Source organism: Ruegeria denitrificans, from assembly GCF_001458295.1.
Classification (GTDB): domain Bacteria; phylum Pseudomonadota; class Alphaproteobacteria; order Rhodobacterales; family Rhodobacteraceae; genus Ruegeria; species Ruegeria denitrificans.
Genome location: NZ_CYUD01000015.1, coordinates 1 through 54,978, shown reverse-complemented (window position 1 = coordinate 54,978; position 54,978 = coordinate 1). Strand labels below are relative to the sequence as shown.

Annotated in this window: 63 protein-coding genes and 1 pseudogene (1 of these 64 only partly in view); 36 read left to right on the top strand and 28 right to left on the bottom strand. The window is 56.9% G+C overall.

The features are described from left to right. From RUE5091_RS19355 to RUE5091_RS19345, 3 genes are all read right to left on the bottom strand, one after another. Positions 1–706: the 5' portion of a chromosome segregation SMC family protein gene (locus RUE5091_RS19355; protein ID WP_058283578.1), read on the bottom strand. Its footprint begins 2,750 nt before the window's first position; the window shows 706 of its 3,456 coding nt (coding positions 1–706); it begins with the start codon at positions 704–706; its stop codon lies off the left edge, out of view. Between the two features lie 218 nt (positions 707–924). Further along, on the bottom strand, positions 925–1,257 hold the full coding sequence (locus RUE5091_RS19350; RefSeq protein ID WP_058283577.1) for a hypothetical protein: 333 nt from the start codon (positions 1,255–1,257) through the stop codon (positions 925–927). 45 nt (positions 1,258–1,302) lie between these two features. Then, positions 1,303–2,502 carry an aminotransferase-like domain-containing protein gene (locus RUE5091_RS19345; RefSeq protein WP_058283576.1) on the bottom strand — a complete coding sequence of 400 codons (1,200 nt, stop codon included), beginning with the start codon at positions 2,500–2,502 and terminating at the stop codon, positions 1,303–1,305. A gap of 152 nt (positions 2,503–2,654) precedes the next feature. On the opposite strand from RUE5091_RS19345, the gene RUE5091_RS19340 reads away from it, so the two are divergent. Both RUE5091_RS19340 and RUE5091_RS19335 read left to right on the top strand, forming a co-directional pair. Then, on the top strand, positions 2,655–3,425 hold the full coding sequence (locus tag RUE5091_RS19340; RefSeq protein ID WP_058283575.1) for a FadR/GntR family transcriptional regulator: 771 nt from the start codon (positions 2,655–2,657) through the stop codon (positions 3,423–3,425). 252 nt (positions 3,426–3,677) lie between these two features. Further along, on the top strand, positions 3,678–4,286 hold the full coding sequence (locus RUE5091_RS19335; protein ID WP_131726340.1) for a hypothetical protein: 609 nt from the start codon (positions 3,678–3,680) through the stop codon (positions 4,284–4,286). Between the two features lie 69 nt (positions 4,287–4,355). Here the strand turns inward: RUE5091_RS19335 and RUE5091_RS19330 are convergent, their stop codons facing one another. From RUE5091_RS19330 to RUE5091_RS19310, 5 genes are all read right to left on the bottom strand, one after another. Beyond that, complete coding sequence (locus RUE5091_RS19330) at positions 4,356–4,916, bottom strand: F0F1 ATP synthase subunit B (protein WP_058283573.1); 561 nt, start codon at positions 4,914–4,916, stop codon at positions 4,356–4,358. A gap of 5 nt (positions 4,917–4,921) precedes the next feature. After that, the gene (locus tag RUE5091_RS19325) at positions 4,922–5,473 is read right to left on the bottom strand and encodes a F0F1 ATP synthase subunit B' (protein ID WP_058283572.1); all 552 of its coding nucleotides are present in this window, start codon (positions 5,471–5,473) and stop codon (positions 4,922–4,924) included. 86 nt (positions 5,474–5,559) lie between these two features. Next, a complete protein-coding gene (locus RUE5091_RS19320) occupies positions 5,560–5,784 on the bottom strand; it encodes a F0F1 ATP synthase subunit C (protein ID WP_005981269.1) in 225 nt (74 codons plus the stop codon). A 48-nt stretch (positions 5,785–5,832) separates the two neighbouring features. Beyond that, positions 5,833–6,591 (bottom strand): F0F1 ATP synthase subunit A, encoded by a 759-nt coding sequence (locus tag RUE5091_RS19315; RefSeq protein WP_058278975.1) that lies wholly within the window; start codon positions 6,589–6,591, stop codon positions 5,833–5,835. A gap of 2 nt (positions 6,592–6,593) precedes the next feature. Then, positions 6,594–6,926: an AtpZ/AtpI family protein gene (locus RUE5091_RS19310; protein WP_058283571.1), complete on the bottom strand. Its 333-nt coding sequence runs from the start codon at positions 6,924–6,926 to the stop codon at positions 6,594–6,596. 230 nt (positions 6,927–7,156) lie between these two features. Here RUE5091_RS19310 and RUE5091_RS19305 point away from each other — a divergent pair, with 230 nt between their 5' ends. Next, entirely contained in the window at positions 7,157–7,489 is a 333-nt protein-coding gene (locus tag RUE5091_RS19305) for an ArsR/SmtB family transcription factor (protein ID WP_058283644.1), read from the top strand. A 4-nt stretch (positions 7,490–7,493) separates the two neighbouring features. Here the strand turns inward: RUE5091_RS19305 and RUE5091_RS19300 are convergent, their stop codons facing one another. From RUE5091_RS19300 to RUE5091_RS19290, 3 genes are read right to left on the bottom strand one after another with little or no spacing between them, the layout of a single operon-like run. Then, complete coding sequence (locus tag RUE5091_RS19300) at positions 7,494–7,907, bottom strand: universal stress protein (RefSeq protein ID WP_058283643.1); 414 nt, start codon at positions 7,905–7,907, stop codon at positions 7,494–7,496. A 60-nt stretch (positions 7,908–7,967) separates the two neighbouring features. Next, positions 7,968–8,903: a DMT family transporter gene (locus RUE5091_RS19295; protein WP_058283570.1), complete on the bottom strand. Its 936-nt coding sequence runs from the start codon at positions 8,901–8,903 to the stop codon at positions 7,968–7,970. Further along, positions 8,900–9,778: a LysR family transcriptional regulator gene (locus RUE5091_RS19290; RefSeq protein WP_058283569.1), complete on the bottom strand. Its 879-nt coding sequence runs from the start codon at positions 9,776–9,778 to the stop codon at positions 8,900–8,902. The genes RUE5091_RS19295 and RUE5091_RS19290 overlap by 4 nt, the downstream gene beginning before the upstream one ends. Positions 9,779–9,896: 118 nt before the next feature. Here RUE5091_RS19290 and RUE5091_RS19285 point away from each other — a divergent pair, with 118 nt between their 5' ends. Next, complete coding sequence (locus RUE5091_RS19285) at positions 9,897–10,478, top strand: FMN-dependent NADH-azoreductase (protein ID WP_058283568.1); 582 nt, start codon at positions 9,897–9,899, stop codon at positions 10,476–10,478. Positions 10,479–10,550: 72 nt separating this feature from the next. Continuing rightward, positions 10,551–11,291 (top strand): aspartate/glutamate racemase family protein, encoded by a 741-nt coding sequence (locus RUE5091_RS19280; protein ID WP_058283567.1) that lies wholly within the window; start codon positions 10,551–10,553, stop codon positions 11,289–11,291. Here the strand turns inward: RUE5091_RS19280 and RUE5091_RS19275 are convergent, their stop codons facing one another. Next, positions 11,292–11,822, bottom strand: a complete 531-nt coding sequence (locus tag RUE5091_RS19275; protein ID WP_058283642.1) for a prolyl-tRNA synthetase associated domain-containing protein — start codon at positions 11,820–11,822, stop codon at positions 11,292–11,294. Between the two features lie 89 nt (positions 11,823–11,911). Here RUE5091_RS19275 and RUE5091_RS19270 point away from each other — a divergent pair, with 89 nt between their 5' ends. The 10 genes from RUE5091_RS19270 to trmD all read left to right on the top strand — a co-directional run bounded on the left by RUE5091_RS19270 (position 11,912) and on the right by trmD (position 18,365). After that, on the top strand, positions 11,912–12,430 hold the full coding sequence (locus RUE5091_RS19270; protein ID WP_058283566.1) for a hypothetical protein: 519 nt from the start codon (positions 11,912–11,914) through the stop codon (positions 12,428–12,430). A gap of 206 nt (positions 12,431–12,636) precedes the next feature. Next, positions 12,637–14,142: a signal recognition particle protein gene (gene ffh, locus RUE5091_RS19265; RefSeq protein WP_058283565.1), complete on the top strand. Its 1,506-nt coding sequence runs from the start codon at positions 12,637–12,639 to the stop codon at positions 14,140–14,142. Continuing rightward, on the top strand, positions 14,142–14,696 hold the full coding sequence (locus tag RUE5091_RS19260; protein WP_058283564.1) for a GNAT family N-acetyltransferase: 555 nt from the start codon (positions 14,142–14,144) through the stop codon (positions 14,694–14,696). The genes ffh and RUE5091_RS19260 overlap by 1 nt, the downstream gene beginning before the upstream one ends. A gap of 34 nt (positions 14,697–14,730) precedes the next feature. Beyond that, the gene (locus RUE5091_RS19255; protein ID WP_058283641.1) at positions 14,731–15,027 is read left to right on the top strand and encodes a chorismate mutase; all 297 of its coding nucleotides are present in this window, start codon (positions 14,731–14,733) and stop codon (positions 15,025–15,027) included. 43 nt (positions 15,028–15,070) lie between these two features. Next, entirely contained in the window at positions 15,071–15,460 is a 390-nt protein-coding gene (gene rpsP / locus RUE5091_RS19250; protein ID WP_058283563.1) for a 30S ribosomal protein S16, read from the top strand. 12 nt (positions 15,461–15,472) lie between these two features. Continuing rightward, entirely contained in the window at positions 15,473–16,108 is a 636-nt protein-coding gene (gene bluB / locus RUE5091_RS19245; protein ID WP_082643729.1) for a 5,6-dimethylbenzimidazole synthase, read from the top strand. Between the two features lie 2 nt (positions 16,109–16,110). Then, the gene (locus tag RUE5091_RS23320; protein ID WP_165590802.1) at positions 16,111–16,260 is read left to right on the top strand and encodes a hypothetical protein; all 150 of its coding nucleotides are present in this window, start codon (positions 16,111–16,113) and stop codon (positions 16,258–16,260) included. Beyond that, a complete protein-coding gene (gene rimM, locus RUE5091_RS19240; RefSeq protein ID WP_058283562.1) occupies positions 16,253–16,756 on the top strand; it encodes a ribosome maturation factor RimM in 504 nt (167 codons plus the stop codon). The genes RUE5091_RS23320 and rimM overlap by 8 nt, the downstream gene beginning before the upstream one ends. Continuing rightward, on the top strand, positions 16,756–17,571 hold the full coding sequence (locus RUE5091_RS19235) for a hypothetical protein (protein WP_058283561.1): 816 nt from the start codon (positions 16,756–16,758) through the stop codon (positions 17,569–17,571). The genes rimM and RUE5091_RS19235 overlap by 1 nt, the downstream gene beginning before the upstream one ends. After that, a complete protein-coding gene (gene trmD, locus RUE5091_RS19230) occupies positions 17,568–18,365 on the top strand; it encodes a tRNA (guanosine(37)-N1)-methyltransferase TrmD (RefSeq protein ID WP_058283560.1) in 798 nt (265 codons plus the stop codon). Before RUE5091_RS19235 ends, trmD begins: the two co-directional genes overlap by 4 nt. Here trmD and RUE5091_RS19225 read toward each other — a convergent pair. Then, complete coding sequence (locus tag RUE5091_RS19225) at positions 18,362–19,162, bottom strand: glycoside hydrolase family 25 protein (protein WP_058283559.1); 801 nt, start codon at positions 19,160–19,162, stop codon at positions 18,362–18,364. The two genes, trmD and RUE5091_RS19225, sit on opposite strands and share 4 nt — an antisense overlap. 380 nt (positions 19,163–19,542) lie before the next feature. On the opposite strand from RUE5091_RS19225, the gene rplS reads away from it, so the two are divergent. The 3 genes from rplS (at position 19,543) to RUE5091_RS19205 (ending at position 20,602) form a co-directional block, all read left to right on the top strand. After that, entirely contained in the window at positions 19,543–19,926 is a 384-nt protein-coding gene (rplS, locus tag RUE5091_RS19215; protein ID WP_058283557.1) for a 50S ribosomal protein L19, read from the top strand. Positions 19,927–19,937: 11 nt separating this feature from the next. After that, complete coding sequence (gene rpmE, locus RUE5091_RS19210) at positions 19,938–20,159, top strand: 50S ribosomal protein L31 (RefSeq protein WP_050605278.1); 222 nt, start codon at positions 19,938–19,940, stop codon at positions 20,157–20,159. 215 nt (positions 20,160–20,374) lie between these two features. Further along, positions 20,375–20,602 carry a hypothetical protein gene (locus RUE5091_RS19205; RefSeq protein ID WP_058283556.1) on the top strand — a complete coding sequence of 76 codons (228 nt, stop codon included), beginning with the start codon at positions 20,375–20,377 and terminating at the stop codon, positions 20,600–20,602. Between the two features lie 43 nt (positions 20,603–20,645). Here the strand turns inward: RUE5091_RS19205 and RUE5091_RS19200 are convergent, their stop codons facing one another. Then, positions 20,646–22,241 carry an MFS transporter gene (locus RUE5091_RS19200; RefSeq protein WP_058283555.1) on the bottom strand — a complete coding sequence of 532 codons (1,596 nt, stop codon included), beginning with the start codon at positions 22,239–22,241 and terminating at the stop codon, positions 20,646–20,648. Positions 22,242–22,320: 79 nt separating this feature from the next. Then, on the bottom strand, positions 22,321–23,208 hold the full coding sequence (locus RUE5091_RS19195) for an AEC family transporter (protein ID WP_058283554.1): 888 nt from the start codon (positions 23,206–23,208) through the stop codon (positions 22,321–22,323). Positions 23,209–23,415: 207 nt separating this feature from the next. Here RUE5091_RS19195 and RUE5091_RS19190 point away from each other — a divergent pair, with 207 nt between their 5' ends. After that, on the top strand, positions 23,416–24,225 hold the full coding sequence (locus tag RUE5091_RS19190) for a division plane positioning ATPase MipZ (RefSeq protein ID WP_058283639.1): 810 nt from the start codon (positions 23,416–23,418) through the stop codon (positions 24,223–24,225). 105 nt (positions 24,226–24,330) lie between these two features. Then, positions 24,331–25,659 (top strand): adenylate/guanylate cyclase domain-containing protein, encoded by a 1,329-nt coding sequence (locus RUE5091_RS19185; RefSeq protein WP_058283553.1) that lies wholly within the window; start codon positions 24,331–24,333, stop codon positions 25,657–25,659. 73 nt (positions 25,660–25,732) lie between these two features. On the opposite strand, the gene RUE5091_RS19180 is transcribed toward RUE5091_RS19185, so the two are convergent. Both RUE5091_RS19180 and RUE5091_RS19175 read right to left on the bottom strand, forming a co-directional pair. Further along, positions 25,733–26,971, bottom strand: coding sequence for an adenylate/guanylate cyclase domain-containing protein (locus RUE5091_RS19180; protein WP_058283552.1), 1,239 nt, complete (start codon positions 26,969–26,971; stop codon positions 25,733–25,735). 65 nt (positions 26,972–27,036) lie between these two features. After that, positions 27,037–27,489 (bottom strand): MarR family winged helix-turn-helix transcriptional regulator, encoded by a 453-nt coding sequence (locus tag RUE5091_RS19175; RefSeq protein ID WP_058283551.1) that lies wholly within the window; start codon positions 27,487–27,489, stop codon positions 27,037–27,039. A 57-nt stretch (positions 27,490–27,546) separates the two neighbouring features. Between RUE5091_RS19175 and hmgA the strand changes: the two genes are divergently transcribed. The 7 genes from hmgA (at position 27,547) to RUE5091_RS19140 (ending at position 34,419) form a co-directional block, all read left to right on the top strand. Continuing rightward, positions 27,547–28,902 carry a homogentisate 1,2-dioxygenase gene (hmgA, locus tag RUE5091_RS19170; protein ID WP_058283550.1) on the top strand — a complete coding sequence of 452 codons (1,356 nt, stop codon included), beginning with the start codon at positions 27,547–27,549 and terminating at the stop codon, positions 28,900–28,902. Between the two features lie 246 nt (positions 28,903–29,148). Continuing rightward, a complete protein-coding gene (gene fahA, locus RUE5091_RS19165) occupies positions 29,149–30,408 on the top strand; it encodes a fumarylacetoacetase (protein WP_058283549.1) in 1,260 nt (419 codons plus the stop codon). Positions 30,409–30,446: 38 nt separating this feature from the next. Next, positions 30,447–31,397 (top strand): MBL fold metallo-hydrolase, encoded by a 951-nt coding sequence (locus tag RUE5091_RS19160; RefSeq protein ID WP_058283548.1) that lies wholly within the window; start codon positions 30,447–30,449, stop codon positions 31,395–31,397. Between the two features lie 136 nt (positions 31,398–31,533). Further along, positions 31,534–33,144: an FAD-dependent oxidoreductase gene (locus RUE5091_RS19155; protein ID WP_058283547.1), complete on the top strand. Its 1,611-nt coding sequence runs from the start codon at positions 31,534–31,536 to the stop codon at positions 33,142–33,144. 4 nt (positions 33,145–33,148) lie between these two features. After that, positions 33,149–33,346, top strand: coding sequence for a DUF2783 domain-containing protein (locus tag RUE5091_RS19150; protein WP_058283546.1), 198 nt, complete (start codon positions 33,149–33,151; stop codon positions 33,344–33,346). Positions 33,347–33,350: 4 nt separating this feature from the next. Next, positions 33,351–33,989, top strand: a complete 639-nt coding sequence (gene maiA, locus RUE5091_RS19145; protein WP_058283545.1) for a maleylacetoacetate isomerase — start codon at positions 33,351–33,353, stop codon at positions 33,987–33,989. Positions 33,990–34,026: 37 nt separating this feature from the next. After that, positions 34,027–34,419 (top strand): DOPA 4,5-dioxygenase family protein, encoded by a 393-nt coding sequence (locus tag RUE5091_RS19140; RefSeq protein WP_442475955.1) that lies wholly within the window; start codon positions 34,027–34,029, stop codon positions 34,417–34,419. Here RUE5091_RS19140 and RUE5091_RS19135 read toward each other — a convergent pair. After that, positions 34,416–36,044, bottom strand: coding sequence for an acyl-CoA synthetase (locus tag RUE5091_RS19135; RefSeq protein ID WP_058283544.1), 1,629 nt, complete (start codon positions 36,042–36,044; stop codon positions 34,416–34,418). The genes RUE5091_RS19140 and RUE5091_RS19135 overlap by 4 nt on opposite strands. 223 nt (positions 36,045–36,267) lie before the next feature. Here RUE5091_RS19135 and RUE5091_RS19130 point away from each other — a divergent pair, with 223 nt between their 5' ends. Beyond that, on the top strand, positions 36,268–37,659 hold the full coding sequence (locus tag RUE5091_RS19130) for an aminotransferase family protein (RefSeq protein ID WP_058283637.1): 1,392 nt from the start codon (positions 36,268–36,270) through the stop codon (positions 37,657–37,659). 296 nt (positions 37,660–37,955) lie between these two features. On the opposite strand, the gene RUE5091_RS22725 is transcribed toward RUE5091_RS19130, so the two are convergent. From RUE5091_RS22725 to RUE5091_RS19105, 5 genes are all read right to left on the bottom strand, one after another. After that, positions 37,956–38,402, bottom strand: a complete 447-nt coding sequence (locus RUE5091_RS22725) for a LysR substrate-binding domain-containing protein (protein ID WP_082643728.1) — start codon at positions 38,400–38,402, stop codon at positions 37,956–37,958. A 61-nt stretch (positions 38,403–38,463) separates the two neighbouring features. Continuing rightward, a complete protein-coding gene (locus tag RUE5091_RS19120) occupies positions 38,464–39,141 on the bottom strand; it encodes an ankyrin repeat domain-containing protein (RefSeq protein ID WP_058283542.1) in 678 nt (225 codons plus the stop codon). A 262-nt stretch (positions 39,142–39,403) separates the two neighbouring features. After that, positions 39,404–40,420 carry an ABC transporter substrate-binding protein gene (locus RUE5091_RS19115; protein WP_058283541.1) on the bottom strand — a complete coding sequence of 339 codons (1,017 nt, stop codon included), beginning with the start codon at positions 40,418–40,420 and terminating at the stop codon, positions 39,404–39,406. After that, a complete protein-coding gene (locus tag RUE5091_RS19110; RefSeq protein WP_058283540.1) occupies positions 40,390–41,766 on the bottom strand; it encodes a sensor histidine kinase in 1,377 nt (458 codons plus the stop codon). Before RUE5091_RS19110 ends, RUE5091_RS19115 begins: the two co-directional genes overlap by 31 nt. Further along, positions 41,763–42,428 carry a response regulator transcription factor gene (locus RUE5091_RS19105; RefSeq protein WP_058283636.1) on the bottom strand — a complete coding sequence of 222 codons (666 nt, stop codon included), beginning with the start codon at positions 42,426–42,428 and terminating at the stop codon, positions 41,763–41,765. Before RUE5091_RS19105 ends, RUE5091_RS19110 begins: the two co-directional genes overlap by 4 nt. Positions 42,429–42,548: 120 nt before the next feature. On the opposite strand from RUE5091_RS19105, the gene RUE5091_RS19100 reads away from it, so the two are divergent. The 5 genes from RUE5091_RS19100 to RUE5091_RS19080 all read left to right on the top strand — a co-directional run bounded on the left by RUE5091_RS19100 (position 42,549) and on the right by RUE5091_RS19080 (position 47,535). Further along, positions 42,549–43,520, top strand: coding sequence for a tripartite tricarboxylate transporter substrate binding protein (locus tag RUE5091_RS19100; protein WP_058283539.1), 972 nt, complete (start codon positions 42,549–42,551; stop codon positions 43,518–43,520). Between the two features lie 65 nt (positions 43,521–43,585). Next, complete coding sequence (locus RUE5091_RS19095; protein ID WP_058283538.1) at positions 43,586–44,068, top strand: tripartite tricarboxylate transporter TctB family protein; 483 nt, start codon at positions 43,586–43,588, stop codon at positions 44,066–44,068. A gap of 11 nt (positions 44,069–44,079) precedes the next feature. Next, on the top strand, positions 44,080–45,594 hold the full coding sequence (locus RUE5091_RS19090; RefSeq protein ID WP_058283537.1) for a tripartite tricarboxylate transporter permease: 1,515 nt from the start codon (positions 44,080–44,082) through the stop codon (positions 45,592–45,594). After that, on the top strand, positions 45,587–46,771 hold the full coding sequence (locus RUE5091_RS19085; protein ID WP_058283536.1) for a CaiB/BaiF CoA transferase family protein: 1,185 nt from the start codon (positions 45,587–45,589) through the stop codon (positions 46,769–46,771). The genes RUE5091_RS19090 and RUE5091_RS19085 overlap by 8 nt, the downstream gene beginning before the upstream one ends. Next, the gene (locus RUE5091_RS19080; protein ID WP_058283535.1) at positions 46,768–47,535 is read left to right on the top strand and encodes a citryl-CoA lyase; all 768 of its coding nucleotides are present in this window, start codon (positions 46,768–46,770) and stop codon (positions 47,533–47,535) included. The genes RUE5091_RS19085 and RUE5091_RS19080 overlap by 4 nt, the downstream gene beginning before the upstream one ends. A 95-nt stretch (positions 47,536–47,630) precedes the next feature. On the opposite strand, the gene RUE5091_RS19075 is transcribed toward RUE5091_RS19080, so the two are convergent. Further along, positions 47,631–48,824 carry an MFS transporter gene (locus tag RUE5091_RS19075; protein WP_058283534.1) on the bottom strand — a complete coding sequence of 398 codons (1,194 nt, stop codon included), beginning with the start codon at positions 48,822–48,824 and terminating at the stop codon, positions 47,631–47,633. A gap of 154 nt (positions 48,825–48,978) precedes the next feature. On the opposite strand from RUE5091_RS19075, the gene RUE5091_RS19070 reads away from it, so the two are divergent. Together RUE5091_RS19070 and RUE5091_RS19065 are read left to right on the top strand one after the other, a co-directional pair. Further along, entirely contained in the window at positions 48,979–49,551 is a 573-nt protein-coding gene (locus tag RUE5091_RS19070) for a helix-turn-helix domain-containing protein (RefSeq protein WP_243470819.1), read from the top strand. 242 nt (positions 49,552–49,793) lie between these two features. Next, complete coding sequence (locus RUE5091_RS19065; protein ID WP_058283532.1) at positions 49,794–51,416, top strand: DUF6798 domain-containing protein; 1,623 nt, start codon at positions 49,794–49,796, stop codon at positions 51,414–51,416. Here RUE5091_RS19065 and RUE5091_RS19060 read toward each other — a convergent pair. Genes RUE5091_RS19060 through RUE5091_RS19050 form a run of 3 tightly spaced genes read right to left on the bottom strand, consistent with a single transcriptional unit; the run spans position 51,398 to position 53,534 of the window. Then, positions 51,398–51,787 carry a GtrA family protein gene (locus RUE5091_RS19060; protein ID WP_058283531.1) on the bottom strand — a complete coding sequence of 130 codons (390 nt, stop codon included), beginning with the start codon at positions 51,785–51,787 and terminating at the stop codon, positions 51,398–51,400. The two genes, RUE5091_RS19065 and RUE5091_RS19060, sit on opposite strands and share 19 nt — an antisense overlap. Further along, positions 51,784–52,524, bottom strand: a complete 741-nt coding sequence (locus RUE5091_RS19055) for a class I SAM-dependent methyltransferase (protein ID WP_207383752.1) — start codon at positions 52,522–52,524, stop codon at positions 51,784–51,786. Before RUE5091_RS19055 ends, RUE5091_RS19060 begins: the two co-directional genes overlap by 4 nt. Next, positions 52,524–53,534: a glycosyltransferase family 2 protein gene (locus RUE5091_RS19050; RefSeq protein WP_058283530.1), complete on the bottom strand. Its 1,011-nt coding sequence runs from the start codon at positions 53,532–53,534 to the stop codon at positions 52,524–52,526. The genes RUE5091_RS19055 and RUE5091_RS19050 overlap by 1 nt, the downstream gene beginning before the upstream one ends. A 465-nt stretch (positions 53,535–53,999) precedes the next feature. Between RUE5091_RS19050 and RUE5091_RS23875 the strand changes: the two are divergent. Next, positions 54,000–54,203 (top strand): annotated as a pseudogene (locus tag RUE5091_RS23875) (Arm DNA-binding domain-containing protein); the annotation flags it as partial. A 5-nt stretch (positions 54,204–54,208) separates the two neighbouring features. On the opposite strand, the gene RUE5091_RS23630 reads toward RUE5091_RS23875, so the two are convergent. After that, positions 54,209–54,835, bottom strand: coding sequence for a hypothetical protein (locus RUE5091_RS23630; protein WP_058283529.1), 627 nt, complete (start codon positions 54,833–54,835; stop codon positions 54,209–54,211). Positions 54,836–54,978 lie beyond the last annotated feature (143 nt).

Sequence of the window (54,978 nt, the reverse complement as noted above, 5' to 3'; positions counted from 1 at the left end):
GGCGATACAACAGCATGCCCTCGGCCTGACGCAACTGCTCGCCAATCTCGCGATAGCGTGCGGCCTGACGGGCCTGACGCGCCAGCTGCGCCAATTGCGTGCCCAGCTGTTCCAGCACATCATCGACACGTGTCAGGTTGGATTCGGTGCCTTTCAGCTTCAGCTCGGCTTCATGCCGTCGCTGGTAGAGGCCCGAGATTCCAGCCGCTTCTTCCAGAATACGGCGGCGGGCACGGGGTTTGGCATTGATCAGTTCGGCAATACGGTTCTGCCCCACCAGCGCAGGTGAATGCGCCCCGGTCGAGGCGTCAGCGAAAAGCATCTGCACATCCCGCGCCCGCACGTCCTTGCCGTTGGTCTTGTAAGCGCTGCCCACATCGCGGGTGATGCGGCGGAAAATTTCAAGTTGGTCGCTGTCGTTAAAGCCTGACGGCGCAAGTCGTTCGGAATTGTCCAGCGTCAGCACAACCTCGGCAAAATTGCGCGCCGGGCGCGTTGCAGCACCTGCAAAGATCACATCCTCCATCGCGCCGCCGCGCATGGATTTGGGACGGTTTTCCCCCATCACCCAACGCAAGGCTTCCAAAAGGTTGGACTTGCCGCAACCATTCGGACCCACCACACCGGTCAACCCATCCGCGATGACAAGATCGGTTGGATCAACAAAGCTTTTGAAGCCGGTGAGTTTGAGTTTGCTAAAGCGCAAAGGCAATGAGTCCCGTGATTCCTATACGAATGAAGTCTGCGCAACGGATGGGGGCTGAGTCAACGAAGTTGCGCAGGATATGGGATATCACCCCGACTTATCCACAATATCTTGCCGAAATGCGCAGGAATACGCGTATCTCAGTAAGGCGTGCACTCGAACACCTGAAACCCGTAGTCCTTCCCGATATCCTCATAAACGCCATAATCGACGCATTCCTAATTCGGGGTCGAGATGGCGGTTAGCAACAGACGTTCTCCCGCCGCACGGTCACAGCCCAACACACCGACGGTCACCGCCGCATCGCCCAGCACATCCAGAATGGGACAGCCCGAGACCTGCGCCATGGCCAACCCTGCCCGGTCTTTAATCGGACCCAGACGCGGGGCGTATTGGGTGTTAATCCGCACGGCCTCGGCCAGATCACCGCGCACGCGCACATCGAAGACGCTGCCATTCACCGCGATACGAGTTGCAGGGATGTCCCGGAAATAAGGGGTGCCAGCCGAACAGGCGGCCAGCACCGATAGGAGGAACAGATACCGGATCATGCGGCCAGCTTTGCCTCAATATGGTTAACAGAACCTTTCCGGCACTTAGGTGCGCAGAACTTCTCCTAACCGCCGGATACCTTCGCGGATCGTCGCCTCATCCGAATTCGAAAAACTCAGCCGGATCGTATTGGCCCCGGTTTCGTCCGGGAAAAACGCCTGGCCGGGGACAAAGGCCACTTTGACCGTCTCAAGCGCCTTTGCCAGCAGATCGGCCCCTTTTAGGCCCTTGGGCAGGGTCACCCAAATGAACATGCCGCCCTCGGGTTTGGTCCAGTCCACGCCTTCAGGCATATGATCCCGCAACGCGCTGAGCATCGCATCGCGGCGTGCTCCGTAAACACTGCGCAGCATGGGAATATGCGTGTCAAAGCAGGCACGCGCCACCTCGTTGATGGCCATTTGGTTAATCGTCGCAGAGTGTAGGTCAGCTGCCTGTTTCATCAACACCAGTTGCGAGATTACCGGTTTGGCGGCCACAACCCATCCCACCCGCAACCCCGGAGACAGGGTTTTCGAGAAGCTACCGCAATAGATCGTCCTGCAGTTTTCGATCGACCCTTTGCGCGCCAGCTCCAACGCCAGAACCGGCGGGATCGGTTCGCCATCATAGCGCAGGGCCTGATAGGCGCCATCTTCGATGACGGCACAGTTCAATTCGTCTGCCAGATCCAGCAAGGCTTCGCGGCCACGCAGATCCACGGTTTCTCCGGTCGGGTTGGCAAAGTCGGGTGACAGGTAGGCGAATTTTATCGCCCCCTCACCTGCTGTGGCGGCATATTTCGCCGCCCGTCGATTGCCATTGATGCTCAGGCGATCAAAGCGTGGTTCATAGGCATTAAACGCCGCCAGAGCCCCCAGGTAAGTGGGCCAGCCGACCAGTGCCGTGTCACCCGGCGAAAGATACAGCTTGCCCAGATAATCCAGCGCTTGCTGCGAACCCGACGTGATCAGGATGTTTTCAAGCTCACACTCGATCCCAATCTGGCGCATGTGGTCGGCAAGCCATTCGCGCAGGGGAACATAGCCTTCGCTGACAGAATATTGCAGCGCCTGGGCCTGGAATTCGGCCCCCAAGGCGTTTTGGAACGCCATGGCGAACCCATCCGCCGGAAACAACGCAGGGTCCGGAATTCCCCCTGCGAAGGAAATGATACCCGGCTGGTCCAGCAGCTTGAGCAATTCGCGTATCTCGGACGCCTTCATCCGGCTTGTCCGTGTGGCAAACAGATCTTTCATCGACATCGATCTCCTCCGCTGTCTTTTCGGGCAGCCTAAGTATGATGGCATTAATGTCAATAATTCTGACCTAATGTTTCAAGTCAAAGGCACGCTCGTTCTTGAACAGGTCAAAATTCCATGGTCATATGACTTGACCAATTTTGGAACAAACCCGCATGCCCTTTCAAAAAGTCCAGACTGAAAAGCTGTCCATCGCAGTGGTGAAACAGATCGAATTGCTGATCCTGCGTGGCATCCTGCAGCCGGGTGAACGCCTGCCGGCGGAGCGGGAATTGGCAGAGCGGCTGGGTGTTTCGCGTCCCTCACTGCGCGAAGCGATTTCGGAGCTGCAGGACCAGGGGCTACTGACCGCCAAGGCCGGGTCCGGTATTTATGTCGCCGAAGTTCTGGGGTCTGCCTTCTCACCGGCTCTGGTCCGTCTGTTTAGCAGCCATGAAGAGGCTGTGTTCGATTTTCTTGCTTTCCGCTGCGATTTAGAAGGCTTGGCGGCCGCGCGCGCCGCGCGCCTTGGGTCAGACAGCGATCTGAAGGTCGTGCAGGCCATTTTCGACAAGATGCAGGCCGCTCATGCACGCAATGCCACCCAGGAAGAGGCGCAGCTTGACGCGCAATTCCATATGGCCATCATCGAGGCCAGTCATAACGTGGTGATGCTGCATATGATGCGGTCCATGTACGACTTGTTGCAACAAGGCGTGTTCTACAACCGCCAGATGATGTTTCATCAGCATACCACGCGCGGGGCCATTCTGGATCAACACCGCGCCATCAACTCAGCACTGCAAGCACGCGACCCGGACGCGGCGCGCGACGCGATTCATCAGCATCTGCACTATGTCCAGCGCTGCATGGAAGATCACCAGAAAGCCCTGCGCAACGAAGCCATCGCGCAACAACGACTACAGCATGAGACCGGACAGGTCTAAGGCGCGAAAAACATTGCGGTAACCAACCCTCGCTCACCGAGGAACACGAAAAATTCATAATTTGTTATGAAATTTCTGTTGCTTACCTAATTGATACTCACCCTCAACGATACCAAGTGGATTCGAAGGTCATGAACCTGACCTTTCGCTGCAACTCTGGTGGCACATATGATCTTATTCAAACCTGGGCAACGCCCAAAAACGAATCCCTGCCTGATCGTTGCCAGCAACGGCAGATCAGGCAGTACGCTCATGTTCGACGCATTATGGAAGGCGCAAAAACGTCGGAGGTTGTGGCCCAAACCAAAAGCGTCGTTCGAAAGGGAATTGTCTCAGGCCGCGTTATATCCGGGTAATTTGGTCAAAACGCATGATTTCCCCAGTGGGCTAAGAGGGCGCGATGACGTCAAGGTTCTGTTCTGTTATGGCCCGACAAAGGCCTCGGCTTTTTCAGTCTTTTCCGTGCTGGATCGTTTTGGGCGCGACTGGATCAACCAGCATTTCGCAAACCTTCACGCTGAAGGGACCTTTGAAGATCTGTTCAAATATGATGTTCTAAATCAAGCGGATCAGATGAGGCGATGGGCCACGTTCGACGACGTGCCCGTCCTGTGCCTGAGCTACGATGCGATTTGGCGCAGACAAAGCGAGGTCGCCGATTTTTTGGACCTGAACTTCACTCTTCCGGAAAGAACAGAGCGCGCCAAAAAATCCATACCTGAAGAGATTCTGGAACAGGCCTCGGCGGCTTACGATCCTATTGACGCTGTGCTGAGCGACCTGCCCGAGTTATTTGTTGCCTCGCCCAAATATGCAGACATTCTGAAACGGTTGCCCGAACACCGTCCGGCGGCGGCCTGATCTTCACCTGTTAGCCAAGAAAAAACCCGGCGCTGAGGCCGGGTTTTTCAATTTCGTCTTGTAACGATCTCAGTGAAGCTTTTCGCCTACATCGGCAATGGACGCGTCGATCAACTTGTTCGCCTGCGCAGCCGTCATCTGCTTAGCCAGAACGACGTTTGCCGCCGAAACAGCAACAGTAATGGCCTGATCACGTACTTCTTTGACTGCCGAAGCCTCAGCCGATGCGATCTGATCCTGAGCAGCGGCCAGACGGCGTGCGATGGAATTTTCCAGATCGGCCTTGGCCTGCTCGGCCGCCAGCGCGGCGTCGTCTTTTGCAGCAGCCACAATCGCGTCCGCCTGCGTCTGAACTTCACGCTGCTTACGCTCGTACGAAGCCAGCAGAGTGCGCGCTTCTTCGTGCAGGGCGCGGGCTTCGTCCAGTTCGGACTTGATGCCTTCGGCGCGGTTGTCCAGCGCACCACCGATCATGCCCGGCACCTTGAAGTAGAACAGGACCGCGATGAAAACGAGGAAGCCCAGCGTCACGACAAAGTCGGTGTTGCCAAGCGAGAAGAACGGGCCGCTTGCGGCCAGCGCGGGGCTGGCTGCGCCGACGGTCAGGATAAGGGCAAGAGTGTTCCGCATGTCGCTTATCCTTTCGTCTGCGCGTCAACAGCACTGTCGATGGTTTTGGCATCCGCCTCGCCGCCCAGTGCAGTAACCAGTTCAGCCGCCGTATCCTTGGCAACCACTTGAATGCTTTCCAGCGCACCGGCACGGATGTCAGCAATTGCCTTTTCCGATTCAGCCGCCTTTGCAGCGATTTGTGCGTCTGCCTTTGCAATCGCGTCATCCAGACCAGACTGGATTTCAGCACGTGCTTCGGCAGCGATACGCTGCGCTTCGGCACGGGCATCGGCCAGCGCCTTGTTATAGGCCTCTTCGGCCTCGACCGCCTTGGCCTTCAGATCTTCGGCCGCAGCCAGGTCATTTGTAATGGTCCCCTGACGTTCAGCCAGGATTGCCGCGATGCGCGGCAAGGCCACGCGGGACAGGACCAGAAAGATGACGACCAGCGTAATGACCAGCCAGAAAATCTGGTTGGGGAACCAATCGAAGCAGAGCTGAGGCATACCGATGGCCGACCCATAAGAGTCAACACAGGTGCCAGCTACTTCCTTGGCAAGGGGTTCAGTCGCCATGATGTCCTCCGTCGGAACGTTGTCTTTACAACAGGTGGGCCGCTATGGCTTGGACCCACCTGCGCGTAAGGATCAGGTTCCGCAGATTAGACGGCGAACATCAGCAGCAGCGAGACCAGGAATGCGAAGATCCCCAGGGCTTCTGCGAATGCAATACCGATGAACAGGGTTGCGGTCTGCGAAGCAGCCGCCGAAGGGTTGCGCAGGGCGCCGGCCAGGAAGTTGCCTGCAACGTTGCCCACCCCGATTGCGGCTGCGCCGGAACCGATTGCTGCCAGGCCTGCGCCGATGTGTGCGAGATCGCCTTCCATGATGTTTCTCCTTACGAATTGGAAGTTTCGATGTTGGGGTATCAGACCTTAGTGCGAAGGATGCAGCGCATCTTTCAGATAAACACAGGTCAGAATGGTGAATACGTAGGCTTGGATAAAGGACACGAGGACCTCAAGGCCATACATTGCGGTGATCGCCAGCACGGACACGGGCGAGATCACGGCAATCGCGGCAAAGCCTGCGAACACCTTGATAACCGCGTGGCCAGCCATGACGTTACCGGCAAGACGAATGGAGTGGCTGACCGGGCGTACGAAGTACGAAATCAGCTCGATAATCGCCAGAACCGGGCGCAGCGCCAGCGGCGCGCTGGAGACCCAGAACAGACCCAGGAAGCTTGCGCCGTTCTTGACGAAGCCCAGAACGGTCACGGTCAGGAACACGGCCAGCGCCAGCGGAATGGTCACAGCGAAATGCGATGTGGTGGTGAAGGACATAGGCAGCATGCCCAGGAAGTTCGCGCAGACGATGAACATGAACAGGGTCATGACATAGGGGAAGTACTTGACGCCTTCCTTGCCGCAGATGTCTTCCAGCATCTTGTAGATAAAGCCATAGGCCAGCTCGGCCACCGACTGCATCCGGGTTGGAACAATCGCGCGCTTCGAGGTGCTGAGCACCAGCAGAGCAAAGATCGCCGCAATCGCCAGGAACAGCCACAGGGTCACGTTGGTAGGCGTATACCAGGCAATCGCACCGTCACCGAAAAGCGGTTTGACGATGAACTGATCCATCGGGTGGAAAACCAGGCTGCTGCCTTCTGCTGCGGTGGTCTCAGTTGCCACGTTCAGTCCCTCTCGTCCTTCTCGGCCGCCTCAGCTGCCGCTTGTTTCTCTTGAACCTCTTTGGCGCTGCGGAGCATAACTTTCACTCCGGCGACAAGGCCCAGCAATGTGAACAGCACCAGAAAGATCGGGATCGTCCCGAGCAGGCTGTCCAGCCCGTATCCGATGCCAAATCCGATCCCCAGACCGGATACCATTTCGATGACCATCCTCCAGGCAAGCTCGCCCCCGGACACGTCAGCATCTGCACGCGGCTTGGGCGCTTTCGCCTTTTTCGCCGCCGCGATCTTGGCCTCCAGCTGCGCCATACGCTGCTTTTGGTCATCATCGGTCACGGGCGTTTCCTCGCACAGTCTTGGGTAGGGTGCTAAGGCGCACGGGGCGCAGAGTCAACGCCGTTGAACACTCGAATTGTAGCGCCATAATTAATTGTATTTAAATGATTTTTTATAAACCTCAACTAAGGGAAAACACGCGGGCGCCAAGTGAATTGCCCCACACACCCGGAATCTGCATATTCAACCAAATGGTTGACCAAACTCCAAGGCTGTGGTTCAGCGAAGGCATGTCCAATGATCTCGACACTGTATTCGCGGCCCTCGCCGACCCCACACGCCGCGCCATTCTGGCGATGCTGCTTGAAGATGATATGGCCGTGACCGATGTGGCAGAACCGTTCGAGATGTCGCTGGCCGCGATCTCGAAACATCTGGTGATCCTGACCAAGGCCGGACTGATCAGTCAGGAAAAACGCGGCCGGGTGAAGTGGTGCAAGCTGGAACCGGACGCTATGCGGGCAGCGTCGGTGTGGATGCAAGGGTTCGGACAGTTTGAGCCGGTCAATCTGGACGCGTTCGAACGGTTTTTGGAAATCGAGCTGCCCGCAACAAAAGACTAGGCAGTCATCTGACTACAAAGACCGAGACACTGGCGTGTTTTGCCAGATATCCTGCGTGACTGGAAAAGATGTAATCCATGATCCGCGGCGCATGGGTGCCAACAACGATCAAATCTGCGCCAACCTCCTCGGCTGCGCGTGTCAGATCTCCGTCCACCTCGGCCGCAACGTCCACCGAATGTATGTTTCGAAACGCAACTTCTGCACCGCTTTTTTCGGCCAATTGGTCCGCAAATTCACGTAGTTGTCGGTTGATCGGCTCATCCGATTGCACTGGATCGCCCGGCTGTGTTCCCGTTACGCTGACGACGGTGATTTTCGCCCCTTGCCACTGGGCCACCTGTGATGCGACATCGGCTGCCTTGCGGACCTCGGGTGGAAGGTGAAGATCAACGGGGAACATAATATGGTTGTACATGATGGCTTCCTCCATGCCTTAAAGCATAGAAAAAGCCGCATGTGTTTGCCTTGATCTACCTCAATGGTCGATTTGGTTACCGCCTGCCCCCAATCGTGCCGACGGCGCTGGGGCCAGGTCATCCGCCTTCAGCAGCATCAATAGCGCTACGCAAGTCAGCACTACTCCGACCAGGATCAACAACACCGGAGCACCATTGCCCAACGCAATCTCCCAAAGGATCACCCAACTGGGCGTCAAATATGTATAGGCCATCACCTTGGCCGAGGGTAGTCGTAGCGTCGAGAATTGCACCAGAACAAAGCTGGCCGCCGTGGCAAAGATCGAGACATATAGCAATCCGACCCAGACAATCAGTGGCAGGTTGGCCCAATCGGTCGCTCGGAACTCGGACCAGCCATACAGTGTCAGCAACACGCAGCCCGCGACCAGAGTACCAAAGGTGAATACCACCGCCGGCTCACCCCGGTTCAGCTTGCGTATCATGGGCGTGTAAATCGCATGCATCACGCAGCCCCAGAAATAGATGATTTCGCCGCTGCCGATCTCGAATGCCACAAGGGCTCGCCAGTCGGCACGGAATATGACCCACAGCGCCCCTGCTGCGCCGACCGACAGGGCCAGCGCCATCCTTGGCGTCGTGATCTGCCGCAACAGCACCCACCCTGCAATTGCTGACATCACCGGTGTCAACGTGAACACAGCCGCCGCGCTGACCGGGGGTGCGGTCTTCAACCCGTGGAACATCAGCACGAAATAGCTGGCGTAAAGCCCGCCCAACACCAGATAACGCCACGGCGCCTGTGCCGCACTGCGCGGCAAACCGGTGGTCATCCAAGCCGCCACACCGATCACGACCGCGGCAATCAGAAAGCGCGCCGCCGTGATCGCCTCGGGCGCGATCTGGTTGGCGATCATCGACCCCAGCGAGAAACTGCCTGCCACAAGTGCTGAAAAAACAAGCATAGCCAGATGGCCCTGCGCCTGAGGACTCATGCCGACCAGCCTTTGGATTGATCTTTCAGGTAAGTCAGAAAACTCTGGACCTTGGTTGTGCGGTGCAGGTCCACATGGGTAACGAGCCACAGATTCCCGTACCATTCGGGCAACGGCTCTATCACCTCAACAAGATTAGGGTCGCGGGCCGCTTCCCAACGAGCCATGAAACCGATCCCTGCCCCCGACAATACTGCCTCGCGGTTGCAGAAATTATTGGTACAACGGAAGGTGATGTTCTCGGCCGGTACGGTCTTGCGCAACCAGCGCGAAAACGGCGCGCGGCTGTTTTCATCGTCCGTGCTGACAAAGAAATGGTTGCCAAGGTCCTCTATGCCCGTGGGCTGACCGTGACGCTGCACATAGGCAGTGCTGGCATAAAGGCCAACTTCCTGAGAGATGAATGGCTGCACCACGTTGTCTGGTTGATCCGGGACCGAACCCGCCCGAATGGCCACATGCGCTTCGCCATATTCCAGACGGAACAGGCGATCACCAGTCAAGTAACGCACGATCAGGCCCGGGTGCAGGCGTTGGAATTCGCTCAGAACCGGAACCACCAACGGGGCCAGTGACGACAGCGACGTCACGACCAACTCGCCGGAGACATCGTCCCCGCGCCCTTTCATCCGTCCGACCAGTTGGTTAAACTGATCCTCAGTCGCTTGCGCCACGCGCAGCAGGTCGTCTCCGGCCTCGGTCGGCGTATAGCCGCGGGCATGGCGCTGGAACAGTTTGACACCTAAGCGAGCCTCGATCGCGTCGATATGGCGGATCACGGTGGCGTGGTGCACGCCCAACACTTCGGCCGCGCCGCTGACGGTACCCATGCGCGCGACCTGATAGGCGGTTCTCACTTCATCCCAATTATCCACGGCACGACCCCATATGTGCAAATTCCAACAATCAGTGTTGATATATCCGAGTTTTGTTCATTCACGCAATATCCATATTGGGCCCAGACATGAAATCCTATCAGAAGGACCAAGAGAAATGACCAAGACCATCCTGCATATCGACGCCTCGGCCCGCCGCGAAGGGTCTGCCACCCGCGATCTGTCCAACCGCATCGTCAGGCATCTGGGTGCCGCACGCATCATCCGCCGCGATCTGGCATCCCCATTGCCCCTGCTGACCGAAAATTGGATCAACGCCAACTTCATCCCTGCCGATCAACGCAGCGATGCCCAGCGCAAACATCTGGCCCTGTCGGATGCTCTGGTGGGCGAGTTGCAACAGGCCGACACCATCGTCATTGGCCTGCCGATCTATAACTTTTCGGTGCCTGCCGCGTTCAAGGCCTGGATTGATCTTGTTGCCCGCGTCGGCCTGACTTTCTCATATACCGAGAACGGGCCGCAGGGCCTGCTGACCGACAAACGTGTGGTTCTGGCAATCGCCTCGGGCGGCACTGCCGTCGGGTCCGAGATCGACTTTGCCACAAACTATGTGCGTCACGTTCTGGGCTTCATTGGCATCACCAATGTCGACGTGGTCGCCGCCGACAAGATGGCGCTGGACGCCGAGGCCGCGCTGAGCAACGCCCACAAGGCGGTCAACGAACTGGCGGCCTGATCGCCTCTGGCCTTTGTGTCCTGAAACGTCCAGTCTGCGCCTGAACGGGAATTGGCAGGCTGGGCGTTAATCATGAAAAAGATCGGCATTCTGGGTGGAGTGGGCTGGGCCTCGACCGTGGATTACTACCGGGCTATTGCGCAAGGCGCGGGCCGGTATTTTGCAGAACGCGGCCACGGCTCGCCCTTGCCGATCCCACCGATGACCATCGAATCCGTCACACAGGCCAAAACCCGCGCCCTGCGTGGTGTGGATGGAGAAGAAGCAAGTTGGGTCGGGTTCGACGCAGTATTCCGTGAGGCCCTTTTGTCACTGGAAGGCGCGGGCTGCGATTTCGGCATCATCGCCTCGAACACCCCGCATGCAAGGCTGCACGCGATCCGGGAAGGTGTAGCGATGCCCATTCTCAGCATTTTCGAAGCAACGGCCGAAGCCACCGTCACTACAGGTGCATCTAACGCGCTGGTTCTGGGGACGGCGGTGACCTTGCAGGCAACCGACTATGCAGATCGTCTAGCCAAAGAGGGCATCACCGCCAACGGACGCCTGCCCGAAGCCGAGATTGCCGAGATGCAAGCCATGATCGACAGTGACTTTTACGGTGGTGCGTCAGATGTTGCCCGTGCTCGGCTAATGGCTTTCTGCAACAAACACGCAGTACCCGGCACCGCCATCTTGCTGGCCTGTACCGAGTTACCACTGGCCTTCCCCGATCATCTGGACGATCCGGTTTTCAAGGCCGATGGGCATCTGTTCATCAACCCGTCAGCGGCGCATGTCGAGGCCGCGCTGAAAGAGGCGCTGGAGGGCTGATCAGGGCAGCCAGTTCACTTCACAGCCGATCCGGTCGAAAAACGCCATCAGATCGGCGCGCGTCATTGCCACGGTCCGATCGTTGACCAACGGGTGCATATAGATGACGTCGGACTTTTGCGCCGCGCCATCCATGAAGAACCTTACATTGTTCTCAACCCCGTTGATCATCGCCAGTGGGCTGACCGCGCCGGGGCGGATACCGAGGTTCTGCATCAACCGATCTGCGGAACCAAAGGACAAGGTCCCGACACCCAGCTCTGCACCCAAAGCTTTAAGGTCGATCTCTCGGCTCTGTTCCAGCGTCACCAGGTAATTCCGCTTTTTCTTGTCACGCAAATACAGGTTCTTGAGCCGCAGCGCATTCTCACCGGGCACCATGAACTGATCCTCGACCGCTTTTGACTCTTCAACCGTGCGCAGCGGGACATGCGTGTGCAGCCTATAAGGCAGCCCCCAGTCATCCAACGTCGCCAGCAGCGCGTCAGAACTGATCGGCAATGTGTCCTGAAAAGCAGATGATGCGTCCATGTGACCCTCCTCGTGTGAAGCGCTCATCGCGCAACGGGCAGGTAAATTCAAGCCACGACAGGCACAGTGTTCGATGCTAGCGTGCCGCCATGAAAGTCACGCGCAACACACCGAACCAACTGATCCTGTCCGATACCCCTTGGTTCATCGGCATCACGCTCGTCTTTTTCATACTGATCTTTGTCGGCCTCGGTCTCTTCTTGATGACCGAGGGGGGCGAGGCCATTCTGTTCGGGCTGATATTCGCCCTCGGCGGCGGAGGATTGGGCTTTGGGGCGTTCTGCGCCTTTGTACAGCGCGTTCAGGTCATTTTGGACCGGGACAAAGACAGCATTGTAATCCGCAGGCAGTCGGTTTTTGGCTATGATGCCGTAGAACACGTTCTTTCGAACTTGTCTCATGCAGAGGTAGAAAGCACGACGTCGCGCAGCAACAAGGGCTCATCAACGCTTTATCGTCCTGTTCTCATACTGAACAAGGGCATGAGCGCGGGTCGGCACCCCATCGTCGAGTCCTATTCCAGCGGGCGCGGCGCGCATCGGCTGGCAGATGCCGTCAATAGTTGGCTTCCGGCGCGCAAGGTTGACTCTGCCAGCCAATCGGCCTAAATCGCCACCAACATCCGGAAGCATCTGATCTTCCGGTCCCTTGAGTCGTTCAGGGATCGCCCCCCACCAGCGAGTTTCGCCCGTGGGGGCAATGCCATTTGGCATTACCCCCACGTCTAATTCAGTGGGAGGGGGCAATTGTGTATTTAACCGGCGCCACCTAGCTAGGTAGTGCCACATCTAAACCGGCTAAGGAGGCCGAAGGCATGTTTGAAAATCTATCCGAACGCCTTTCTGGTGTCTTTGACCGGCTGACCAAACAGGGTGCTCTGTCCGAAGAAGACGTTAAAACCGCCCTGCGCGAAGTTCGGGTTGCCCTGCTTGAGGCTGACGTTTCGCTGCCGGTTGCCCGTGAATTCGTCAAGAAAGTGCAGGATCAGGCCACCGGTCAGGCGGTGACCAAGTCGATTACCCCCGGACAGCAGGTCGTCAAGATCGTGCATGACGCGCTGGTCGACGTGCTGCGAGGCGAGGATGATCCCGGTGCGCTGAAAATTGATAACCCGCCTGCCCCAATCCTGATGGTCGGTCTGCAGGGCTCGGGCAAGACGACCACCACCGGTAAGCTGGCCAAGCGCCTGAAAGAGAAAGAGGGCAAGAAGGTCCTGATGGCCTCGCTGGACGTTTATCGCCCGGCAGCGATGGATCAGTTGGCCGTTCTGGGCACGCAGGTTGGCGTGGACACCCTGCCGATTGTGCCGGGCCAGAAACCGGTTGATATCGCCAAGCGCGCCAAGCAGCAGGCTACGCTGGGTGGCTATGACGTCTATATGCTGGATACTGCTGGCCGTTTGCACATCGACGAAGTGCTGATGGACGAGGTCGAGCAGGTTCGAAACGCGGTCGACCCGCGCGAGACCCTGCTGGTCGTCGACGGCCTGACCGGTCAGGTCGCTGTCGAAGTCGCCGAAGAGTTCGACGCCAAAGTCGGCATCTCGGGCGTGGTCTTGACCCGGATGGACGGCGACGGGCGCGGTGGTGCGGCGCTGTCGATGCGTGCGGTCACTGGCAAGCCGATCCGCTTTGTCGGTCTGGGTGAGAAGATGGACGCGCTCGAAACCTTCGAGCCGGACCGGATCGCCGGTCGTATTCTGGGCATGGGCGACATCGTTGCTCTGGTCGAAAAAGCCCAGGAAACGATGGAGATGGAACAGACCGAGCGCATGATGAAGCGCATGGTCAAAGGTCAGTTCAACATGAACGACCTGAAAATGCAGCTGGAACAGATGATCCAGATGGGCGGTATGCAGGGCATGATGGGCATGATGCCGGGCATGGGCAAAATGGCCAAACAGGTCGAAGAAGCAGGCATGGATGACAAGGTGCTCAAGCGCCAAATCGCCATGATCCAGTCCATGACCAAACGCGAACGCGCCAACCCGCAGTTGCTGCAAGCGAGCCGTAAGAAACGGATCGCCGCCGGTTCGGGAATGGAGGTCAGCGACCTCAACAAGCTGCTCAAGATGCACCGGCAGATGTCGGATATGATGAAAAAGATGGGCAAGATGGGCAAAGGCAAGATGCTGAAACAAGCCATGAAAGGCATGTTCGGCAAAGGCGGCCCCAGCCCCGAAGACATGGCCGCAGGCATGGACCCCAAAGCGCTTGAACAGGCGGCCAAGGCGATGGGCAAAATGCCCGGTGGCATGCCCGGAATGGGCGGTGGCATGGGCCTGCCTCCGGGCCTCAGTGGGTTTGGCAAGAAGAAGTAATGACAGCCATTGCGCATCATATCCCCCGGCTTGAGACCGAGCGCCTGATCCTGCGCGCACCGTCCGAAGCTGATCTGGACGCCGAGGCAGAGTTCTACGCCAGTGACGCGTCGGAATTCGTTGGCGGGCGAAAACGTCGTGATGAAACTTGGCGTTTGATCGCCATGCTGCTGGGCCACTGGACCCTGCGTGGCTATGGGTTCTGGGGCGTCGAGGAAAAGGACACCGGTACTTATGTCGGTCGCGTCGGCCTGTGGTTCCCCGATGGCTGGCCCGAGCCTGAGATTGGCTGGACACTGATGAACAAGGCCACCGGCAAGGGTTATGCAACCGAGGCCGCTTTGGCCGCGCGCACCCATGCCTATGATGTGCTGGGCTGGGATACCGCGATTTCGCTAATCGCCCCGGAAAACCACACCAGCAAGGCCGTAGCCAAACGGCTGGGCGCACAGTTCGACTATCACTACAAACATCCCAAATTCGGCGCATCCGAAATCTGGCGCCATCCTGCCCCTGCCGATCTGGTGAATGGCGGCATGGAGGCCTATGCATGACCCACATCGCTTTGATCGCAAAGAGGATCGGCCAATGACCAACCCTGTGACACAGGCCGCCGCGCTGTTGAAAGAGCACCGCGAAAGCATTGACCGGCTGGACGCGATCCTTGTCTACACGCTGGGCGAGCGGTTCAAGCACACGCAGGCCGTTGGCAAGCTCAAGGCCGCACACGACCTTCCCCCGTCCGATCCCACGCGCGAAGCCACGCAGATCGCACGGTTAGAAGACCTTGCGAAACAGGCCAATCTGGATCCTGACTTTGCCAAGGCTTTTCTGAATTTCATCATTCAGGAAGTCATCCGACACCACAAGAAACACCAGAATTAACCGGAAACGATCCCGGTAAACGCCATCCAAAGGAGATACCACCATGGCAATGAAAATTCGTCTCGCCCGCGGCGGCTCGAAAAAACGTCCCTTCTATCGCATCGTGGCAGCTGACAGCCGCATGCCCCGTGACGGCCGTTTCATCGAAAAGCTGGGCACCTACAACCCGCTGCTGCCGAAAGACAGCGAAGAGCGCGTGAAAATGAACGTGGAGCGCATTCAGTACTGGCTGGACCAAGGCGCACAGCCCACCGACCGTATCGCGCGCATGCTGGAAGCTGCCGGCACCCGTGACAAGGCCGAGCGTAACAACCCCAACAAGGGTACCCCGGGCAAGAAAGCTCAGGAACGCGCGGAAGAAAAGGCTGCAAAGGTTGCTGAAGCTGCCGAAGCAGCTGCTGCACCGGCTGAAGAAGCAGCAGCAGAAGAATAAGCAGGCGGGCGCGTGCAGGATCAGACTTTCACTGACGATTTCCGCACGCAGTTCGATCTGTTGATGCGGCTCCGGCGCGACGTGCGTCGGTTCCGCACCGACGCGATAGACGAGGCAGTGCTGACGCGCTGCCTCGACGCGTTTCGACTGGCCCCTTCAGTGGGGCTCAGCGAACCTTGGCGCGTTATCCGCGTCGAAAGCGAGGCCGCGCGTGCTGCGGCGCTTGAGAATTTCCAAACCGCCAACGCGCAGGCGCTGGATGGTTATTCCGGTGAAAAAGCCCAACTATACAGCCAGCTGAAACTGTCCGGCATGCAAGAAGCCCCGGTGCAATTGGCCGTGTTCTGTGACGATGCCACCGACAAGGGCCAAGGTCTGGGCGCGGGAACAATGCCCGAGATGCGGCGCTATTCCGTCGTGTCCGCCATCACCCTGTTCTGGTTGGCCCTAAGGGCCAAAGGGCTGGGGCTGGGCTGGGTGTCCATTCTGGACCCCGACCAGTTGGCACGCGACCTGAACGTGCCGGACGACTGGCGCCTGATCGGTTATTTTTGCGTTGGGCAACCCGAAGAGTTTTCCGACACGCCCGAACTGGAACGCGCTGGCTGGGAAAGCCGCCACGGCACGCTGCCGATTGAGGTGCGCTAAAGATGTTCGGGCTTATTCGACTTCCCATCCTGTTGATGATCGCTTTTATTGTGGGCGTGTTCTTTGAACGCTCGAACCAGCGCGAGGCATGTGAGGCCCGCGGCGATTGGCAGGACGGATTATGTGTGACGGTGGACAAGCCAAATGAATGATCTGATCTGCGTCGGCAGCATTGCGGGGTCTTACGGCGTGCGTGGCGAAGTGCGCCTGAAAAGCTTTTGCGCGATCCCCGAGGATATCGAGGCCTATTCCCCTCTGACGGACGAAAACGGCAAAGAGCGCTATCCGTTGGTTCTGACCCGCCCGATCAAAAACGGGTTCGCTGCCCGGCTGGGCGGGGTTGAGACCAAAGAACAGGCTGACGCCATCAACGGCTTGCGTCTGTATGCCCGTCGCGATCAGCTGCCGTCTCTGCCCGATGACGAATTCTATCACACCGACCTGATCGGGCTTGAGGTTTACGACACTGGCGGCACCCTGCTGGGACGGGTGAAATCGGTGCAGAACCACGGCGCGGCCGACTTGCTGGAACTACATGGGCCGGGCCTAAAATCAACTGTCTTGTTGCCCTTCACGCTTGAAGCCGTCCCAACGGTCGATCTGGACAAGGGCCGCATTGTCGCCGACCCGCCCGAAGGGTTGATCTGATGCGACGGGTTTTGCTGCATCTGGGGCTTCACAAAACCGGCACCACTGCGGCGCAGTCTTTCCTGTATGATAACCGCGAGCTGATTTGGCCGCATTTTTCACTGGTCCTGCCTTACCGCACCCGAAACTTGGGCCTTTCGCAGGCGGCTACCACACACTCCATATACGGTACCGTAGGTACCTTGTCCGAATTCGGCACCCGGTTGCGCGCCTTTCTTGAAACGCTGGATTTCGGCACCAGACGCGGGTTGATTATCAGCGAGGAAAACTTTGCCGGGCTGCGCCCCAGCCGCAACATTGAACAGGGCTATGCGGCGGCGCCGGAACTTGCCGCCTGTCTGGTTGACGAGATTCGCCACCGCTTTGACCAGCAAGAGATCGAGATCACAATCTACCTGTCATTGCGCCAGCGCGGCGGCTGGCTGCGCAGCCTGTGGGCGCATGATCTCGAACGCATGCGCCAGGTCCATGATTTCGAAACCTTTCGGTCGAACATGGATCACCAGCCGTCCCTGCAGGGCACAGCAGACCAAATTCGCGACCGGTTACCGTCGGTCACCGTGCAAACAGGTTGGCTTGAGGAATTGCAACTTCAACGGTTTGGCCCCGGTACCCCGTTTGCTGATTATCTGGACCTGTCGCGCGACAAGTCCAAGCGTTTGGCGCCCCCCTCCAAAGTGAACAATCGTCTACCCGAAGACGTTCTGGCCGAACTGTTGGATCTCAACCGATCGCGTCTGGACGAAGCTGCCCTGATCGAACAAAAGACAGCGATTATCGAACGCGCGAAAAGCGCTCTGATCGGCACGACATGACAGACAAACCCAGTAAATCCCACGGTCGCAACGCGATCCGCCCAACCCTGAAACCGCGTGAGCTGATGACGCCTACGCCAGATCTGTACGGGGTGTGGAAGGCCAAGATCATCACTCTGTTTCCGTCGGCCTTTCCTGGCGTGCTGGGAGAAAGTCTGACCGGCAAGGCGTTGCAGGAAGGGTTGTGGCAGCTGGAAACCGTCGATCTGCGCCAGTTCGGTATCGGCAAGCACCGCAATGTCGACGACACGCCTGCGGGCGGCGGTGCGGGCATGGTGCTGCGTGCCGACGTTCTGGGCGAGGCGATAGAACACACGATGGCGAGTGTTCAGGGCAACTGGCCATTGATTTACCTCAGCCCGCGCGGCCGCCAGATGGACCAAAGCATGATGCAGAGCCTGGCACGCTGTGACGGCATGACCTTGCTGTGCGGTCGTTTCGAAGGTGTCGATGAACGGGTACTGGAGCATTACGGTGTGCAGGAGGTCAGCTTGGGCGACTTCGTCATGACCGGAGGTGAGATCGCAGCGCAGGCGCTGATCGACGCCACGGTTCGGTTGATCCCCGGCGTACTGGGCAATCAGGCCTCGGCCGAAGAAGAAAGCTTTTCGTCAGGTTTGCTGGAACACCCGCAGTACACCCGCCCTGCCGAATGGAAGGGCCGCCCGATCCCCGACATTCTGATGTCCGGCCACCACGGGCGCATTGCCAAATGGCGGCACGACGTGTCGGAACAAATCACCCGCGAACGGCGACCCGATCTGTGGGAGATCTACCGAAAAGAGCGGGACTAACCCCCCGCCTTCCAGCGCGCCCAAGCTTCGGGGTGGCCGTTGAACGTGTTGATATCCACCTTGCCCTGCACGCCCGGCACCAGCCCGGTGCCGGTATATTGCCAGAACCGCCAGGATGATTTCGGATAAACCTGATGCGGATGCCCGGCAACGGATCGCAGCCAGAATTCGGTTCCGCGCAGACGCCCGATTTCCGTGTCCCCATGGAAATCCACGGTCGTGTAGACAATCGGACGGCGACCATAGTGACGTTCAAGAATGTCAAGGAACCGTTTGGCCTCGGCCCGGACAGTGGCACCATCGGGGCGCAACCGGCAGGTTCTGGAATGTGGGGTCCACTCCATATCTAACACATGCGGCAGGTCAGCGCCTTTTGGAACGTTCTTGATGAACCACCTGGCCTGCTCATGGGCCGGGCGGCAGAAATAATAATAGTGATACGCCCCCCACGGCACGCCCGCCGCCTGTGCGCCTCGGCGGTGATCGTCGAACAGGGGGTCGGCCACGTCGCCGCCTTCAGTCGCCTTGATGAACGCGAAACTGACACCCGATGCCTTTGCTTGGTGCCAGTTGATCGGTCCCTGCCAACGTGACACATCCAGCCCGTGCACCGGATAATGGCCCGGATGACGCCCGTCCCAGTCATGAGGATCGGCGTCGCGAAAGGCCGGATAGATGACCGAAGGGGAGGTCGTGCTCAGAAAAGCTTTGGCCTCGACCTTTTGGGGCGGAGGGGTACTGCGACCGCAGGACAGGGTCGCAAAGGCCAATGCGGCCAGCATCAATGCAATGCGCATGATCGGTTCCTGTTTTTAAATTTCTGCTCTTATAATTGCCTCCAGAATGCCTGATCGGCCCAATAAGGCAACGGTGCAGTTTGTAGACGGCAAAAACCCACCGCCCGGGCGTAGAAAATATGGTGTTTTTATCTTGATCCCCGACCACAAACCCCGTAAAGCAGCGCAATCCGGTGCCGCGCGACGCGACTCCGGTGTTTTGGTTTGCATTGTGGCGCAACGCTCGGCTTTCTTCAGCCACGGCGTGTCAGAGCGGACCGGACCAAAGGAACATTCGATCTGACCTCTGGCGGGCTGTACGCAGGACCCGGTGAAGACCAAGAGCTCTCAGGCCGTGCTTAACTTCGTGGACCAACCACGAGCAGATAGGAGTAACTGCGATGGACCTTATCGCACAGCTTGAGGCGGAACAGATTGCCGCCCTGGGGAAAAACATCCCCGATTTCAAAGCCGGTGACACCATCCGTGTCGGCTTTAAAGTGACCGAAGGGTCGCGCACCCGTGTGCAGAACTACGAAGGCGTCTGCATCGCGCGCAAAGGTGGCGATGGTATCGCCGGTTCGTTCACCGTCCGCAAAATCTCGTTTGGCGAAGGCGTGGAGCGTGTGTTCCCGCTGCATTCGACCAACATCGACAGCATCACCGTTGTCCGCCGTGGCCGCGTCCGTCGCGCCAAATTGTACTATCTGCGTTCGCGCCGTGGTAAATCCGCACGTATCGCAGAAGTCACCAACTACAAGCCCAAGGCTGGCGCCGAGGCGTAAGGAGCGGAAAGATGAAAAAAGACATCCATCCCGATTATCACGTCATCGACGTCAAAATGACCGATGGCACCGTGGTTCAGATGAAATCCACCTGGGGCGCCGAAGGCGACCAGCTGGCTCTGGAAATCGACCCCTCTGTGCACCCCGCATGGACCGGTGGCTCCTCGCGCCTGATGGACGCTGGTGGCCGCGTGTCGAAGTTCAAAAAGAAATACGAAGGTCTGGGCTTCTAAGCTTGATCCGTTCCGATTGCGAAAGGCCGTCCTTTGGGGCGGCCTTTTTCTTTTTAGTACAGGCATCGAGATGATGCGAAGGGCCTGCCAGAAAGAAAACCCCTGAAGGCACTTCCGCCGAATCTCACTCGTCACAGGAAGCGATCAACGCACCATGCGGAAAAGGTGCTACACTTGGCATCAAGAACCGCCCTGATAAGACGGAGACCCTGAAGATGCCTAAATACAATGATATGTTCGAGCTTTCGGTAGAGGATATGGATCTGATCGAAACGGCCTTGCGTGGCTTGGCGGCGTCGCGGTCGCTGGCTACACCGGAAGAAACGGATGACGGCAAAGTGGCTCGCGAAAACACGCTGCGCCGCGTTCACGATCTTCTTGGCAAACTGCACGATCAGAAGGTTTTCTACCGCCCCAAAGATGGGGTGTATCTGGGCGGCTAGTTTTCTTTGAGCAGGACGGGAAGGCCCCCCCTTATTTGCACATTTAGCGGGGTGCGCGCGTCAGCTCGGCCGCACTATGTACTGGCGGCACCGGTCCACGCAGCAGCAGCAGCGCCAGTACCATGCCAATCAGGGCTGCTATTGCAGCGACAACCATCGCGCTGTCAAAGGCGTTATCCTGCAAATCCCGCAAAGCTTTGGCCAAGACAGAGCTGGCTGACGGGTCCATCCCTGCGATCAACTGTTGAATCTGGCTGGGTGTACTATGCGTCAGTGCGTGTGCTAAATCCTCGCGCTGGGTTGATCCGGCGGGCAGCGCGTCGATCACCTCAGACAGGCCGCGGCGCTTGGTGATGGATTCGGCCAGACCGCCCACCACTGCGCCAAGGGTGGCTCCGAAATAAAGGCAGGCATTGATCACGCCCGACCCCTGGCCGACATGTTCGTCGGGCAGCAGGCGCAGGCCAAGGCGCGGCAGCAAGGAAAAACAGATGCCCATGCCGATACCCACGATCAGCAGCTTCCACCAGATTTCCGCATATTGAGTTGTGTTGCTGGTCAACATCAGCAACAGGAACCCACAAGCCATCGCCCCCAGACCAATCGCAACCGGCCACTGGAAACTGTAGGGCGCCAGAAAGCGGGGCGCGGTCACCGAGATGACGAACATACTGAGGCTAAGCGGCATGATCGCTAGCCCCGCCCCGATTGAGCTGTATCCGAAAGCATCCGGTGACTGTACGAAAGTGTTGAAATAGACAAAGAAACAAAACAGCGTGAAGCCGGTCACAAACATCCCTGCCGCGGCCATGAAGTACCGCGGATGGCGAAAATACCGCAGCTCGACCAGCGGGTCTGCGCTGCGGCGTGAGACGATCACCAGCACATTGGTCGCCAAAGCCGCGACGGCCAGCGGCACCAATGTAAGGGGCGTGCCCCATCCACCGCTTTCCCCATTACTGAGTGCAAAGGAAAGTGGCCCAAGGAACAACAGGATAGCGACCGCACCCGGATAGTCGAATTTTGCCCCGGCAAGGCGGGTGTCAGGTATGTATTTCCGCTTGCTGACGTGCAAACCGATGGCAAAGGCCACAGCCAGCAGCAGAAGATCGACCGCAAAAACCGCCCTCCAGCTGACATAGTGGCCAAAGGCTCCGCCGACGATGGGCCCAATGCCGATAGCCAGGCCAACGATCGCACCCCACGCGCCGGTGACGCTGGCGCGCTGCTCTTCGGGTGTCGCAGCGGTTAACAGGGATAAAGAGGTGCCGAACAGCGCCGCCGCCCCTGCCCCTTGCGCACCGCGACCGAACAGCAGCATTGTTCCATCCTGCGCGAACAGGACCGCGGCTGAACCGATCGCAAAAACGATCATCCCAAAGAAGAACACGCCCATCTTGCCGGTGATATCGCCCAGACGGCTGACGATGGTGACCAACGTGGCGCTGGCCACCGTGTAGGTCGCCATCACCCATTGAAGGCCCGAAGGGGTCAGATCGAACTCGGCCTTGAGATTGGGCAGGATGGTGGCAACGGCAGTGGTATTGAACCCTACGACCATCATGCAGATCGCCGTCATCGCCAGCACCACGCGGGCACGGGCCTGCGGGGTGACTTCTGCCGAGGTCTTGTCAGTCATCAACGTCCCTCAATCTGTAGATCTTTAATGCAATTAATCAGCAGTTTAGCGATTTTTGATGCGGCGCATAGGGTGCGCGTCAGATCCAGTAGGACAGCGCAACCGGCAACACCACAATTGTGGTTAGTGTCGAGACCAGAATGAACCCGGCCACATCCGGACCGTATTCCGGTATGTGTTGATCAATGAACAGGTAAGTTGCCACCGAAGAGGGCATCAGGCAACACAGGATCAACGCACCACGTTCAGCCCCGGTAAATCCAAAAGCCCAGACCAGCACACTGGCGATCCCAACCGCCATGACAAGATGCAATAGCGTCAGCACCACTGCCAGTCCCAACCGTTTGATCTGCAATGTTGCCAGCGTATGCCCAAGCGTCAGCAGCATAAGCGGGATGGACAGACCGCCGAGAATGTCAAAGGACTTGGCCACCGGCTGCGGCATGCTGAACCCGGTCGCCATCAAGATCAGCGAGGTGATCACGGCGTAGATGATGGGTGAGGTGGCAATTTTCCGGGGCGAGAACTCTCCGGCCGGAATCCACATACCAACGGTGAAGATGCTGATCAGCACGACGACGACGAACCCCATCGTATATGCCATGCCTGCATCGCCCAACGCCAACAGCGTGATCGGCAACCCGATATTGCCCACATTGCCATGCATAAGTGGTGTCAGAAACGCTCGAACCGGCAGTCGCATTGCCTTTAGGGTGATGAATCCCAACACGCCAAAACCGGCTATGGCCAGCGCCGCGGCTGCCATCACATCCAGAAAGGTATCCATCGCAATATTTGTGGTGGACAGGTGCGAGATGATCAGTGTCGGATACCCCACCCGTGAGACAATTCCCCCGATAACCTTGTTGTCGAACGGCGCTTTAAACAGAGCCAGACAATATCCGATTCCAGCACAAATCAGGACGGGCAAGACCACGTTCAGAACGTTCAGAAACAGATGATCCACCGACCGCCCCTATCGCAATCCTCTGCACCTGACAGTGAAACAGGCCGACATGTTTGGCAACCGTGCAGCTTAACTCTATTCCACGTCATGGTTTTCCAATTTAGAGCCTGAATTCACCGTTTGAGGTTCTTCCCATCCCGGCTTCCACAACATATAGTGGTTCGCAACAACGTGTGGGTAACCACGGCGGGACACGGGAATACAGGCATGGCACATATCATCGTAGTGGGGAACGAGAAGGGCGGCGCAGGCAAATCGACCGTGTCGATGCATGTGGCCACCGCACTGGCCCGGCTGGGTCACAAGGTCAGCACGCTGGACCTGGATTTGCGGCAGCGCAGCCTAGGACGGTACTTTGAAAACCGCGGCAGATTCTTGAACGGGTCCGAAGTTGGCCTGCCCAGCCCGCGCCATCATGACTTGCCCGAGATTGACGCGTCCAAACTGAAACCAGGTGAGAATATCTATGACCATCGCCTGTCGGCCGCTGTAGCCGAGCTGGAAAGTGACAGCGATTTTATCCTGATCGACTGCCCCGGCTCTCACACCCGTCTCAGCCAGGTGGCGCATTCGCTGGCCGATACCCTGATCACGCCGCTGAACGACAGCTTTATCGACTTTGACCTGCTGGCGCGGATTGATTCAAAGGGTGAGAAAATCCTTGGCCCCTCGGTCTATTCCGAAATGGTTTGGAATGCGCGGCAATTGCGGGCGCAGGCCGGGCTGAAACCCATTGACTGGGTGGTTGTGCGCAACCGTGTCGGTACACAGCGCATGGTCAACAAGGAAAAGATGCAGCGCGCGATCGAATTGCTGTCGCAGCGCATCGGATTCCGTGTCGCTGCGGGGTTTTCCGAGCGGGTGATTTTCCGTGAGTTGTTTCCGCGCGGCCTGACCCTGCTGGATCTTAAGGATATCGGGGTCAAACAACTGAACATCTCGAATATCGCAGCCCGACAAGAGCTGCGCGACATGATGAAGGAACTGAACCTGCCAGGGGTCGAGATCGACTTTTAGGGTGGGTCTTAAGGCAAAGCCGCTGCATTCGTCAGTCTGATCTTTTGCCCACGCTGTGCTGCACCAGCCTATTGACCGAATTGGTGCCACGCGCGAATTTGGGTCATGGAACGGCCTAGGACGCAATATGCCAAGGCAGGCGATATTCACATCGCTTATCAGGTTTTCGGAACCGGACCTATTGATCTGTTGTGGGCACAAGGTTGGGCGACCCATATCGAATACGCATGGGAAAGCCCGGACTATGCGCGATTTCTGACCAAAATCAGCCGGTTCGCGCGAGTTATTTTCTTTGACAAACGTGGTGTGGGCATGTCCGACCGGGACGTCGGTTATCCCACGCTTGAAGAGCGCTCGCAGGACATTAACGCTGTGTTGGACGCTGTCGGCACCGAACGTGTTGCGATTTTTGGAATGTCCGAAGGTGGTGCGATTTCCAGTGTTTTCGCAGCCACTTACCCCGAGCGGGTAAGCCATCTGATCTTAAACGGAAGTCGACCTCGTTATAAATGGGCTCCGGATTATCCGCTTGGGCTTAAACCTGATGAATTGGAAAAAGCGATAAAGTACTTCAGTGGTTACGCAGACGGCGATTTCATCGGATTGGACGGAGCACCCAGCATTTCTGATGATCCGGCGGCACAACGCTGGCTCGATACATATTTTCGATATGCAGCAAGCCCTCGTGCTTTGATGAAATTGTCGCAGATGAACTTCGATATCGACTACCGTCACATTCTAGAGGCGATACGAACCCCTACCCTGGTTATGCATCGCAAGGGTGACCGGTGGTGCGACGTAGGTCATGCAAGATATTTGGCTGACAACATCAAGGGGGCAGAATTGCGGATACTACCGGGGGAAGACCACATCGCCTGGTACGGAGATCAGGATCAGATGGTCTCAGAAATACGGGCATTCGTGACCGGTGAAGCAGCTTCGGAATCGACCGAACGAAAGCTACTGACGCTGGTATTTCTTGATGTCGTCGATTCAACCGAGCGTTTGACGGAAATGGGCGATGAACGCTGGCATAGTGTATTGAATCAACTTGATCTGACCGTACAGCGCCGGGTCGCCGCCTTTGGGGGAACCACGATTAAACATACGGGGGACGGGTATCTTCTTTCCTTTCGCGGACCAACCAGTGCATTGGATTGCGCGCAATTCCTGCGTAATGACATGGCGAACTTGGGGTTAAAAAGCCGTACGGGTGTACATACCGGAGAATGTGAAATCCGCGGAGAAGATCTGGCGGGCGTTGCAGTGCATGTGGCAGCAAGGCTTATGAGCGAAGCAAATCCTGATGAAATTCTGACGTCCCAGACGGTCAAAGATCTGACATTTGGATCTGATCACAGCTTCTGCGAATTGGGGCGGCGAGAACTCAGAGGAACCAGTGGGGAATGGGCCCTTTTTGCTATTGAAAACTGACGTGTCTTAACCCGGATACCGAACGGCAGGACAGGGTCTGGTTTGGGGCAATCCAAAACATTGAATTGCCCGGTTACGCTGCGACAGGATTGTAGACCGTAAACAGCTCCTTCGGTTCAGGTACGCCGCGCAACATGTAACGCCCGACCGAGATCAGATCCTGGCCACAAGGTTGGGCCGCGCGGGCCACGTCGTCCGAGATCAAAATCCGCTGTCCCAGCGACCGGTGCATGCCCGCAATCCGGGCGGTCTGGTTCACGGCTGGTCCGATGACGGTAAAATCCAGTCGGGTTTCGGACCCTATATTGCCATACAGGATCTCGCCCGCGTGCAGGGCCAGTGTAAAATTGGCAACTGGCAGGCCGTCAGCTTCGCGACGGGCGTTCAGTTCTTTCATCCGTTGCTGCAGCATCGGTACAGCTTTCAACGCGGCACGGGCATCCTCATCAATCTCACCGACATCGAACATTGCCATCAGCCCGTCGCCCATGAATTTCAGGATATTGCCGCCATTGTCATGGACGACACCAACGGCGACTGCCAGATAGTCGTTCAGCATGTCGATGATGTCAGCACCTGGAAGCTCTTCTGACAGGCTGGTGAAGCCTTCCAGATCAAAATTCCACATCACCGCATCAATTTGCTGCAGCGAGCCCCGCCGGATTTCGCCTGACAACACCCGCCGCCCGGCCTCACGGCCCAGATAGACCCGCATCAAATCCTTGGAAACGCGCGTGCTTGCCGCAGATTTCAACGCCAACCCCAGATGGGGCAAGGCAGTGTTAATCAGGTCCAGATCATTATCCTCGAACCCTCGCGGCGCGTTCGACGTCCAGGACATCAGCACCCCGTCTACTGCTTTCTTGGCGTCTTTGGGTCCATTGTGCGTTGGAACGTCAAAACTGACCCCGGTCGCATAGTAATCGGTGGCACCGTTCTGGCGCAGTTCGTTCAACAAAGGAAAGCGGCTGGGCTCGTTCTGGTCGACCAGACGCTCGCGAATTTCGTCGATATCATTGTTCAAGATCGCGAACAGAGGGCTTTGCTGCCATTCTTCGCTGGGCTCATCAGAGGAATCAAACGTCTCGATTTCGCCGCCTGCCCCTTGATACCAGCTAAATCCGGTCCCCCCATAGACCGGGTGCAACGCCGGTTGAGCGGCGTGAAAGCGCATCAACGGAACGCCCAGCTCCAACAGCTTGTTGCAATAGCCGTCCAGCAATTCCTCTTTCGGCGCGCCTTCCAGCCCTCGGGTGACAAGCCAATTGATAAGATCAGTAGATTTCGCCGTTTCGGCGTTAAGGGTCGTCATTATATTTTTTTTCCAGTGTCCGCTCTGACTGCCATCTGGGGGCCGTAGGCCGCAATTACCAGTGCTCAATCCATATGCGCCAGCCGCCGCAACATTTTGCGCAATAGAGCGACTTCATCCGCGTTAAATTGGGCCATCAGCTTTGCATCATATTGCTCGGCAATGCCGCTCAGCTCGCGATAGACGGATTGCCCCATCTGGGTCAATATCAGGTTTTCCACCCTGCGGTCTGTTTCACTGCGATTGCGCACCAGGTATCGGCGGGTTTCCAACCTGTGCACCGCGCGGCTGATCTTGGTTTTATGTAACCTGGCCCGTTCACCGATCTCTTTCGCGGTCATCTCGCCATAATTGCCCAGATGGAACAATACCCGCCATTCGGTACGAAGTATGCCATAGCGGTCCTTATAAATCTGCTGAAACTCTAACGAGCTTTCCTCGGCCGCGCGGTTCAGCAGATAGGGCAGGAATTCCTGCAAATTAAAGTCATCAATTTTCGTGGAATCGGTCTGAGTCATGCTTGTTAGTTACAAAATCAACTATTATTCCGCAAGCAGCAACCGGAGGAACACAGGATGAACCATCCGACCGATCCGCATGAAATGACCCAAGCCAGTAGCCCCGTTGGCACTTATGCAGGCTATATGCCTGGCTTTGGAAATGACTTTGAGACTGAGGCTTTACCCGGTGCACTGCCGCAGGGGATGAACAGCCCTCAGAGGTGTAATTACGGCCTTTATGGCGAACAGCTCAGCGGGACGGCCTTTACCGCCAACCCGCCCGAGCGGACGTGGTGTTACCGCATCCGACCCTCGGTCAAACATTCGCATCGCTACGAAAAGATCGACCTGCCCTATTGGAAATCCGCGCCTTGTGTGGACCCGGACGTGATCAGCCTGGGCCAGTACCGCTGGGATGCGGTGCCCCATTCCGATCAGGGGCTGACCTGGCTGACCGGCATGCGCACGATGACCACAGCGGGGGATGTGAACACTCAGGTCGGCATGGCCAGCCATATCTATCTGATCACCGAGTCGATGGTGGATGACTATTTCTACTCGGCCGATTCCGAGTTGCTGGTGGTGCCGCAGGAAGGCCGCCTGCGTTTTGCGACGGAGCTGGGGATTATTGATCTGGAACCCAAAGAGATCGCCATCCTCCCGCGCGGGCTGGTCTATCGGGTCGAGGTACTGGACGGCCCCGCGCGTGGCTTTGTCTGCGAGAACTACGGCCAGAAGTTCGAGCTGCCCGGCCGTGGCCCCATCGGCGCCAATTGCATGGCCAATCCGCGCGACTTCAAAGCTCCGGTTGCGGCGTTTGAAGACCGCGAGGTTTCTTCGACCGTGACCGTTAAATGGTGCGGGCAGTTCCACACCACCAAGATCGACCAAAGCCCACTGGATGTGGTCGCGTGGCATGGAAACTACGCGCCCTACAAATATGACCTGCGCACCTATTGCCCAGTCGGTGCGATCCTGTTCGACCACCCTGACCCGTCGATCTTTACCGTGCTGACAGCGCCCTCGGGGCAGCCGGGCACGGCCAATATCGATTTTGTCCTGTTCCGCGAACGCTGGATGGTTGCCGAGGATACGTTCCGCCCGCCCTGGTATCACAAGAACATCATGTCCGAGCTGATGGGCAATATCTACGGCCAGTATGACGCCAAACCGCAGGGCTTTGTTCCCGGCGGGATGAGCCTGCACAACATGATGCTGCCGCACGGACCGGATCGCGATGCGTTCGAAAAGGCCTCGAACGCCAACCTAGGTCCCGACAAGCTGGACAACACCATGTCCTTCATGTTCGAAACGCGCTTTCCGCAACATCTGACACCTTTTGCCGCCAACGAGGCCCCCTTGCAGGATGATTACATTGACTGCTGGACCTCACTTGAGAAAAAGTTCGACGGCACACCGGGAAAGAAGTGATGGATGCTGGATACATAGTCGTTGCCGTGTTCTTGGCCCTAATCGGCATATCGATATGGACACAACGCGGACGTTGGAATGGCAAGCGCAACCGCTACACGCACAATCCAATGCCCGGCCATCGACAGGAGGGTTCTTCCGGCGGGGCCGATCCCGGCGGCGACTGAAGGATGGAAACAGGACCATGCGGCACGCTCTTTCCCGGTGCCACATTCGCAACGACGACAAAGGCGACAAGGAAAACCAATGACACTTTCGAAATCCTGGGTGGATTCGGCAAATGGCGCCACCCATCCGTTTCCACTCAACAACTTGCCTTATGGCGTGTTTTCCGCAGATGGAGCCGAACCTCACTGCGGCGTCGCGATTGGCGATATGATCCTGGACGTCACCGAAGCCGAGGCCGAAGGTCTGATCGAGCTGTCCGATGAGCCGCTCTTCGATCTACCCTTCTGGAACCCGCTGATGGAAGAAGGCCCCGCCGTCTGGGCCGCCCTGCGTGACAGGCTAACAGCTTTGCTGGCCGAAGAGTCCGAGGAACGAGGCAAGGTCGAACCCCTGCTTGTCGCGCAGGCCGACGCTGATATGCACATGCCGTTTGCCGTCAGTGAATATACCGATTTCTATGCCGGTCGTCATCACGCCCAGAATGTCGGCACCATGTTCCGCGGACCGGAAAATGCCCTGCCGCCGAACTGGTTGCATATCCCAATTGGATATAACGGGCGGGCGTCGTCGGTTGTGGTGTCTGGCACGGACATTCGCCGGCCCTGGGGCCAACTGAAAGGGCCGAATGACGACACGCCCCGCTTCGCGCCGTCGCAACGGTTCGATATCGAGCTTGAGATGGGCGCCATCGTCGGCACCCCGTCGGACGGACCAATCTCGGTCCAAGAGGCCGACGACAACATCTTTGGCTACGTCCTGCTGAACGACTGGTCCGCGCGTGATATCCAGGCTTGGGAGTACCAGCCGCTTGGACCGTTTCAGGCCAAGGCAACGGCAACCTCGATCAGCCCATGGATCGTCACCAAAGCGGCGCTGGAGCCGTTCCGCTGCGACACGCCAACGCGCGAGGTCGAGCTGCTGGATCACCTCAAGGACGTTGGACCGATGCTCTATGACATTGATCTGTCGGTCATCATGACCCCCGAGGGTAAAGCCGCCACAACCATCGCCCGGACCAATTACAACGAGATGTACTATTCAGCGGCCCAACAGCTGGCACATCACACCACATCCGGTTGCCCGATGAACACAGGCGATCTGTTAGGCTCGGGCACCATCTCGGGCCCGGAAAAGCACAATCGCGGTTCATTGCTGGAACTCAGCTGGGGTGGCAAAGAGCCTCTTACGCTGGACAGCGGCGAGACCCGCAGCTTCATCAATGACGGTGACACGCTGGTTCTAACCGGCGAGGCCAAAGGCGATGGTTTCGTGATTGGGTTCGGCGATTGCACCGGTAAAGTCCTTGCCGCGCTCGACACTCCATACCAACGCAATTGACACGATAAAACACCCGCAAGGGTACCAGAGGTGTAGCCATGGCCAAAGCATTCGCGTCGCAAAGCGACCTGACCGAAAAGACAACCACCTTTGATGAAATCGGTGACGGGCTTTACGCCTTTACCGCCGAGGGCGATCCAAACTCGGGCGTCATCATTGGCGAAGACAGCGTGATGATCATCGAAGCCCAGGCAACGCCACGTTTGGCCAACAAAGTGATCGAAAAGGTACGCGAAGTAACCGACAAGCCGATCAGCCATGTTGTCCTGACGCATTATCACGCGGTGCGTGTGCTTGGTGCCAGCGCCTTTGGGGCTCAACAGGTGATCATGTCCGACGTTGCCCGCTCGATGGTTGTTGAACGTGGGCAAGAGGATTGGGACAGCGAATTCCAGCGTTTCCCCCGCCTGTTCGAAGGTCATGAAAGCATCCCCGGCCTGACCTGGCCCACCACCACTTTCAGCGACAGCATGACCGTGTATTTGGGCAACCGCCGCGTCGACATCAAACAGATCGGTCGCGCCCATACGGCGGGTGACGCCGTGATCCATGTGCCCGATCAGAACGTGATGTTTACCGGAGACATCGTCGAGGACCACTCGGCCTGTTATTGCGGCGACGGCCATTTCGAGGATTGGAGCGGAACGCTGGATGCGATCAAAGCCTATGACGTAGACGCCATTGCACCGGGACGAGGCGGCGCGCTGGTCGGAAAGGACGCCGTTGAACGTGCCATCGAAAGTACCCGTGATTTCGTGAACTCAACCTACGGTCCGGCCAAACGCGTCGCGATGAAAGGCGGGTCGCTCAAGGACGCCTGGGACGCGGTGCGCGATGCCTGCGATCCAAAGTTCAAGGACTATGCGATCTACGAGCACTGCCTGCCCTTCAACGTCAGTCGCGCCTATGACGAGGCCCGCGGGATCACTCACCCCCGCATCTGGACGGATAAACGTGATCTGGAAATGTGGGCAGAGTTGCAAGGTTAAGGACATTCCGTCGCATTTGATCCAGATCGTTTTGTCACGGAAGAATCGGTGAAAGCATTGGGCAAGGCCCCGGGCGTTGCCGTGCCGGGGAACAGGATTTCTGCGCCTTGCGCATATATGCTTCGGGGGAAAGCCCATGAACAAGATTTTCGAAGTCCCGCTGTATGCCTACGAACGTAGCTCCGATCAGGACGCTGCCACGGCTGTACGACACAAGGTCATCGTGATCGGCGCCGGCCCGGTCGGGCTGGCCACTGCCATAGATCTGGCCCAGCAAGGGGTCGAGGTTGTGGTGCTAGATGACAATGACAAGGTCAGCTTCGGCAGTCGGGCCATTTGTTTTTCACAACGAACACTTGATATTGCTGACCGCTTGGGCGCGGGAAGTCCGATGGTGGATAAGGGCGTCCAATGGAATGTCGGCAAGGTCTTTTTCGATAATCGGCAGGTCTATGAATTCAACCTGCAACCCGACACGGGCTACGCAAATCCAGCCTTCATCAACCTTCAGCAGTACTATTTCGAAAACGCTCTGGTCGATCGTGTGCGTCAATTGCAGGCTGCGGGCGCGCCCATTGAAATTCGCGGGCGCAACAAGGTTGAGGCCATCGGCACCCATGACAGCCACGTGGTGCTTGAGGTCGAAACCCCCGAAGGGCCCTATAACGTTGAAGCCGACTGGTTGATTGCCTGCGACGGGGCCAATTCTCCCACCCGCCGGATGCTGGGGCTGGATTTCGACGGCCGCGTGTTCGAAGACAACTTCCTGATCGCTGACGTGGTGATGGAGGCTGATTTCCCCACCGAACGCTGGTTCTGGTTCGATCCGCCGTTCAATCGCGGTCAATCGGCCCTGTTACACAAGCAACCCGACAATGTCTGGCGGATTGACCTGCAACTGGGCTGGGATATCGACAAAGAGCGTGAAAAACGCCCCGAGAATGTCATCCCGCGCCTAAAGGCGATGCTGGGCGAGGATGTGGATTTCGATCTGGAATGGGTGTCGATCTATACGTTCCAATGCCGCCGGATGGAACGTTTCCGCCATGGCCGCGTACTGTTTGCAGGCGACAGTGCCCATCAGGTCAGCCCGTTCGGGGCGATGGGGGCCAACAGCGGGATTCAGGACGCCGATAACCTGTGTTGGAAACTGAAACTGGTTCTCGACGGCAAAGCCCCCGAGATATTGCTGGATAGCTACAGCCGCGAAAGAGTACAGGCGGCAGATGCGAATATCGCGAAGTCCAGTCGTTCGACCGATTTTATCACGCCGAAATCCCAAATATCACGTCTATTGCGAGACGCGGTTCTGGACCTCAGCGAGCACTTCGAATTCGCCCGCCCTCTGGTCAATTCCGGGCGGTTGAGCACGCCCTGCACCTATCAGGATTCTTCGCTCAGCTCGGCCGATGCACTGAACGGACCGGACATCACACGACCGGGTTCCGCCTGCCCGGATGCACCGCTGGGCGATGAATTCCTGTTGCCAAAACTGGCGGGCAAGTTCACCTTGTTGACCATTGACGCCGGTGCACCAGAGCGGATCGAGGAAGGCGGGGTCGAAGCCACTCGGCTTGCGTTGTCAGTCAAGGATGACCTGACGCTGGAACTCAAGCGCCGGTATCTGGGCGATGCAACCGGTGCGGTATACCTGATCCGCCCTGATCAGCATGTCGCCGCGCGGCGTGACACTTTCGAAGAAAACGCATTCCGGCAGGCAATTCGCCGGGCCACCGGAAAGGAGTAAGAAAATGGCTGATCTGATCCTCACCCCGAACCTCGACAGTGCCGATGACTTCTATGCCGGTTTGCTGGCCGCCCATGACGGGTTGGACAAATCCGCAAGCGACGCGCTGAACGCGCGGCTGGTACTGGTGCTGGCCAACCATATCGGGGATGCCGACGTGCTGACTCAGGCGGTAAAGGCAGCGGCGCTCAGGGGTAGCTGAGATCATGGGCGAGGTGGTTCTGTTTGACTATTGGCGCTCGTCGGCCAGCTATCGGGTGCGCATCGCACTGAATCTGGCTGGGGTCGCGTATCGACCCATTTCTGTGGACCTGAAAGCCGGAGATCAGAAATCGCAAGATCATCTGGCCCGCAATCCGCAAGGTCTGGTTCCGGTGCTGGACATTGACGGACTACGGCTGACGCAATCCCTAGCGATCATCGACTATCTGGATCAAAGCCGGGGTTTGGGCCTGTTACCTGCTGAGCCTGCATTGCGCGCCAAGGCCACGGCCCTAGCGCACTCGATCGCGGTGGATATTCACCCGGTCTGCAATCTGTCGGTGGCGCAGTATGCAACAATGCTTAGCAACGGAGCCGACGGGATGCCGGGCGATTGGATGCGCCACTTTATCCGGCCCGGCTTGCTTGCATTTGAATCTCTGCTGGCCGGCTTTAAGCAGACCCCCTTTTGCACGGGCAGCAGCCCCGGGCTGGCCGATCTGTGCCTAATCCCGCAATTGTACAACGCGCGGCGCTGGCAGGTTGATCTGTCTGACCTGCCCCGCATCCTTGCGGTCGAAGCCATTTGCTCCGAACACCCTGCCTTTGCCGCCGCACATCCAGACGCAAGCTCCCCGACTTGACTCCGCGCACAGGGTGTGTGTGCCGGTGAGGATAGGAATGACTGAAAATTCGGCTAGGTTTTCTGTGATACAGATTGATGAGGTCACCATGCCCGAGATCACCGGCTATCACGCCCATGTCTATTTTGACGCAGACACGGTGGGTGTCGCGCGACAGGTTTGCGAAGACGCCGCGCGGTTATTTTCCGTTGAAATGGGTCGTGTGCATGAACGCAATGTCGGTCCGCACCCCCGCTGGAGCTGCCAGCTGACCTTTGCGCCGGACGCCTTCGACCAAGTCATTCCCTGGCTGATGCTGAACCGACAGGGGCTGACCATCTTCACCCATCCCGAAACCGGCCAGCACCTAGAGGATCACCGGGATCGCGCCATTTGGATGGGGGAAATGTTAGAGTTGAACCTGTCGATTTTTGACAAGATGGGCGCTTAGGTCAGCGCCCGCGCCTGATCCCTCAGCACGAATTTCTGAATCTTGCCGGTCGATGTTTTTGGCAAGGTTCCGAACACCACCTTTTTAGGCGCTTTGAAATGGGCCATGTTGTCCCGGCAGAATGCAATCAATTCAGCCTCGGTCGCGGTGGCGTCAGGCTTTAGCTCGACAAAGGCGCAGGGGGTTTCACCCCATTTTTCGTCCGGGCGCGCCACAACTGCGGCCTCCATCACTGCCGGGTGTTTGTACAACGTGCCCTCGACCTCGACGGACGAAATATTCTCGCCCCCCGAAATGATGATGTCCTTAGACCGATCCTTAAGCGCGATATAGCCATCGGGATACATTACCCCCAAATCGCCCGAAGCAAACCAACCGCCGTTAAATGCTTTGTCCGTTGCCTCGGGGTTTTTCAAATAGCCTTTCATCACCACGTTACCTTGCATGAAAATCTCACCCATGGTTTCGCCATCGGCGGGCACGGGCTCTAACGTTTCGGGGTCGGCCACCATCAGGCCTGACAGGGCCGAATAGCGCACCCCCTGCCGCACTTTCAGCGCCGCGCGTTCCTGCGCATCCTTGGTGTTCCATTCGTCCTTCCAGGCGCAGACCACCGACGGGCCGTAGGTTTCGGTCAGACCATACACATGTGTCACCTCGACCCCCATGGCCTCCATCGCCTCGATCACGGCGGCGGGAGGCGGGGCACCTGCAGTCATCACCTTGATCTGATGATCGAAGTCTTTTAGTTCATCCGGTGCATGGGCCAGCATATTCAGCACGATCGGCGCGCCGCAGAAATGCGTGACTTTCTCATCCTTGAAGGCCGCATAGATCGGTTCGGCACGCACCGCGCGCAAACAGACCGAGACGCCTGCATTGGCCGCCATCGCCCAGGGAAAGCACCAGCCATTGCAGTGGAACATTGGCAAGGTCCAAAGATATGTCGCGTGTTTTGGCATATCCCAGTCCAACAGGTCTGATTGCGCATTCAGCGCCGCGCCCCGGTGGTGATAAACTACGCCTTTTGGATTGCCTGTGGTGCCGGACGTATAGTTCAGCGTGATCGCGTCCCATTCATCGCTGGGTAAGGACCAGTCAAACTCCGGATCACCCTCGGCCAACAAGGCATCATAGGTCAGCTCGCCCAGCTTTTCTCCGCCCTCAAAACTGGCGTCTTCGATATCAATGACCAGAAGGTCATGATCGACTTGTTTCAGCGCCTCTTTCACCACGCCCGAAAATTCGGGATCGACCAGAAGCACCTTGGCCTCCGCGTGGTTCAAAATGAATGCAATGATTGCTGCATCCAGGCGCGTGTTGATCGCGTTCAGAACGGCGCCAACCATGGGCACGCCAAAATGTGCCTCATACATCTCGGGGATGTTGGCGGCGATGATCGACACCGTGTTGCCCTGCCCGATCCCCCGTGCGGTCAATGCACCCGCAAGACGACGGCACCGGGTATAGGTCTCGGCCCAACTATACCGGCGCTCACCGTAAACAACCGAAGGGTAGTCGGGGTAAACCTGTGCCGTTCGCTCAATAAAACTCAACGGCGTAAGCGGCGTAAAATTCGCGCGGCATTTATCCAATTCGCGGGTGTAGATACTGCTCAAGGCCATCCGCCGTTCCTCCCAAATCGTCGGTTGCAGGAATTGAACACAAAGACTCGTCCATGACAAACCCGTAAAAATACCGCTCTGCCGATGACTGGCCATAAGTGATTGCGCAATCTGGCCCTATATAACACTAGCCATTCAAGGTGATTTGGAGCATGAAATAAAACATGTTGGGTTGGGGTTTGTCCCGGCCTCCGCGCACCTCTTCACACTGAAAGGACATGTCATGGACGGCACGTTCAACGAAAACGATCTTTCCCGCGTAGTCGAGGCCGACCGCGCCCATATCTGGCACCACCTGATCCAGCATAAACCCTTTGAAACCAATGACCCACGCATCATTGTCGAAGGCAAAGGCATGCGCGTTTGGGACCAAAAAGGCAAAGAGCATCTGGATGCGGTTTCGGGCGGTGTTTGGACCGTCAATGTCGGCTATGGCCGCGAATCGATCTGTAAGGCGGTGTACGACCAGCTGATGAAGCTGTGCTATTTCGCCAATACAGCCGGTTCGATCCCCGGTTCGATCTTTGCCGAAATGCTGATCGACAAGATGCCGGGCATGAGCCGTGTGTACTACACAAACTCGGGCTCTGAGGCGAACGAGAAAGCCTTTAAACTCGTCCGCCAGATCGCGCATAAGCGCTATGGCGGCAAGAAGACCAAAATCCTGTACCGTGATCGCGACTATCACGGCTCGACCCTTGCGACCATGTCGGCAGGCGGTCAGGATGAGCGTACGGCGCAGTACGGCCCCTTCGCACCTGATTTTGTGCGCGTGCCCCACTGCATGGAATACCGCAAGCACGAGCTGGACGGTGCGCCCGAAGAGAACTTTGGCGTTTGGGCCGCAGATCAGATCGAAGAGATCATCCTGCGCGAAGGTCCTGACACCGTCGGCGCCCTGTGCCTTGAGCCTGTGACCGCAGGTGGTGGTGTTATCGAAGCGCCCGAAGGCTATTGGCAGCGCGTGCAGGAAATCTGCAAAAAGTATGACGTGCTGCTGCACATCGACGAAGTGGTCTGCGGCGTTGGCCGGACCGGCACCTGGTTCGGCTATCAGCAATACGGCATCAAGCCGGACTTCGTGACCATGGCCAAGGGTGTTGCCTCGGGCTATGCGGCGATTGCCTGTATGGTCACCACCGAGGAAGTCTTTGACATGTTCAAGGACGATGCAGCTGATCCGATGAGCTACTTCCGCGACATCTCGACCTTTGGTGGCTGCACCGCGGGTCCGGCGGCCGCAGTTGAAAACATGCGCATCATTCAGGACGAAAACCTGCTCCAGAACTGCACCGACATGGGTGACCGCATGCTGGGCAACCTGCAGGCGCTGATGGAAAAGCACAAAGTCATTGGCGACGTGCGCGGTAAAGGCTTGTTCCTGGGTGCCGAACTGGTTGCAGATCGCGCCACCAAAGAGCCTATGGACGAGAAACGCGTTCAGGCGGTTGTAGCCGATTGTATGGCACAGGGCGTGATCATCGGTGCGACCAATCGCTCGATCCCAAGCCGCAACAACACGCTGTGCTTCTCGCCCGCGCTGATCGCGACTGCGGATGACATCGACCAGATCACCGACGCCGTTGACGGCGCGCTGGGTCGTGTATTCGGCTAAATCGCCTCAATGAACCTGCAAAAACCGGCGCTGTTTGCGCCGGTTTTTTTGTTGAAAAATAAGAGAAACGGTCACAAAAAGCGGGTTTGCCAATTTCTGCGGACTGCCCTGCTCAGACATCGCAGTCACCGTAAATTGCAAAATGCAGCTTCATTCTACTGCCCTTTCGGGGTGAAGCCCCGAGGAGACCACTTTGACCACGTCCACGAACTCATCCACCATTTTCGAGTTCCCCGTGACCCGTCGCGCGACGTAGAGTTCGATGCTCTGGCCGTCCGTCTGATACGGGATGCAACTCAAATGCGCTGGCGCGAGGGCGCGAACCCAGGCGGCGCCAGTCCGATGCCAACTCCGTGCGCCACCATCTGCAACATGGTCGATTTGTCGATGACTTCACAGGCAATGTCCGGTTGCCATCCATGGGCGCGGTAGCTGTTCCAGAGCAGGTTGTGAAGGATTGGGCGGGCGTGTTTCGGAAACCCAAAAATCGGATGATCCCTGATATCCGCCGCTGACAGCGATTCCCGGCCTGCAAGTTCCGATGCAGACGGCAACCGGCAAAGTCCACTATGTCCGCTTTCTGGTTTTTCGAAATCGAGCTTTGAATGTCCGGTTCTAGCTGAAGGAACGAAGCCGCTAATGCGACAATGGCGCTTGTGGCTGGGCCTTTGAGCCGACCCTGACGAGGCATTCGACTCTGTCAGCACCCCACCACGAGAAGACCCTGATCCGAAGTTCGCCATTTCCAAGCTGCTATCGGCACATTTCAGTTGAAACTCACCGCTTTCGGTTGCGGAAATGATCTCAGCCTTCTTTTCTTAAGCGCTCTGCCATCTTCGAATATCCACGTCGTTCGGCAAGTTCGAGTGGCGTGGTTCCGTCACGATCGGTCAGCGATCGGTCAGCACCTGCCGTCAACAGCGCATCCAGAACTGCAAGGTGATCAGGGCCACCGTCACCAAGCACAACCGCTTCGATAACTGCTGTCCAATGCAGATTGTTCACGTGGTCCAGTGGCGCGCCGGCAGCGATCAGTCGTCGGACCACCTCGACATGACCGAGATGCGCGGCCGCTATAAGAGCGGTTCCTTCATAGGGACTGGTTATTAAGCCGGGTTCGTTGCCTAATTCGATTGCAAGCGTCAACAGTTCTGGGTCGTTCGCAACAGCCGCGATCGTGACCACATCGTAGGCATCCCCTTCCAGCGCGTTCATGTCGGCACCGGCTTCAGCGAGTGCACGCAATGCCTCATCCTCTGAGGCAAAGGCTGCCACATGGGCTGGCGTGCGACCTCGTGGGTCCCGCGCGTTGACGTTTGCCCCCTTCGCCACGAGCTGCCGGATCATTTCTTCATTGCCGGTGTGAGCAGCTGCGAAGAGGCCATCGTAATCCGCGATCTCACCAGCCGAAGGCGGCGTCTGCGCCGTGCCCGCATTGGCGGCGATCCCCGCCACGAAGGCAAATAGTAGAAGACGAAACATAGCCAGTCCTTTCACTTGCATACAGGTGAAAGTTTCGGGACAAGCAGGCGTTCAATCAAGAAAAAGCTGCATCATGTCTCAACGACCGGCTTGAGGAGCGTGGTCAAAATCTGCTGCACGACCGCAATGGGCCGCTCGCACAGCAAAATTCAGCCCCTACTCCGCATGCTGTGCAGCCGACCAATAATAACGGGAACCAAATCTGACAATCTATGCTCGTCAGATATACGCTAAGTGATACCTCGGCTCGACGAGGATCAGGTCAATTCTGCAAAATTGCGCTTTCCCATTCCGACAGAAACGCCCGTTTCTTGAGTTGGTCGAGAAAGACCAAAAGACCGGGGCCAATCCGGATGCGATTCAGAGAGGTTTCCATTTGGATCAGATCCAGCCCGGATTGAGTAAGCGGTTGCGCGTCTTGCCCATGCGAGCGCTGCAGAAGGTGGTCAACAAATATGGCGGACAGTTCCTGCGAAGGGGCATTGTGCGGGATCATGGCTGTGCGCAGCATGACGGTCGTGAAATCAGAGGGCAGAATGATTTCAAAATCGGATCGATCTTCGCGGTTCACTGCATAGCTGCCTAGAACATTATATGCGATCAGAAGTTCGCCGGTTTTCACCGCGTCGATCATATCCGAGGAACAGCAATATAGCCGGGCTTCAAGCGCCCCGAAAACCTCGGTCAGGCGCCAATAGGTGTCGGACGCGCGTGTGTCCTGGGTTGCAAACAAATAGCCCAGCCCCGATTGCCGCACATCATACGTCCCGACCCGGTCGCGAAAGCGATCCGGGTGTTGGCGTAGCAGGTTGATTAATTCGTGACGGTCCTTGGGGATTGGCAGATCGCCAAATGCTTCCTTTGACACCACGATGGCTGCCGGTTCCTGCGAAAATGCGAACAGCATATCGTTCCAAATAGCCCAGTCCGGCAAGGATTGCGTCGCATCCGAGACGTATCGCTGCGCCTTGCCATCATTCGCAAGTTTTGTTTGCAGATCCATTGCACTTGAAATGGCCAGATCGAACGCATGCTCTTCATCATAGATGGCGCGCATCATCTCGGTCGAACTTGCAACGATATAGTCGATTTCAGTATCCGGGTATTCAGCCAGGAACGAAGCGATCATCGGTTCGAAAAACCTGATATCAGCCGTGGAAATGATCCGAAGGACCTGCCCGCTGTCCAATGCGCCGAAACGGGCGCGGTTCTCGATTTCGAACGCAGCCGACCACCCCGCCGTAAAGATCAGGGCAATGGAAAGTGCAAACTGACGCATGCGCCTCCTCCTGGCATGTTTTCGAAGTACATTTTACCGCCATGTGCTTCGACCACCTCTTTTACGATGGTCAGCCCAAGTCCGGACCCAACAATGCTCTCGGCATTGGCACCCCGGGCGAAACGGTCTGTCAAACGGTCAAGCTCAGCCTCGGGGAAGCCGTGACCGGTATCGGTTATACGAATTTCGCCGCCATCATTGTGCCGCGTAAGAGCCACGGTGACGCGTGCACCGGCAGGCGAGTATTTTATGGCGTTGTCGAGCAGGTTGTGCAGGGCGTTTTGCAGAAGGATCGGATCGCCCTGAATAATGGAATCTTCGGTTCCGATAGCGTGCAGTTCGATCTCTTTCATCTCTGATATCGGGCGCAGGCGTTCAACCGCTTCCTGTACAAGGCGCAGCAGGCTGATCTCATCCTGCGAAAGGTGATCCAGGCGAAACGTCACCATGGCATGGTCCAGCAGTTGCCCTGCAGTACGTGAGCTGTCGTCAATGGCGTGGATCATCTCGCGCAAGGCGGTCCGGGTTTCGGGATTATCTGCTTTGCGCTGAACGATCTCTGCCTTGGTTCTGACGATGGCCAGTGGTGTGCGAACCCGATGCGCAGCCTCAGCGATGAAATCTTCTGATCGCGTCAGCGACCGTTTCAAACGTCTCATGAATGAATTCAGCGATGCGACCAGTGGCACCATTTCTGACGGAACCGGTGCTGCGACGGGGCGCAGGTCTTTGGGCCCTCGGCGAGAGACTGACACCGTCAACCGATCAAGAGGGCGGATTGTACTGCGGGCGATGATCGCGGCCAGAAGCACAGAGACCAGAAAGAAGCCCGCACCAATACCCATGGATGTCTGTGAAATCCGGGCCAGCGTCTGTTTCTGACCGGAAAGCGTTTGGGCGACAGAAACTTGAAGGTAGCTTTGGCCGATATCGGTCGACATTCGACGCCGCACTGAGGCGACGCGCACCTCCTCTTCAAGAAATGTCGCCGAGCGGAATGCCGGCACACCGGCTACGGTTCCATCAGCTTCGGGTAACTCGTCATAGCCGCTGAGAAATTCGTTTTCCAAACGGATGGCGTAAAAAACCCGTTCGTCCGAAATGCTGTCCAGCATAGACAATGCCGAATAAGGCAGATCGACATTGATTTCCTGGCCGGAATAGCGCGCGCTGTCCAGTATGGACAAAGCCGAGGCCGCCAGCACGTTATCCTGACTTTCCTGCGCAACCTGCCGGGCGACCGATTGCACCACAAAATATACCACAATCGCCAGAACGGCCGCGCCAGCCAGCAGGGACAGCAACAATCGGCGGCGGATCGAACCATGTGCGACGGGCGCGCTCATTCTATTCCAAGCTTGTATCCAAGCCCTCGGATCGTAGTGATTTTTACGTTCGAGTTCTGCAGGTGCTTACGCAGGCGGCCGACATAAACCTCGATTGCATTTTCCGAAACATCTTCGTCATAAGAAACCAGATGGTTCATCAAAGACGCTTTCGAAAACACCTTGCCCGGAGCTTTGGCCAGAATTTCGAACAGGCGCAGTTCACGCGCCCGCAGCTGTATGGTGTGTTCTCCTACTTTGAGCGTTCCCGAAAGCGAATCAAAACTCATATCACCGAGAATCAACAGGTTGCGCGCCTCGCCGCCGCGACGGCGCAATACCGCCCGGCACCGCGCTTCGAGTTCGGAAAAGTCAATCGGTTTGACCATGTAATCATCCGCGCCAAGATCCAGAATCCCGACCCGATCCGAGACTTCTGAACGTGCCGTCAGGACAATTACAGGGGTTCGTGAGTTTTGGTTTCGACGCTGCGCCAGAAAGGTGCGGCCATCACCGTCGGGCAACATAATATCCAATAATATTAAGTCATAATCGGTTGTCGCTGTAAAATCATAGGCCGTCTGAATGTCGGGGGCATGGTCGACGACGTGCCCGTCCAACATCAGCCTGTCGACCACCGCGCTGGCCAGTTGCTTATTGTCCTCGATCAGCAGGAACCGCATCGGGTTCGTTTCACTCCATTTGCATTTTTTTGGCCGTGTCAGCTTGGTGTCAGCTTTGTTCGCCAATCTCTTTCGACATGAGCGGCACAAGCCGCCAATGTCAAATGGGAGGACCAAAAGATGACATTCGATATGGGCCGTCGCGCCCTGATGGCTGCTGCTGCAGCATTCGCACTGACCGGCCCTGTTGCGGCCGAGCCGGTGGTCGACAGCATTCACTTTCTGATCCCCGGCGGCGCAGGCGGCGGCTGGGACGGCACCGCACGCGGAACCGGCGAAGCGCTGACAGGTGCTGGTCTGGTCGGCACAGCATCGTATGAGAATATGTCGGGCGGCGGTGGCGGGAAGGCCATCGGTTATCTGATCGAAAACGCAGACAGCCAGCACGGTACATTGATGGTCAACTCGACGCCGATCGTGATCCGCTCGTTGACCGGTGTGTTCCCGCACAACTTCCGCGACCTGACTCTGGTATCGGGCACTATTGGTGACTATGCCGCCATCGTGGTTGGCAAGGACAGCCCATTGAACTCAATGGACGATCTTCTGGCCGCGTTTGACGCAGATCCATCCGGCACTGCCATTGGAGGAGGTTCTGTTCCCGGTGGTATGGACCATCTGGTTGCGGCCATGGTGATGGAAGCTGCTGGCAAGGACGCGCTGGCCGTCAAGTACATCCCCTATGATGCCGGTGGTAAAGCCATGGCAGCTTTGTTGTCGGGTGAGATTGCGGCCCTGTCGACTGGTTTCTCGGAAGCGGTGGCACTGGCCGAAGCCGGTGAGGTCAAGATTCTGGGTGTAACCGCTGATGAACGCGTCGCGGCTTATGACGCGCCAACCATGCAGGAACAGGGGATCGACACCACCTTCGTCAACTGGCGCGGTTTCTTTGCCGCCCCGGGCCTGCCGGAAGACAAGCTGGTCATGTATCAGGAAGCGATCACCAAGATGTATGACACCCCCGAGTGGGAAGCCGTGCGTACCCGCAATGGGTGGGTCAACATCCATAACTCGGGCGATGATTTCCAAACCTTCCTTGAAGGCCAGGAACAGGTCATCGGCGATCTGATGAAGAAGCTCGGCTTCCTCTAAATCACGCACCCAAACAGCAACCGGTCTTTTCGGGGCCGGTTGCCAAAAATCCAAGGGAGGGGACTATGGCACTGGATCGCTGGGTCGCGTTTGTCATTTTGTGCGCCGCACTGGCCTATGGCTACGCCGCATTCTTCACCATGGACGCGCTTTTACCGCCGTTCATGCAGCGCAATCCGATCTGGCCGAGCACCTTTCCCAAGGTTCTGGCGGTTCTGACGATTGCAACTTCACTGATTATTCTGCTGGGGCTGGAAAAATCTGTCGCATCTGACAAAGAACCGGACATCGATTACCGACGCCTTGGAGATTATCACCTTGGTAAAGCCCTGACCCTGTTGGGGTTGATGGTTGCTTACGCACTGCTGTTGCGTCCCGCCGGTTTCCTGTTTGCAACTTTCGCTTTCCTATGCTGCGGATCTTTCACTCTGGGGGAACGCAAATTCCACATCCTGCTGCCTGTCGCTGCCGTCGCCAGCTTCATCGTTTGGTATCTTGTCGATGAAGTACTGGGCATTTTCCTTCGCCCCTGGCCGTTCTTTATCTGAGGAGCTGAGACATGATCGAAGGTCTGCTGATCGGCCTTGGCGCCGCATTTTCCATCCAAAACCTCCTCATGGTGATCGCTGGCTGTCTGATAGGCACGTTCATCGGCATGCTGCCGGGCCTGGGCCCGATGTCGATAATCGCCATCATGATCCCCGTTGCCATCACCATCGGTGATCCGTCGGCGGCCATCATCCTGCTGGCGGGTGTTTACTATGGCGCCATTTTCGGCGGCTCCACTTCATCCATCCTGCTGAACGCCCCCGGCGTGGCGGGCACTGTCGCGTCAAGTTTCGACGGTTATCCTATGGCGCGTAAAGGTCAGGCCGGTAAGGCACTGACCATTGCCGCGATTGCCTCGTTTGCGGGGGGAAGCATCGGTGCTTTGCTTCTGATGATTTTCGCCCCCATGCTGTCGACCGTCGCGCTGCTGTTTCACTCGGCCGAGTATTTTGCCCTGATGGTTGTTGGCCTGTCGGCCATTGCGGCCTTTGCGGGCACGGGTAACGTGGCCAAGGCGGTGCTGATGACATTGCTGGGCCTTGTTATGGCTACGGTCGGTGAAGGTGCCCTGTTTAACATGCCTCGCTTTACCATGGGGCTGATGGATTTGCAGTCCGGCTTTAGCTTCATCACCCTGGCCATGGCCATGTTCGCACTGCCCGAAGCGCTGTTCCTCGTTCTGAACCCAGCCCGGTCTGCCCAGGGGAACGGGGGTAAGATCGACAACCTGCGTATCACCCGCGAAGAGGGCCGCAAGATCGCACCGGTTATCGGGCGGCAATCTATCCAAGGGTTCTTCATTGGTGTTCTGCCAGGGGCCGGTGCCACCATCGCCTCGTTCCTTGGCTATGCGGTGGAGCGCAACATCGCCAGCAAGGAAGAACAGGAAGAGTTCGGCAAAGGCGCCATCAAAGGGCTAGCTGCACCGGAAACCGCCAATAACGCCGCCTGCACCGGATCATTCGTGCCGCTGCTGACGTTGGGCATTCCCGGTTCTGGCACCACGGCGATCTTGCTGGGCGCGTTGATCGCGCTGAATGTGACACCCGGTCCGCGCCTGATGATCGACGAGCCGCAAATCTTCTGGGCGGTCATCATTTCGATGTATATTGGCAATCTGGTTCTGCTGATCCTGAACCTGCCGCTGATCCCGTATATCGCCAAGGTTCTGGCCATCCCTCGCAATTACCTGATCCCGTTCATCCTGTTCTTCACGCTGATGGGCAGCTATATCGGGCAGAACAACGCGACCGAATTGTTAATCCTTGTCGGCATGGGTATCTGTGCGACAGTTCTGAAATTCGCGGATTACCCGCTGGCACCTCTGCTGATCGGCTTTATCCTGGGTGGAATGCTGGAAGACAACTTCTCGCGCTCCATGCAGCTGTATGACGGTATCGGCTTCATCTTCGAACGCCCGATGACCCTTGGCCTGCTGGTGATTGCAGTGCTTCTCGTTGTTGTCCCCAGTTACCGCGCCCGCCGTGCAAAGGCCCGTCAGGAAGGGGTTGCCGAAGGTGACTAAGCCGCTGGAGGGGGTCCGCGTCCTTGATCTGACCAATGTTTTGGCCGGACCCTATTGCTGCTATCAGCTGGCCCTGATGGGGGCCGAGGTGATCAAAGTTGAACGTCCCCGTACCGGCGATCTTGCGCGCGTCCTGGGCGCCGATCCCGACCGCAACAATGCGGGCATGGGCATCAGCTTTCTGGCGCAGAACGCCGGAAAGAAATCCGTCACTTTGGACATGAAGGCCGAACGGGGCAAAGAGCTGCTAAAACAACTCGTCTGCACTGCCGACGTTTTGGTCGAAAACTTCCGCCCCGGTGTGATGAATAGGCTGGGGCTCGGGTATGAAATCCTGCAGGCAGAGAACCCGCAGTTGATTTACTGCGCCATCAGTGGGTTCGGGCAGGACGGGCCACGCAAAAATGATCCGGCCTATGATCAGATTGTTCAAGGTATCAGCGGTGTGATGTCGATCACAGGCGCGCCGGACACCGCGCCTTACAGAGTTGGGTACCCGCTGGCCGACACCGTGGGCGGGCTTACGGCAGCCTTTGCCATTGCCGCCGCCCTGAACGCAAATCCACGCGGCACCTTTCTGGATATCTCGATGACCGAGGCCGTCATCTCTTCGATGGGCTGGGTGGTGTCCAACCATCTGATCGGCGGCGTGGCCCCGGCCGCTCATGGGAACGAGAACACGACCTCGGCCCCGTCTGGCACGTTTAAGACCGCTGACAACCCCATCAATATCGCCGCCAATCGTGACGAGCAATGGCAGGCGTTGACCAGTCATCTGAACCGCGACGATTTGCTGGAAAACCCCGACTATGCCACCCGCGAGGACCGCAAGCGAAACCGCCACGCGCTACGGGAAGAACTGGAACGCACGCTGCGCACCCGCTCTGCCGCGGACTGGGTGCGTGAGTTGAACGCGTTAAGCGTGCCTACGGGTCCGGTGTTCAGCGTGCCTGATGCCCTTGCAGATAAACATCTCGCTGGCCGGGGACTGATCGGAAGCCTTCCAATGGACCGCGAAGAGCTGAAACTCGCAGGCAGCCCAATCGTGGCGGACGGCGCCCGCCCAATGGCGCAAACGGCACCGCCAGAACTCGGGGCCCACAACAAGATGATCTGGGCCGAGCTTGGCCTGTCAGAGCAGGAGGTAATGGCGTTGTCGAAAGAGGGGGTTATATGAGCAACGTTGCCGACTGGTGGAAAACCGCGATCATTGACATGGAGCCGGGCCGGATCGAGTTGCGCGGCCATCCGATTCAAGATCTGATCGGTCATCTGAGTTTTCCCGAGATGATCTGGCTCATGGTCCGGGGTGATAAGCCCACGCCCGCGCAGGCGCGCCTGTTCGAGGTCGCCTTGGTCTCAGCAGTGGACCACGGTCCTCAGGCCCCATCAATAGCGGCGGCGCGCATGGCTGTGACCTGCGGCCTACCGCTCAACAACGCCATGGCCAGCGCAGTGAATATGTTGGGGGACGTGCACGGCGGAGCGGGTGAACAGGCTGTAGAGCTTTTTCACCATATCGAAGCACATCCTGCAGGGCTGGACATTGCCTTGAACGACTGGATCAGCGAACACGGCAAGATTATCCCGGGATTTGGTCACCGGTTCCATACTCCGACAGACCCCCGTGCGCCGCGTTTGATGGAGCTGGTTCACGAAGCAATCGAAGCCGGAGCCTGTGAGGGTCGGTATTTACAGATAGCACAACGTGTAGAGGCAGAAATTGCACATAGAAAATCCCGCCCAATCCCGATGAATATCGATGGCGCAACTGCCGTGATTTTTGCTGAGCTGGGCTTTGCCCCGCCGCTAGCGCGTGGTCTGTTTTGCTTGTCGCGTTCTGTCGGCATTCTTGCCCATGCCTGGGAACAGATTCAACAGGGCGGCAGGAACAAGGGTCCGATCCCACCGGGATACCTGTGGACATACATCGGTGATTGAAACCTGAACGGACCATTTCGCCAAGAAAAACTGCCGTTAGTAAATGCGGCGACCCAAGTTCAGGTCCAGAGTAGCCGTTGCTTATTGGCACCTGATCACGCCTGAACCATCGTTGAAAAATGTCCTCTGATGATCAGAACGACGACCCCAAACAAAACGCATCCGCTGGTCAGCATTATCGTCGAATTCAACCCCAAAACATCCGCGAGCAGCCCCATCCCCGCCGTACCAAGCGTTGCCAATCCCCAAAAAGCGGTCTGGTCCACTGCCACAATCAAACCCAGATCGCTTTTCGGGCTGTTATGCAGGTATTTTCCGTAAACCAAGGCTTTCCCGACTTTGACACCTCCGAACACAAAAGTAATCAAACATAGCGCCGGAAAGCTGGCGACGCCGATCAAGACCAATAATCCCACGCCGTAAATACCCCAAATTGCCAGTGACACCGCACCCGGGCGTAGAATTCTGGCGGACACTCGCTTTGTCGCCGCGGTTGCAAGTATCGCTCCGATCCAGGATGAAATGCCGATCAGTGCGATCATGTCGCCATATTCGGGAAATCTCTCGCGAAGGATCAAAGGCACAAGAATATACCCTGCGGGTACAATGATTAACCCAAGCAACGCGCTGGATAACAGAATGTCGAAATTTTCCGGGCAAATTCGGTAGTGCAGAACGACCCGACGAAAGATCCCGTGCTGAAATGCGTTCTGACCGAGTTGCGGCGATGCCCGCCCACCGCCAGCGCGCCGGTGCGCCCGCAGGAAGATCACACTGATGGCCATCAGCAGCCCATTCACCACGAACCCGCCGGTTGCCGACAGCAAAGGCAAAAAAAGCCCCGAAATATTCCCTGTCAACTTCGCGATGTTATGCGCCGTTGCCGCCAGCAGACTATTGTCCTGAATCGGCTGATCCGTGGCGCCGGGGATGAATGTATCTATGGCCGGGTTCGAGATCGCACTGACAATACCCGCCCCGATACAATACAAAAAAAACAGTTCGGGAACGAAGCCAAACTCAAGGTCCAAAATCCCGTAGGAGATCAGAATGGCTGCAAAAACACTGGTCGACACGACATAACTCAGCCCTACGCCTACCCTGTCTGTCAGTGCGCCCCCGAAAACGGTGAAGACCAGAAACGGCGACAGAACAAGTGCTTGATAGAACCCGATCTCAGTGGCCGTCAATTCGGCGTGAAACGCCATATACCACGTGAAAAGGACGGTCTGAAACCCTTCGCCCCAATGCCAAAAGCCGTAAGCTCGAAAAAAGTTGTTATTAAACACAGGACAGCTCCGTCAGCACTAGAAAAGGTCCAAATGGCAAGGGTCTTCATCTTTCAAATTCAGTCAGTTCATCTTATTACTGGAACAAGAAATACCCTTTCATCATAATTTTGCAATAAAAATTATGATGAACTTAGTTGTGAGAGATAGGTCTGTGAAAAAAAGAGCGACCCAGGAAATCGTTGGCCCTCGAATGCGCGAGCTTCGCAAGGCCAAGGGGCTGACACTTAAACAACTGGCAGAACTGACTAATTTATCAGTGGGGTACCTCAGCCAACTGGAACGCCAGGATGCGGACCCGTCGGTGCGCAGCCTCAATGTGATCGGCAAAGCACTGGGCGTCGGTATCAACTGGTTCTTCCCCGACCCCGAAGAAGAAGCCGACCCACAAAGTGACATCGTGGTGCGCTGTACGCGCAGGCGGGCACTTCGTTTCGATTCCGGCGTGCGCGATGAACTCCTCTGCCCATCTCTGAGCGGCCAGTTGGAAATGATCCTGACCACTTTCGCCCCCGGCGCAAGCTCGGGCGATACGCTGTATTCTCACAAAGGCGAAGAAGGTGGCTATGTCGTAGAAGGAACGCTTAAACTGACGGTAGAAGACCGGATCATGATCCTGAAATCCGGGGACTCCTTTCGTTTCGCATCAACCCGACCGCATCGCTATCACAATCCCGGCGACACTGACACAGTACTGGTTTGGGCGGTCACACCTCCGCACTACTGATCTGGACCCATCTTTCATAGACGCATATCGCTCTAGCCCGTTGCCCACCCTTCGATAATTCCGCCCTCTTCTACGTCAAACCAACGTTTGTGGAGTATGGAAGTCTGTTTACCCGGGTAGTGTTCTTTGAGAGGCGTGGCGCGACGGTATCCAGCAACACTTCAGTTTTTTCCCCAACGGACTGCTTGTATCCGGCTGCAAGTCACGTCAGAAAAACGAAAAGCATTTAAGACGAGATCAACATGGACGCGAGCAGGGTTTTATTTGCGGCGTTGCTGGGGCTGCTTGTATCTTGTTTGATTGGATATGAGGCCTTTCCGGTCGGGGATGATTTTGCCTATGGGCCACTTACCGAACACCGGATCAATCCTAAGCTCTATGTGAACGACGATCAGCTGCGGCTTTTTGAAAACCACGCCTATGTCTATGAGTGGATGTATCGGGCAGGACGCGCAACCGTTGGTGTCGAGCCCGCCTTTCGTTTAGCTTTGTGGCTTTTGGCGGTGATAACAACGGTCGCAATTTGGGCGATGCTACGGGCACTGGAGGCACCCTTGGCGATATTGCCCATGGTTCTGGGCATCAGTGTGGTCGTTCAACTTGACGGCATGGGACGCGGAGATTTCGGGGGGCTGACATCCCCATTTTTTCATCACCACAATGTGGCTCTTACGCTGGTGATCGCAGCCGTTGCCGCAGCATTTTTTCGCAAGATTTGGCTTGCTGGAATTTTATTGGGGCTGGCAGCCTATGCGCAACCAATGACGGCCTTTCACGGTGCAATCGTGATTGGCCTGGGTTCCTTGATCCGCAATCCGCTTGATGCGGTGAAGCTGGCCGTGGCTGCGGGTGTTGTGGCGTTTCCTGTAGCTGTCTGGCTGTTTGGGGCGATCCTCAATGCACCTGACTCTGACGTCATGATTGATCTGATCGCGGATGCCTATCGTTTTCGAGCGCCGGCCCATTACGACCCGCCATGGTTCGATATCATGATCGCCACGCTTTACTTGATGGCAGGTTGTGCTGGTGTAGCATTGTTGTATCGCAAGAAACCGGATTTAGCGCGTTTTGCAGCAGGGTTGTTGCTGGGATTTACGCTTCTCCATCTTGTCACACTGGTTGTCTACAAGCTTGCCATCGCTGAATGGGTTGGGTTTTTCATTCTGGATGCCAACCGCTCTACGCCGGTGCTTTTTACTGTCGGCACATCATTGGCCTTCGCAGGCATGTGGTTTGTCAAAACCGGTCGCGGGGTTTGGTTAACGGGCATTTTGTTAGCAACGATATTGCTCCTTAATATGAAACTGGCCGGGATTGTTCTTTTCGCAATCGGTGTTGCGATGATGATGGCTGGCGACGTACCAAGGACTCGGGCCGTTGTTTTATGCGGTCTTGGGGCTGCGCTCTTGATATTGTTTCCGGCCAAGCCGCGCCCACCTTACCTGCCCGAGTCGACACTTTTGGCGTTGGCGCAGATTCGAACCGAGACACCGGTTGATGCCTTATTCGTCATTCCTGTGAGCCTGATGGAATTTCGTCAATATGCACAGCGGAGTGCGTATGTGGATTTCAAGATGTTCTCGGTGGCGCAACCAGATCAAGCCTCATTAACGCGGGCGCGAATTGAAGAGGTTACGCGCCCTGCACCTGAACATCGCGCAATGCAAGGCTGGGGTGCGGCGTATCTGTGGGATGAAGAACAAAACCGTCAGGCAACTTGTGCCAATATGGCGGAAATATTGGCGACGACGGGCGCGCAGTATATTTTGCGGCGGGTGTTCCCGGACGAACCAGCGCCCGAATGCCCTGAATTGCCACGTCCGATCATGACTGAGACGTTGGCGATCTATGGATCGGTCGAGTAAGGGCGGGCAAAAACCCAGAACTTACAAAAAAAGAAGGTTGAGATCGGTACTGCAAAGGCGACAACAGCCATCGCAAGAACAAATGACGCGCCAAGTTGAACCGCGATCAATTCGGTAAGGGCTGTGGAAAGTACAAGGCCAATGGCAGACACTGTCAAAAACCGTGGTGCGTGATAACGATGTTCGAGTGATGTGCCAAATGTAATTCTGCCGTGCCCCAGATAGGAAAGACTAAAGGCCGCGAAAAATCCGATACTGTTTGCCAGCAAGGGCGTGACGGCAAAGAATTCCGCCGCAACTATTGCGACAATGACGTGCAACGTAGTTGCCAAAACGCCAATACCGGCAAAGCGCGAAATCTGCCCAATCATTGAAGGGCCGGGTCAATTGTCAGAACAGCGCAGAGCGACAGGCCGACCGGCAAGCTCAGACGACCAACAAGGTGTTTTTCAGCCGCAAAAACAGTCCGGAGTGTCGCGTTGATAGCTGGTCCGGGAAGCGTGTCTTCATCCCTTTCGATCCGAAACAATGACTTAACTGCCCGAATGGCCACGGCTAACGGAAAAAGGGCTGTGTTGAAATAGAACCCATACTCCATATGCAGTCCGGCCTTCGCAGCAACATCTGCTAGATGCGCACGGGTATAGCGGCGGAAATGGTGATGGCGTTCATCGTGGCGTGACCAAAGCCATGGGAAAGCGGGCACTGTCATCACGATACGCCCGCCTGGTGCAAGGCGGCTTGCCAAGGCACCCAAAGCGGCTTCGTCGTTTTCGATATGTTCCAACACATCGAAGAACCCAATTAGATCAAATTTTTCAGAAGCAAATGGGATCTCATCAGGCAAAGAGCCTTCGGCAACGGCGATTCCGCTTTTGGCTTCGGCCGTGCGGCGCGCCTCGGCATCAAATTCAAACGCGCGAATACGGCCGAATTCCGCCAGCATCCCAAGATTTCCGCCTGTGCCGCATCCAGCTTCGAGAATACAGGCGTCGTCCGGCAGTTTTACCAGTCTTGAGATGACGGTGGATAGAATTTCGCGACGTGCAACGAACCACCATTGCACGTCTTCCAGAGCGGCCATACGGTCAAAAACTGCACGATCCATTATCTATCGTCCTGGCCTTCGTGGACCGATCTAAGCACGTAAAGCGGTCGGTTTCGGACTTCAGCGTAAATTCGCCCGACGTATTCTCCGAGAATGCCAACCGCAAACAGGTTGAGTCCCCCAAAAAACAAGATCAGAATCAAGGTAGAAGCGTAACCTGGAACAACAACGCCAAAGATCAATGTCTGCACCAAGATGCCGCCTGCGTACAGAAACGATAGAACCGCGAGAATGGCACCTGCGTAAGTCCAAAGATGAAGCGGGGCAGTGGTTGACGAAAATATTCCGTCCAGTGCAAATTTCCAAAGCTTCCAATAAGTCCAGGCGCTTGTTCCGTTTTTGCGTTGCGGGCGCGTAAAGGTGACTTCGGCGGCATCAAAGCCTACCCAGCTGAACATCGCTTTATTAAAACGCACCCGTTCACCCATTTCGCGTACCACGTCTACGACTTGTCGATCCATCAGTCGGTAGTCGCCGACATTGTGAGGGATTTGGTGATCCGCCATTGCGTTAAAGAGGCTGTAAAACCCGTCTGCCGTCTTACGTTTGAGCCAGGTGTCGCTGTCTCGGCGGATACGTTTCGCATTGACCACTTTTGCGCCCTTATCCCAATGATCAAGCATCTGCGGAATAAGCTCGGGCGGATCCTGAAGGTCGACATCCATTGGTATGCAAGCGTCACCCCGAGAGTGTTCAAGTCCCGCTGAAATAGCCGCTTCTTTGCCGAAGTTTCGCGAAAGATTCACAAGGCTGATGCGGCGGTTGTTCTGCATTCTACTGCGAATGGCAAACTCTGTTGCGTCGCGGCTGCCGTCATTGACGAAAACCACCTCGTAGGTGTGTTCGGGATCAAGCGAGGCGAATACTTCTTCAATTTTGTCAAGAAAAGGCCCGATGGCTTCTTGTTCATTGAAAACCGGAACCACAAGCGAAACCAGTTTGGCTTTACTGGATCGGGAGGCACTTTGCGCCTCTCCTACAGCCTGCAACTTTTGTCTGTTCGCAACCATTTCTGCTCCTGAGGATGCCGGTCGTTATCCCGAATAGAATGGGCAAAATGTATCGACGCAATCAGGCAAAAATTAGGCATTTTACAGGGAAAACTGGGCTTGCCTGGTTGGCTATTCTTCGAGATGTTGTGCGGCTTTGTCGCCCTTGAAGCAGCAACCGTAGATGACAACGCCCTGAGCGAAATCGATATCTTTCTGGATGAACGGTGCTTTAGAAGGTCTAGTCGGACTCGCCGCTCGAAACAGTAGATGCCGTTCATGTTGAACAAAAAGGGATCGAATTGTCATACGCCCGCACAGTTTTCATAATAAACTGAGGGTAATCAAAGAGTTCGTATGAGAACGTGGTGCCGGAGGCGGAACCACGTTCTCTAATTTTCCCTATAAATATCAGGCTATTAAACTTGAATCCCAGCGAGGACGAGCGGTAAACCGTCCATAGAACATGCCATAGGATTCGGTAATTTGAGCAGAAACATACATAGACTGAGAGATAGTGAATTAAGGGCTGCTCTTGGCAAATCCAAAACACTCCATGATGGAGGAGGTCTGTACTTTCAATCGACCGAAGGCGGTGCAGCATCGTTCCACTATCGATATCAAATTGGAAAGCGCACGACCAAAATGGGCCTCGGGCCGTATCCTTCGATCTCGCTTGCTGACGCAAGGGAGAGTCACAAGCATTTCCAGCGACTAAAGGCGCTGGGCCAAGACCCGCTGAAGGTTCGCGATGTAGAGCGCGCGACAGCGCGACGATGCAGCCTACTGCTGGGCGGATGGCACAGAACTGAGCCCGCGGTTGCAACGGGAGCACCTGAGCTGTCAAAGACGACCATCGCAAATCCGGGGCGAGACAATCCGCGCATAACCGGCCCTATTGGCGGTAGAACACCGTGGCTCATTGCGACTTCTGCGAAAGCTTCAAGCCATTCTGGCGGAGAGTCTCGATCAATCACACGTACGGTCAAATCCTCGGGCAACGCCCGTGTGGCAATTATTTTCCGAGCAATGTCAACACAGTTCAGCCCGCCAAGATAACAAGCTATTGTGTCGGTTTTTAATCCCTGACTTTCAATGACTTCTCGCGTCTTTGCCACCTCCTGACGCGGTATGCTTTCTATCGCCGTGATGCCGAGTATTCGAGCCATTGCAACGGCATCATCCAAAGCCCCGCTGTACTCGTTGGCAATTTGAATACCGCGCCCATGGCTACAAAATCGAGGGTCATCACCCAATAGCTGGATAAGATGCTCACCCATGGTCGACATGCGTCGCTGTGCATCACTTCCAAATACTTCCATAGGTTATCCTTTGGGCCGCCGCAAAATGGTTCGACGATGATCGTTTGATATGAGTTGCGTCGTCAAGCGCACGTCAGACGCGAGACCGCGACGAAAAGAGAGTTATTGGTCTAGGGTGAATGTCAACTATGTCCGCAGTGCGG

Bases quoted from the DNA above. Each gene is read 5' to 3' on its own strand.
- RUE5091_RS19350 (WP_058283577.1), bottom strand. From the start codon at position 1,257: ATGATCCGGTATCTGTTCCTCCTATCGGTGCTGGCCGCCTGTTCGGCT.
- RUE5091_RS19345 (WP_058283576.1), bottom strand. From the start codon at position 2,502: ATGTCGATGAAAGATCTGTTTGCCACACGGACAAGCCGGATGAAGGCG.
- RUE5091_RS19340 (WP_058283575.1), top strand. From the start codon at position 2,655: ATGCCCTTTCAAAAAGTCCAGACTGAAAAGCTGTCCATCGCAGTGGTG.
- RUE5091_RS19335 (WP_131726340.1), top strand. From the start codon at position 3,678: ATGTTCGACGCATTATGGAAGGCGCAAAAACGTCGGAGGTTGTGGCCC.
- RUE5091_RS19330 (WP_058283573.1), bottom strand. From the start codon at position 4,916: ATGCGGAACACTCTTGCCCTTATCCTGACCGTCGGCGCAGCCAGCCCC.
- RUE5091_RS19325 (WP_058283572.1), bottom strand. From the start codon at position 5,473: ATGGCGACTGAACCCCTTGCCAAGGAAGTAGCTGGCACCTGTGTTGAC.
- RUE5091_RS19320 (WP_005981269.1), bottom strand. From the start codon at position 5,784: ATGGAAGGCGATCTCGCACACATCGGCGCAGGCCTGGCAGCAATCGGT.
- RUE5091_RS19305 (WP_058283644.1), top strand. From the start codon at position 7,157: ATGTCCAATGATCTCGACACTGTATTCGCGGCCCTCGCCGACCCCACA.
- RUE5091_RS19300 (WP_058283643.1), bottom strand. From the start codon at position 7,907: ATGTACAACCATATTATGTTCCCCGTTGATCTTCACCTTCCACCCGAG.
- RUE5091_RS19295 (WP_058283570.1), bottom strand. From the start codon at position 8,903: ATGAGTCCTCAGGCGCAGGGCCATCTGGCTATGCTTGTTTTTTCAGCA.
- RUE5091_RS19285 (WP_058283568.1), top strand. From the start codon at position 9,897: ATGACCAAGACCATCCTGCATATCGACGCCTCGGCCCGCCGCGAAGGG.
- RUE5091_RS19280 (WP_058283567.1), top strand. From the start codon at position 10,551: ATGAAAAAGATCGGCATTCTGGGTGGAGTGGGCTGGGCCTCGACCGTG.
- RUE5091_RS19275 (WP_058283642.1), bottom strand. From the start codon at position 11,822: ATGGACGCATCATCTGCTTTTCAGGACACATTGCCGATCAGTTCTGAC.
- RUE5091_RS19270 (WP_058283566.1), top strand. From the start codon at position 11,912: ATGAAAGTCACGCGCAACACACCGAACCAACTGATCCTGTCCGATACC.
- ffh (WP_058283565.1), top strand. From the start codon at position 12,637: ATGTTTGAAAATCTATCCGAACGCCTTTCTGGTGTCTTTGACCGGCTG.
- RUE5091_RS19260 (WP_058283564.1), top strand. From the start codon at position 14,142: ATGACAGCCATTGCGCATCATATCCCCCGGCTTGAGACCGAGCGCCTG.
- RUE5091_RS19255 (WP_058283641.1), top strand. From the start codon at position 14,731: ATGACCAACCCTGTGACACAGGCCGCCGCGCTGTTGAAAGAGCACCGC.
- rpsP (WP_058283563.1), top strand. From the start codon at position 15,071: ATGGCAATGAAAATTCGTCTCGCCCGCGGCGGCTCGAAAAAACGTCCC.
- RUE5091_RS23320 (WP_165590802.1), top strand. From the start codon at position 16,111: ATGTTCGGGCTTATTCGACTTCCCATCCTGTTGATGATCGCTTTTATT.
- rimM (WP_058283562.1), top strand. From the start codon at position 16,253: ATGAATGATCTGATCTGCGTCGGCAGCATTGCGGGGTCTTACGGCGTG.
- RUE5091_RS19235 (WP_058283561.1), top strand. From the start codon at position 16,756: ATGCGACGGGTTTTGCTGCATCTGGGGCTTCACAAAACCGGCACCACT.
- trmD (WP_058283560.1), top strand. From the start codon at position 17,568: ATGACAGACAAACCCAGTAAATCCCACGGTCGCAACGCGATCCGCCCA.
- RUE5091_RS19225 (WP_058283559.1), bottom strand. From the start codon at position 19,162: ATGCGCATTGCATTGATGCTGGCCGCATTGGCCTTTGCGACCCTGTCC.
- rplS (WP_058283557.1), top strand. From the start codon at position 19,543: ATGGACCTTATCGCACAGCTTGAGGCGGAACAGATTGCCGCCCTGGGG.
- rpmE (WP_050605278.1), top strand. From the start codon at position 19,938: ATGAAAAAAGACATCCATCCCGATTATCACGTCATCGACGTCAAAATG.
- RUE5091_RS19205 (WP_058283556.1), top strand. From the start codon at position 20,375: ATGCCTAAATACAATGATATGTTCGAGCTTTCGGTAGAGGATATGGAT.
- RUE5091_RS19200 (WP_058283555.1), bottom strand. From the start codon at position 22,241: ATGACTGACAAGACCTCGGCAGAAGTCACCCCGCAGGCCCGTGCCCGC.
- RUE5091_RS19190 (WP_058283639.1), top strand. From the start codon at position 23,416: ATGGCACATATCATCGTAGTGGGGAACGAGAAGGGCGGCGCAGGCAAA.
- RUE5091_RS19185 (WP_058283553.1), top strand. From the start codon at position 24,331: ATGGAACGGCCTAGGACGCAATATGCCAAGGCAGGCGATATTCACATC.
- RUE5091_RS19180 (WP_058283552.1), bottom strand. From the start codon at position 26,971: ATGACGACCCTTAACGCCGAAACGGCGAAATCTACTGATCTTATCAAT.
- RUE5091_RS19175 (WP_058283551.1), bottom strand. From the start codon at position 27,489: ATGACTCAGACCGATTCCACGAAAATTGATGACTTTAATTTGCAGGAA.
- hmgA (WP_058283550.1), top strand. From the start codon at position 27,547: ATGAACCATCCGACCGATCCGCATGAAATGACCCAAGCCAGTAGCCCC.
- fahA (WP_058283549.1), top strand. From the start codon at position 29,149: ATGACACTTTCGAAATCCTGGGTGGATTCGGCAAATGGCGCCACCCAT.
- RUE5091_RS19160 (WP_058283548.1), top strand. From the start codon at position 30,447: ATGGCCAAAGCATTCGCGTCGCAAAGCGACCTGACCGAAAAGACAACC.
- RUE5091_RS19155 (WP_058283547.1), top strand. From the start codon at position 31,534: ATGAACAAGATTTTCGAAGTCCCGCTGTATGCCTACGAACGTAGCTCC.
- RUE5091_RS19150 (WP_058283546.1), top strand. From the start codon at position 33,149: ATGGCTGATCTGATCCTCACCCCGAACCTCGACAGTGCCGATGACTTC.
- maiA (WP_058283545.1), top strand. From the start codon at position 33,351: ATGGGCGAGGTGGTTCTGTTTGACTATTGGCGCTCGTCGGCCAGCTAT.
- RUE5091_RS19140 (WP_442475955.1), top strand. From the start codon at position 34,027: ATGACTGAAAATTCGGCTAGGTTTTCTGTGATACAGATTGATGAGGTC.
- RUE5091_RS19135 (WP_058283544.1), bottom strand. From the start codon at position 36,044: ATGGCCTTGAGCAGTATCTACACCCGCGAATTGGATAAATGCCGCGCG.
- RUE5091_RS19130 (WP_058283637.1), top strand. From the start codon at position 36,268: ATGGACGGCACGTTCAACGAAAACGATCTTTCCCGCGTAGTCGAGGCC.
- RUE5091_RS22725 (WP_082643728.1), bottom strand. From the start codon at position 38,402: ATGGCGAACTTCGGATCAGGGTCTTCTCGTGGTGGGGTGCTGACAGAG.
- RUE5091_RS19120 (WP_058283542.1), bottom strand. From the start codon at position 39,141: ATGTTTCGTCTTCTACTATTTGCCTTCGTGGCGGGGATCGCCGCCAAT.
- RUE5091_RS19115 (WP_058283541.1), bottom strand. From the start codon at position 40,420: ATGCGTCAGTTTGCACTTTCCATTGCCCTGATCTTTACGGCGGGGTGG.
- RUE5091_RS19110 (WP_058283540.1), bottom strand. From the start codon at position 41,766: ATGAGCGCGCCCGTCGCACATGGTTCGATCCGCCGCCGATTGTTGCTG.
- RUE5091_RS19105 (WP_058283636.1), bottom strand. From the start codon at position 42,428: ATGCGGTTCCTGCTGATCGAGGACAATAAGCAACTGGCCAGCGCGGTG.
- RUE5091_RS19100 (WP_058283539.1), top strand. From the start codon at position 42,549: ATGACATTCGATATGGGCCGTCGCGCCCTGATGGCTGCTGCTGCAGCA.
- RUE5091_RS19095 (WP_058283538.1), top strand. From the start codon at position 43,586: ATGGCACTGGATCGCTGGGTCGCGTTTGTCATTTTGTGCGCCGCACTG.
- RUE5091_RS19090 (WP_058283537.1), top strand. From the start codon at position 44,080: ATGATCGAAGGTCTGCTGATCGGCCTTGGCGCCGCATTTTCCATCCAA.
- RUE5091_RS19080 (WP_058283535.1), top strand. From the start codon at position 46,768: ATGAGCAACGTTGCCGACTGGTGGAAAACCGCGATCATTGACATGGAG.
- RUE5091_RS19065 (WP_058283532.1), top strand. From the start codon at position 49,794: ATGGACGCGAGCAGGGTTTTATTTGCGGCGTTGCTGGGGCTGCTTGTA.
- RUE5091_RS19060 (WP_058283531.1), bottom strand. From the start codon at position 51,787: ATGATTGGGCAGATTTCGCGCTTTGCCGGTATTGGCGTTTTGGCAACT.
- RUE5091_RS19055 (WP_207383752.1), bottom strand. From the start codon at position 52,524: ATGGATCGTGCAGTTTTTGACCGTATGGCCGCTCTGGAAGACGTGCAA.
- RUE5091_RS19050 (WP_058283530.1), bottom strand. From the start codon at position 53,534: ATGGTTGCGAACAGACAAAAGTTGCAGGCTGTAGGAGAGGCGCAAAGT.
- RUE5091_RS23630 (WP_058283529.1), bottom strand. From the start codon at position 54,835: ATGGAAGTATTTGGAAGTGATGCACAGCGACGCATGTCGACCATGGGT.